The sequence below is a fragment of the Lentzea aerocolonigenes genome (assembly GCF_000955955.1).
In the GTDB taxonomy this organism is placed as follows: Bacteria; Actinomycetota; Actinomycetes; order Mycobacteriales; family Pseudonocardiaceae; genus Lentzea; species Lentzea aerocolonigenes_A.
Window position 1 is genome coordinate 1 of record NZ_JYJG01000003.1, and the last position, 55,407, is coordinate 55,407.

59 protein-coding genes and 1 pseudogene (1 of these 60 only partly in view) are annotated in these 55,407 nt (G+C 69.0%); 30 read left to right on the forward strand and 30 right to left on the reverse strand.

From position 1 onward, the window contains the following. Positions 1-130 precede the first annotated feature (130 nt). Positions 131-925: a cyclase family protein gene (locus UK23_RS00440; RefSeq protein ID WP_045309304.1), complete on the reverse strand. Its 795-nt coding sequence runs from the start codon at positions 923-925 to the stop codon at positions 131-133. Positions 926-1,020: 95 nt separating this feature from the next. Here UK23_RS00440 and UK23_RS00445 point away from each other — a divergent pair, with 95 nt between their 5' ends. Together UK23_RS00445 and UK23_RS00450 are read left to right on the forward strand one after the other, a co-directional pair. Further along, on the forward strand, positions 1,021-1,311 hold the full coding sequence (locus UK23_RS00445; protein ID WP_045309305.1) for an antibiotic biosynthesis monooxygenase family protein: 291 nt from the start codon (positions 1,021-1,023) through the stop codon (positions 1,309-1,311). After that, on the forward strand, positions 1,308-2,300 hold the full coding sequence (locus UK23_RS00450) for a CaiB/BaiF CoA transferase family protein (RefSeq protein WP_082114323.1): 993 nt from the start codon (positions 1,308-1,310) through the stop codon (positions 2,298-2,300). The genes UK23_RS00445 and UK23_RS00450 overlap by 4 nt, the downstream gene beginning before the upstream one ends. On the opposite strand, the gene UK23_RS00455 is transcribed toward UK23_RS00450, so the two are convergent. After that, positions 2,295-3,377: an epoxide hydrolase family protein gene (locus UK23_RS00455; protein WP_045309451.1), complete on the reverse strand. Its 1,083-nt coding sequence runs from the start codon at positions 3,375-3,377 to the stop codon at positions 2,295-2,297. The two genes, UK23_RS00450 and UK23_RS00455, sit on opposite strands and share 6 nt — an antisense overlap. An 81-nt stretch (positions 3,378-3,458) precedes the next feature. Here UK23_RS00455 and UK23_RS00460 point away from each other — a divergent pair, with 81 nt between their 5' ends. After that, a complete protein-coding gene (locus UK23_RS00460) occupies positions 3,459-4,391 on the forward strand; it encodes an LLM class F420-dependent oxidoreductase (RefSeq protein WP_045309452.1) in 933 nt (310 codons plus the stop codon). A 25-nt stretch (positions 4,392-4,416) separates the two neighbouring features. On the opposite strand, the gene UK23_RS00465 is transcribed toward UK23_RS00460, so the two are convergent. The 6 genes from UK23_RS00465 to lpdA all read right to left on the reverse strand — a co-directional run bounded on the left by UK23_RS00465 (position 4,417) and on the right by lpdA (position 10,441). Then, entirely contained in the window at positions 4,417-4,917 is a 501-nt protein-coding gene (locus tag UK23_RS00465) for a hypothetical protein (RefSeq protein WP_156212607.1), read from the reverse strand. Between the two features lie 43 nt (positions 4,918-4,960). Continuing rightward, positions 4,961-5,689 carry a lipoyl(octanoyl) transferase LipB gene (gene lipB / locus UK23_RS00470; RefSeq protein ID WP_045309307.1) on the reverse strand — a complete coding sequence of 243 codons (729 nt, stop codon included), beginning with the start codon at positions 5,687-5,689 and terminating at the stop codon, positions 4,961-4,963. Beyond that, entirely contained in the window at positions 5,646-6,224 is a 579-nt protein-coding gene (locus tag UK23_RS00475; RefSeq protein WP_045309308.1) for a phosphatase PAP2 family protein, read from the reverse strand. The genes lipB and UK23_RS00475 overlap by 44 nt, the downstream gene beginning before the upstream one ends. Next, positions 6,221-7,111: a TIGR01777 family oxidoreductase gene (locus UK23_RS00480; protein WP_045309309.1), complete on the reverse strand. Its 891-nt coding sequence runs from the start codon at positions 7,109-7,111 to the stop codon at positions 6,221-6,223. The genes UK23_RS00475 and UK23_RS00480 overlap by 4 nt, the downstream gene beginning before the upstream one ends. Before the next feature lie 156 nt (positions 7,112-7,267). Next, complete coding sequence (gene sucB, locus UK23_RS00485) at positions 7,268-9,001, reverse strand: 2-oxoglutarate dehydrogenase, E2 component, dihydrolipoamide succinyltransferase (RefSeq protein WP_045309310.1); 1,734 nt, start codon at positions 8,999-9,001, stop codon at positions 7,268-7,270. A 51-nt stretch (positions 9,002-9,052) separates the two neighbouring features. Then, a complete protein-coding gene (lpdA, locus tag UK23_RS00490) occupies positions 9,053-10,441 on the reverse strand; it encodes a dihydrolipoyl dehydrogenase (RefSeq protein ID WP_231114325.1) in 1,389 nt (462 codons plus the stop codon). 179 nt (positions 10,442-10,620) lie between these two features. On the opposite strand from lpdA, the gene UK23_RS00495 reads away from it, so the two are divergent. Further along, entirely contained in the window at positions 10,621-10,947 is a 327-nt protein-coding gene (locus UK23_RS00495; RefSeq protein ID WP_045309311.1) for an oxidoreductase, read from the forward strand. Here the strand turns inward: UK23_RS00495 and UK23_RS00500 are convergent. Next, the gene (locus UK23_RS00500) at positions 10,944-11,408 is read right to left on the reverse strand and encodes an OsmC family protein (protein WP_045309312.1); all 465 of its coding nucleotides are present in this window, start codon (positions 11,406-11,408) and stop codon (positions 10,944-10,946) included. The two genes, UK23_RS00495 and UK23_RS00500, sit on opposite strands and share 4 nt — an antisense overlap. A 270-nt stretch (positions 11,409-11,678) precedes the next feature. Then, positions 11,679-13,151, reverse strand: coding sequence for a leucyl aminopeptidase (locus UK23_RS00505; RefSeq protein WP_045309313.1), 1,473 nt, complete (start codon positions 13,149-13,151; stop codon positions 11,679-11,681). Between the two features lie 213 nt (positions 13,152-13,364). On the opposite strand from UK23_RS00505, the gene UK23_RS00510 reads away from it, so the two are divergent. Then, complete coding sequence (locus UK23_RS00510) at positions 13,365-14,600, forward strand: APC family permease (RefSeq protein WP_052684258.1); 1,236 nt, start codon at positions 13,365-13,367, stop codon at positions 14,598-14,600. Here the strand turns inward: UK23_RS00510 and UK23_RS00515 are convergent. Then, positions 14,530-14,808 carry a hypothetical protein gene (locus tag UK23_RS00515; RefSeq protein ID WP_045309314.1) on the reverse strand — a complete coding sequence of 93 codons (279 nt, stop codon included), beginning with the start codon at positions 14,806-14,808 and terminating at the stop codon, positions 14,530-14,532. The genes UK23_RS00510 and UK23_RS00515 overlap by 71 nt on opposite strands. Positions 14,809-14,900: 92 nt before the next feature. Here UK23_RS00515 and UK23_RS00520 point away from each other — a divergent pair, with 92 nt between their 5' ends. After that, positions 14,901-15,992, forward strand: coding sequence for a branched-chain amino acid aminotransferase (locus tag UK23_RS00520; RefSeq protein WP_045309315.1), 1,092 nt, complete (start codon positions 14,901-14,903; stop codon positions 15,990-15,992). On the opposite strand, the gene cobS is transcribed toward UK23_RS00520, so the two are convergent. From cobS to cobU, 3 genes are read right to left on the reverse strand one after another with little or no spacing between them, the layout of a single operon-like run. Then, complete coding sequence (cobS, locus tag UK23_RS00525; RefSeq protein ID WP_045309316.1) at positions 15,989-16,690, reverse strand: adenosylcobinamide-GDP ribazoletransferase; 702 nt, start codon at positions 16,688-16,690, stop codon at positions 15,989-15,991. The genes UK23_RS00520 and cobS overlap by 4 nt on opposite strands. Beyond that, a complete protein-coding gene (gene cobT, locus UK23_RS49890) occupies positions 16,687-17,817 on the reverse strand; it encodes a nicotinate-nucleotide--dimethylbenzimidazole phosphoribosyltransferase (RefSeq protein WP_196777555.1) in 1,131 nt (376 codons plus the stop codon). The genes cobS and cobT overlap by 4 nt, the downstream gene beginning before the upstream one ends. 26 nt (positions 17,818-17,843) lie before the next feature. Continuing rightward, on the reverse strand, positions 17,844-18,383 hold the full coding sequence (gene cobU / locus UK23_RS52440) for a bifunctional adenosylcobinamide kinase/adenosylcobinamide-phosphate guanylyltransferase (protein WP_045309317.1): 540 nt from the start codon (positions 18,381-18,383) through the stop codon (positions 17,844-17,846). A gap of 17 nt (positions 18,384-18,400) precedes the next feature. On the opposite strand from cobU, the gene UK23_RS00540 reads away from it, so the two are divergent. Further along, the gene (locus UK23_RS00540) at positions 18,401-18,601 is read left to right on the forward strand and encodes a hypothetical protein (protein ID WP_045309318.1); all 201 of its coding nucleotides are present in this window, start codon (positions 18,401-18,403) and stop codon (positions 18,599-18,601) included. On the opposite strand, the gene UK23_RS00545 is transcribed toward UK23_RS00540, so the two are convergent. Genes UK23_RS00545 through UK23_RS00555 form a run of 3 tightly spaced genes read right to left on the reverse strand, consistent with a single transcriptional unit; the run spans position 18,602 to position 20,907 of the window. Beyond that, positions 18,602-19,588, reverse strand: coding sequence for an aldo/keto reductase family protein (locus UK23_RS00545; RefSeq protein WP_045309319.1), 987 nt, complete (start codon positions 19,586-19,588; stop codon positions 18,602-18,604). A gap of 33 nt (positions 19,589-19,621) precedes the next feature. Continuing rightward, positions 19,622-20,266, reverse strand: a complete 645-nt coding sequence (locus UK23_RS00550) for a class I SAM-dependent methyltransferase (RefSeq protein WP_045309320.1) — start codon at positions 20,264-20,266, stop codon at positions 19,622-19,624. Beyond that, entirely contained in the window at positions 20,266-20,907 is a 642-nt protein-coding gene (locus UK23_RS00555; RefSeq protein WP_045309321.1) for a DUF3043 domain-containing protein, read from the reverse strand. Before UK23_RS00555 ends, UK23_RS00550 begins: the two co-directional genes overlap by 1 nt. A gap of 42 nt (positions 20,908-20,949) precedes the next feature. Between UK23_RS00555 and UK23_RS00560 the strand changes: the two genes are divergently transcribed. Then, on the forward strand, positions 20,950-21,984 hold the full coding sequence (locus UK23_RS00560) for a glycerate kinase (RefSeq protein ID WP_045309322.1): 1,035 nt from the start codon (positions 20,950-20,952) through the stop codon (positions 21,982-21,984). Positions 21,985-22,172: 188 nt separating this feature from the next. Then, positions 22,173-22,541 carry a HesB/IscA family protein gene (locus UK23_RS00565; RefSeq protein ID WP_045309323.1) on the forward strand — a complete coding sequence of 123 codons (369 nt, stop codon included), beginning with the start codon at positions 22,173-22,175 and terminating at the stop codon, positions 22,539-22,541. A gap of 115 nt (positions 22,542-22,656) precedes the next feature. Here the strand turns inward: UK23_RS00565 and UK23_RS51150 are convergent, their stop codons facing one another. Then, a complete protein-coding gene (locus tag UK23_RS51150) occupies positions 22,657-22,830 on the reverse strand; it encodes a hypothetical protein (protein WP_156212610.1) in 174 nt (57 codons plus the stop codon). Between the two features lie 158 nt (positions 22,831-22,988). On the opposite strand from UK23_RS51150, the gene UK23_RS00570 reads away from it, so the two are divergent. Continuing rightward, the gene (locus UK23_RS00570) at positions 22,989-23,921 is read left to right on the forward strand and encodes a carbohydrate kinase family protein (protein WP_045309456.1); all 933 of its coding nucleotides are present in this window, start codon (positions 22,989-22,991) and stop codon (positions 23,919-23,921) included. Positions 23,922-23,988: 67 nt separating this feature from the next. Then, positions 23,989-24,753, forward strand: a complete 765-nt coding sequence (locus UK23_RS00575) for a class I SAM-dependent methyltransferase (RefSeq protein WP_045309324.1) — start codon at positions 23,989-23,991, stop codon at positions 24,751-24,753. A 38-nt stretch (positions 24,754-24,791) separates the two neighbouring features. Here the strand turns inward: UK23_RS00575 and asnB are convergent, their stop codons facing one another. Further along, positions 24,792-26,720 (reverse strand): asparagine synthase (glutamine-hydrolyzing), encoded by a 1,929-nt coding sequence (gene asnB / locus UK23_RS00580; RefSeq protein WP_045309325.1) that lies wholly within the window; start codon positions 26,718-26,720, stop codon positions 24,792-24,794. Between the two features lie 180 nt (positions 26,721-26,900). Here asnB and coxB point away from each other — a divergent pair, with 180 nt between their 5' ends. Together coxB and UK23_RS00590 are read left to right on the forward strand one after the other, a co-directional pair. After that, a complete protein-coding gene (coxB, locus tag UK23_RS00585; RefSeq protein ID WP_196777556.1) occupies positions 26,901-27,833 on the forward strand; it encodes a cytochrome c oxidase subunit II in 933 nt (310 codons plus the stop codon). 14 nt (positions 27,834-27,847) lie between these two features. Continuing rightward, positions 27,848-28,264: a cytochrome c oxidase subunit 4 gene (locus tag UK23_RS00590; RefSeq protein ID WP_045309326.1), complete on the forward strand. Its 417-nt coding sequence runs from the start codon at positions 27,848-27,850 to the stop codon at positions 28,262-28,264. A gap of 213 nt (positions 28,265-28,477) precedes the next feature. Here the strand turns inward: UK23_RS00590 and UK23_RS00595 are convergent, their stop codons facing one another. From UK23_RS00595 to UK23_RS00610, 4 genes are all read right to left on the reverse strand, one after another. Next, the gene (locus UK23_RS00595) at positions 28,478-29,161 is read right to left on the reverse strand and encodes a lysophospholipid acyltransferase family protein (protein ID WP_045309327.1); all 684 of its coding nucleotides are present in this window, start codon (positions 29,159-29,161) and stop codon (positions 28,478-28,480) included. A 135-nt stretch (positions 29,162-29,296) separates the two neighbouring features. Beyond that, complete coding sequence (gene trpD / locus UK23_RS00600; protein WP_045309328.1) at positions 29,297-30,337, reverse strand: anthranilate phosphoribosyltransferase; 1,041 nt, start codon at positions 30,335-30,337, stop codon at positions 29,297-29,299. A gap of 6 nt (positions 30,338-30,343) precedes the next feature. Next, positions 30,344-30,754, reverse strand: coding sequence for a hypothetical protein (locus UK23_RS00605; protein ID WP_045309329.1), 411 nt, complete (start codon positions 30,752-30,754; stop codon positions 30,344-30,346). A gap of 66 nt (positions 30,755-30,820) precedes the next feature. Continuing rightward, positions 30,821-31,210 carry a hypothetical protein gene (locus UK23_RS00610; RefSeq protein WP_045309330.1) on the reverse strand — a complete coding sequence of 130 codons (390 nt, stop codon included), beginning with the start codon at positions 31,208-31,210 and terminating at the stop codon, positions 30,821-30,823. Positions 31,211-31,303: 93 nt separating this feature from the next. On the opposite strand from UK23_RS00610, the gene UK23_RS00615 reads away from it, so the two are divergent. The 4 genes from UK23_RS00615 to UK23_RS00630 all read left to right on the forward strand — a co-directional run bounded on the left by UK23_RS00615 (position 31,304) and on the right by UK23_RS00630 (position 35,574). Next, on the forward strand, positions 31,304-31,915 hold the full coding sequence (locus tag UK23_RS00615) for a cytochrome c oxidase subunit 3 (RefSeq protein ID WP_045309331.1): 612 nt from the start codon (positions 31,304-31,306) through the stop codon (positions 31,913-31,915). A gap of 61 nt (positions 31,916-31,976) precedes the next feature. Then, on the forward strand, positions 31,977-32,789 hold the full coding sequence (locus UK23_RS00620; RefSeq protein ID WP_045309332.1) for a c-type cytochrome: 813 nt from the start codon (positions 31,977-31,979) through the stop codon (positions 32,787-32,789). Continuing rightward, on the forward strand, positions 32,786-33,913 hold the full coding sequence (locus tag UK23_RS00625; protein ID WP_045309333.1) for a ubiquinol-cytochrome c reductase iron-sulfur subunit: 1,128 nt from the start codon (positions 32,786-32,788) through the stop codon (positions 33,911-33,913). The genes UK23_RS00620 and UK23_RS00625 overlap by 4 nt, the downstream gene beginning before the upstream one ends. Beyond that, entirely contained in the window at positions 33,910-35,574 is a 1,665-nt protein-coding gene (locus tag UK23_RS00630; RefSeq protein WP_045309334.1) for a cytochrome b, read from the forward strand. Before UK23_RS00625 ends, UK23_RS00630 begins: the two co-directional genes overlap by 4 nt. 109 nt (positions 35,575-35,683) lie before the next feature. Here the strand turns inward: UK23_RS00630 and UK23_RS00635 are convergent, their stop codons facing one another. Continuing rightward, complete coding sequence (locus UK23_RS00635) at positions 35,684-35,971, reverse strand: Lrp/AsnC family transcriptional regulator (protein WP_045309335.1); 288 nt, start codon at positions 35,969-35,971, stop codon at positions 35,684-35,686. Between the two features lie 158 nt (positions 35,972-36,129). Between UK23_RS00635 and UK23_RS00640 the strand changes: the two are divergent. Next, positions 36,130-36,815 (forward strand): annotated as a pseudogene (locus UK23_RS00640) (MIP/aquaporin family protein). Positions 36,816-36,959: 144 nt separating this feature from the next. Here the strand turns inward: UK23_RS00640 and UK23_RS00645 are convergent. Then, the gene (locus UK23_RS00645) at positions 36,960-38,660 is read right to left on the reverse strand and encodes a DEDD exonuclease domain-containing protein (protein WP_231114326.1); all 1,701 of its coding nucleotides are present in this window, start codon (positions 38,658-38,660) and stop codon (positions 36,960-36,962) included. Between the two features lie 188 nt (positions 38,661-38,848). Between UK23_RS00645 and UK23_RS00650 the strand changes: the two genes are divergently transcribed. The 4 genes from UK23_RS00650 (at position 38,849) to UK23_RS00665 (ending at position 43,184) form a co-directional block, all read left to right on the forward strand. Continuing rightward, positions 38,849-40,195, forward strand: coding sequence for an NYN domain-containing protein (locus tag UK23_RS00650; RefSeq protein ID WP_045309336.1), 1,347 nt, complete (start codon positions 38,849-38,851; stop codon positions 40,193-40,195). 89 nt (positions 40,196-40,284) lie between these two features. Further along, entirely contained in the window at positions 40,285-41,292 is a 1,008-nt protein-coding gene (locus tag UK23_RS00655) for a C40 family peptidase (protein WP_045309337.1), read from the forward strand. A gap of 10 nt (positions 41,293-41,302) precedes the next feature. Beyond that, a complete protein-coding gene (locus UK23_RS00660) occupies positions 41,303-42,070 on the forward strand; it encodes a hypothetical protein (protein ID WP_156212612.1) in 768 nt (255 codons plus the stop codon). 10 nt (positions 42,071-42,080) lie between these two features. Further along, on the forward strand, positions 42,081-43,184 hold the full coding sequence (locus tag UK23_RS00665; RefSeq protein WP_082114315.1) for a glycosyltransferase family 4 protein: 1,104 nt from the start codon (positions 42,081-42,083) through the stop codon (positions 43,182-43,184). 363 nt (positions 43,185-43,547) lie between these two features. Here UK23_RS00665 and UK23_RS00670 read toward each other — a convergent pair whose 3' ends face one another. Both UK23_RS00670 and UK23_RS00675 read right to left on the reverse strand, forming a co-directional pair. Further along, entirely contained in the window at positions 43,548-46,415 is a 2,868-nt protein-coding gene (locus tag UK23_RS00670; RefSeq protein ID WP_052684260.1) for an AfsR/SARP family transcriptional regulator, read from the reverse strand. Between the two features lie 260 nt (positions 46,416-46,675). Further along, positions 46,676-48,472 carry an AMP-dependent synthetase/ligase gene (locus UK23_RS00675; protein WP_045309339.1) on the reverse strand — a complete coding sequence of 599 codons (1,797 nt, stop codon included), beginning with the start codon at positions 48,470-48,472 and terminating at the stop codon, positions 46,676-46,678. A 98-nt stretch (positions 48,473-48,570) separates the two neighbouring features. On the opposite strand from UK23_RS00675, the gene UK23_RS00680 reads away from it, so the two are divergent. Genes UK23_RS00680 through UK23_RS00705 form a run of 6 tightly spaced genes read left to right on the forward strand, consistent with a single transcriptional unit; the run spans position 48,571 to position 52,817 of the window. Further along, on the forward strand, positions 48,571-48,951 hold the full coding sequence (locus tag UK23_RS00680; RefSeq protein ID WP_045309340.1) for a hypothetical protein: 381 nt from the start codon (positions 48,571-48,573) through the stop codon (positions 48,949-48,951). A 58-nt stretch (positions 48,952-49,009) separates the two neighbouring features. Beyond that, on the forward strand, positions 49,010-49,798 hold the full coding sequence (locus tag UK23_RS00685) for a metallophosphoesterase family protein (protein ID WP_196777557.1): 789 nt from the start codon (positions 49,010-49,012) through the stop codon (positions 49,796-49,798). Positions 49,799-49,821: 23 nt separating this feature from the next. Beyond that, positions 49,822-50,262: an SRPBCC family protein gene (locus tag UK23_RS00690; protein WP_045309342.1), complete on the forward strand. Its 441-nt coding sequence runs from the start codon at positions 49,822-49,824 to the stop codon at positions 50,260-50,262. Beyond that, entirely contained in the window at positions 50,259-51,467 is a 1,209-nt protein-coding gene (locus tag UK23_RS00695; protein WP_045309343.1) for an ArsA family ATPase, read from the forward strand. Before UK23_RS00690 ends, UK23_RS00695 begins: the two co-directional genes overlap by 4 nt. Positions 51,468-51,480: 13 nt before the next feature. Continuing rightward, positions 51,481-51,843, forward strand: a complete 363-nt coding sequence (locus UK23_RS00700) for a hypothetical protein (RefSeq protein ID WP_045309344.1) — start codon at positions 51,481-51,483, stop codon at positions 51,841-51,843. Then, on the forward strand, positions 51,843-52,817 hold the full coding sequence (locus UK23_RS00705; RefSeq protein WP_196777558.1) for an ROK family glucokinase: 975 nt from the start codon (positions 51,843-51,845) through the stop codon (positions 52,815-52,817). The genes UK23_RS00700 and UK23_RS00705 overlap by 1 nt, the downstream gene beginning before the upstream one ends. Positions 52,818-53,172: 355 nt before the next feature. Here UK23_RS00705 and UK23_RS54480 read toward each other — a convergent pair whose 3' ends face one another. The 3 genes from UK23_RS54480 to UK23_RS00710 form a co-directional block, all read right to left on the reverse strand. Next, positions 53,173-53,298 carry a hypothetical protein gene (locus UK23_RS54480; protein ID WP_269112236.1) on the reverse strand — a complete coding sequence of 42 codons (126 nt, stop codon included), beginning with the start codon at positions 53,296-53,298 and terminating at the stop codon, positions 53,173-53,175. 181 nt (positions 53,299-53,479) lie between these two features. Then, the gene (locus tag UK23_RS54485; RefSeq protein ID WP_269112237.1) at positions 53,480-53,608 is read right to left on the reverse strand and encodes a hypothetical protein; all 129 of its coding nucleotides are present in this window, start codon (positions 53,606-53,608) and stop codon (positions 53,480-53,482) included. Positions 53,609-53,674: 66 nt separating this feature from the next. Beyond that, positions 53,675-54,157, reverse strand: coding sequence for a hypothetical protein (locus UK23_RS00710; protein WP_045309462.1), 483 nt, complete (start codon positions 54,155-54,157; stop codon positions 53,675-53,677). Between the two features lie 203 nt (positions 54,158-54,360). Here UK23_RS00710 and UK23_RS00715 point away from each other — a divergent pair, with 203 nt between their 5' ends. Both UK23_RS00715 and UK23_RS00720 read left to right on the forward strand, forming a co-directional pair. Continuing rightward, complete coding sequence (locus tag UK23_RS00715; RefSeq protein WP_045309345.1) at positions 54,361-55,095, forward strand: lysophospholipid acyltransferase family protein; 735 nt, start codon at positions 54,361-54,363, stop codon at positions 55,093-55,095. A 22-nt stretch (positions 55,096-55,117) separates the two neighbouring features. After that, positions 55,118-55,407 carry the 5' portion of a polyadenylate-specific 3'-exoribonuclease AS gene (locus UK23_RS00720; RefSeq protein WP_045309346.1) on the forward strand. Its footprint extends 223 nt past the window's final position, so 290 of the gene's 513 nt are visible here — the first part of the coding sequence; the start codon lies at positions 55,118-55,120; its stop codon lies beyond the right edge, outside the window.

Genomic DNA, 55,407 nt, shown 5'->3' on the forward strand with positions numbered 1-55,407 from the left:
CCTCAGGCGCGACTCTCATCGACCCCGGACGTCGATACAGGCCCTAGTCGGTGCCGCGGACGATGTGGTCTTCGTTCTCGGGTGGTGACATTTCGTTGTTCTCCATACCTTTTACGGTAAGGATGGTGATTCAGCTCTCACTTGAGAGCTGCTCGTCGAGAAGAGCGACCGCCCTGGTCCATCCCGCACCGGCGCCCTTGATCTTCACCGGGAACGCGACGACGGTGAAACCGAAGTCCGGCAACGCCTCCAGGTTGCTGAGGCGTTCGATCTGGCAGTACTCGCGGTCGCGGCCGGCGAAGTGCGCCGGCCACAGCACGCTCTCGTCCTTGGTCGCCAGGTAGCGCTTGACGATGTCCGGGAACGGCGCGTCGAGGCTGAACGCGTCCGTGGCGATCACCTTGACTCCCAGGTCCAGCAACATGTTCGTGGCAGGACCGTCGAGCCCGGTGTAGTCGGTGAAGTAGGTCTGGGTGCCCGCGTGCTCGGCGGCGCCGGTGTCGAGGATGACGATGTCCATCGGCTTCGGGGTGTACCCGATGCGGGCGAACTCCTTCTCCAGGACGTCCGGGCCGATGGCGCCGGTGCCGTGGCCGCGGACGTCGAGTTTCACGCCGGGGTTGTGGAACCACTCCAGCGGCATCTCGTCGATGTGGCGCGGGATTCCGTTGCCGTACGTGGTCTTCGAGCCGTAGTGGGACGGCGCGTCGACGTGCGTGCCGGTGTGGGAGGTGAGGCTGATCCGGTCCAGCGTCAGGAACTCCGAGTCCCGCAGCACGGACACGTCGAACTCGATGCCGAGCCTCGCCTTCAGCGTCTCGGCCATGTGGTCGGCACCCTGGGCGGCCGTGAGCACCTCGTGCGTCACCGGGTCCGCTTCGTACGCGGATGCGTCAATGTGGGAAGACAGATCGATGATGCGCATGTGCAGAGCTTGGCGGGCGTTCCTTGAGCACGTCTCAAGACGCGGTGTGCATGGTTTTCCCCAGTCGCGGAAGTCCGATTCAGGGGAGCCATCTCATGATCACGTTCGTCAACCGCTTCACGCTCACCGGTGACGCCGAGGAGTTCGAGAAGGCCTTCGACGAGACGGCGGCGTTCCTGCGCGAGCAGCCCGGCCTGATCAAGTACACCCTGTCGCGCCAGCTGGACGACCCGGCCTCGTACATCAACATCGCGTTGTGGGAGAGCGCCGACGCCCTGCGCGCCGCCTTGGCGCACCCGGACTTCGGCAACCACGCCAAGGCGATGCGCGGTCTCGCCGAGTCCGTCGGCGCGCTCTTCACGCCGCGCCTGTCGTTCGAAGCCTGATGGGCCCTCTGGCGGGGTTGAAGGTCGTCGAGTTCGGCGGCATCGGGCCCGGTCCGCACGGGGCGATGCTGCTCGCGGACCTCGGCGCGGAGGTCGTGCGCGTCGAACGTCCGTCCGGCGGCCTGTCCGTGGTGCCGGACGCCTCCCGCGACTTCCTGTTGCGCGGCAGGCGTTCGGTGGCCGCGGACCTGAAATCTCCCGACGGCCGTGCCTCGGTGCTGTCGTTGATCTCGTCGGCGGACGTGGTGATCGAGGGCTTCCGTCCCGGCGTGCTGGAACGGTTGGGGCTGGGGCCTTCCGACTGCCTGGCGGTGAATCCGGGCCTGGTCTACGCGCGGATGACCGGGTGGGGGCAGACCGGACCGCTCGCGGATCGGGCCGGGCACGACATCAACTACCTGTCGCTGACCGGTGTGCTGCACGCGATCGGCAAGCCGCCGCTGAACCTCGTCGGTGACTTCGGTGGCGGGTCTCTCTACTTGGTGCTGGGTGTGCTGGCGGCGTTGTGGGAACGGCAGCGCACCGGGCGTGGCCAGGTCGTGGACGCGGCGATCGTCGACGGTGTGGCGTCGCTGGCGCAGATGATCTGGTCGATGAAGTCGCAGTCGGTGTGGGAGGACGCGCCCGACTCGAACCTGCTGGACGGCGGGTGCCCGTTCTACTCGATCTACGAGTGCGCGGACGGCCGTTCGGTCGCGGTCGGTTCGCTGGAGCCGCAGTTCTACGCGTTGTTGTTGTCCGGCCTGGGGTTGTGTCCGGACGACCTTCCGTCGCAACTGGACCGTGACGGATGGCCGTTGCTGCGCAAGACGTTGGCTGAGGCGTTCCTGACCCGGACGCGGGACGAGTGGGCTTCCGTGTTCGCCTCGTCCGACGCCTGCGTGACCCCGGTGCTGACGTTGGAGGAGGCGGCCACGCACCCGCATCTGGTGGCACGTGGGGTGTTCACCGCGGATGGTGCCGCCGCCCCTGCGCCGCGTTTTCTATAGCTTGCCGAAGAACTCCATGATGTCCTCGGCGTGCGCCCGGGGTTCCTCCATCGCGACGAAGTGGCCGCCGGGGTTGCCCGCACCCCATCGGACGATGTCGTTCGTCTGCTCCGCGAGCCGGCGAATCCCCGGCGCCCCGTGGTAGACACCGGTCGGCGCGTGCTGCTGTCCGGTCGGCCAGGCGAACCTCGTGTTGTCGTACATGAACCACGACGAGCTCGCGGCGGTGGCGGTGAACCAGTAGATGCTCGCGTTGGTGAGCAGCTGGTCGCGGTCGATCGCCAGCTCCGGCAGCGCGGTCGTGGGCGTGAACTCCTGGAACTTCTGCATCAGCCAGCCCAGCAGCCCTGCCGGTGAGTCGGTCCAGCCGTAGGAGAACGACTGCGGCGCGACGCGCAGCAGCGAGTGGTGGTCGACTGCGTACTTGGACCACTGCTCGATCTGCGCGAACACGGCTCGCTCGTCCTCGCTCAGTTCCGCGGTCTCGTCCGGAAAGCCGAGTCCGCCGTCGATGTGCACGCCGACCACCCCGTCCGGATCGGCCTTCGCGACCTCCTGGGAGATGTACGCGCCGAGGTCTCCTCCTTGCGCGCCATAGCGTTCGTAGCCGAGCCGGTGCATCAGCCCGGCCCACATGCGCCCTGTTTTCGCGGTGCTGAACCCGATTTCCGTTGGCGCGTCGGAGAAACCGAAGCCGGGCACGGACGGCACCACCACGTGGAAGTGCTCGGTCAGCAGCCCGATGGTGCCGGTGAACTCGACGATCGAGTTGGGCCAGCCGTGCGTGAGGATCAGCGGGAGGGCGTCCGGGTTCTTCGACCGCACGTGCAGGAAGTGCACGCGCAGCCCGTCGATCTCCGTTGTGTACTGCGGGAACTCGTTGAGCCGCTGTTCCTGAGCACGCCAGTCGAAGCCGTTGCGCCAGTGGTGCGCGAGGTCCTTCAAGTAGCCGACCGGGACGCCGCGGCTCCAGCCGTCGCCGGGGAGCTGCTTCGGCCAACGCGTCTGGTCGAGCCGGGCGTGCAGGTCGTCGAGGTCGGTCTGCGGGACGTGGAGCTGGAACGGCGTGATCGTCATGCCCGTGACGCTATTCGTGAAGTAGGACAGGTCCGGTCCCAGTTCGCGTCCCATTTCGTTCGCACGACTAAGTTGTTGTTCGTGGAACTGCGCATCTTCACCGAGCCCCAGCAGGGGGCGAGCTATGACGACCTGCTCCGGGTGGCCCGGACGGCCGAGGACGCCGGGTACGGCGCCTTCTTCCGCTCCGACCACTACCTCAAGATGGGGTCGGCCGACGGCCTGCCCGGCCCGACGGACCCGTGGATCACGTTCGCCGGCCTGGCCCGCGACACGTCGACGATCCGCCTGGGCACGCTCATGACGGCCGCGACGTTCCGCTACCCCGGGCCGCTCGCCATCAGCGTCGCCCAGGTCGACCAGATGTCCGGCGGCCGCGTGGAGTTCGGCATCGGCGCGGGCTGGTACGAGGCCGAGCACACCGCGTACGGCATCGAGTTCCCGCCGCTCAGCGTCCGCTTCGAGCGCTACGAGGAGCAGCTCGCCGTCATCACCGGTCTCTGGGAGACGCCTCTCGGCGGCACCTTCTCGTTCGAGGGCAAGCACTACACGCTGACGGACTCGCCGGCGCTGCCGAAGCCAGCGCAGGAGCGCATCCCGGTGCTGATCGGTGGCATGGGTGCGAAGCGGACGCCTGCTCTGGCCGCGTCCTTCGCCACCGAGTTCAACCTGCCGTTCGTCGGCATCGGTGCCGCCGTCGAGCAGTACGCGCGCGTCGACGCCGCGTGTGCCGAGATCGACCGCGACCCCGGCGAGATCATCCGCTCGGTCGCGCTGGTCGCCTGCGTCGGCCGCACCGACGCCGACGTCGCCCGCCGTGCCGCCGCGATCGGCCGTGAGGTGTCCGAGCTCAAGCAGAACGGCATCTGCGGCACGCCGGCCGAGGTCGTCGAGCGCATCGGGACCTGGCGCGAGGCGACCGGTGTCCAGCGCGTGTACCTGCAGATGCTGGACCTGGCCGACCTCGACCACCTCACCGAGATCGCCGAGGACGTCGCGCCCCAACTCGGCTGATATATCGGATATCGGCTATTGGATATCAGGCCAGCGCGCGGCGTACGGCGTCCGGCATGGGCATCGCATACCGCGCGTATGGCCGCCGATATCCGATATATCGCAGCTGCAACCCGGGATCGTCGAGGTAGCGGCCTTCGAGTCCGTCCTCGCCGAGCACGAGCTTGAGCCCGCGCCCGAGCATCGACGGCGAGTCGAGGCCGAAGCGGTCGCGCAACACATCGGCGGCCGCGTGGTCGCCGAACTCCAGCGCTGCCCGTCGCACGGACGCGACCGGCACCATCGCGTACTGGTCGTCCGCGTGCACCCCGTTGCCGTGCGTGAGGTTCAACGCGCGGAGAGCCTTCTGATGCGCCCCGCCGTCGAGCCCGAGGTAGTACCGCTCCCAGTCGCTGACCTGGATCTGACCGTCCCACGTGCGGACCGGTGCGGCCACCGCCGCCGCGCCGGTCGCCGAACTGACGGTTCCGGACATCAGCACCGTGACACCGGCAGCCGTGAACAACTGGCGTCGAGAAAGCCTCACGACGCACCCTCCTCCGAAAGCCCGCGAGTTCCCCGCCGCGGGGCTACGGAATGCTAGCGAAGGTGATCCCGGGCGCGACGGGGCCAGTGCGGGTCAAAGTGCGGTCCGTCAGGGGGAGCGTTCCGTCAAGGGCCGCGAGCACAGAGTCACGAGCCAGCGGCAGCACCTCGGCCACCGTGACGTCCCGGCCCAGCTCGTGGGACAGCGATGCGACGCCCGCGTCCTTGATGCCGCACGGGATGATGTCGCCGAACGCCTCGAGGCTCGCGTTGCAGTTGATCTCGAAGCCGTGCATGGTCACGCCGCGCTGCACCCGGATGCCGATCGCGGCGACCTTGCGCTCGGGACCGCGGTCGTCGGCGGGGATCCACACGCCGCTGCGGCCCTCGACCCGGCCGGTGTGCACGCCGAGGCGGTCGCACACGTCGATCAGGCCCTGCTCGATGCGCCGCACGTACTCGACGACGTCGATCGGGTCGGCCAGCTTGACGATCGGGTAGCCGACCAGCTGGCCGGGGCCGTGCCAGGTGATCTTGCCCCCGCGGTCGACGTCGATGACCGGGGTGCTGCCACCGACCGGGCGTTCCTCGTCGAGGGTGCGGCGGCCGCACGTGTAGACCGGGGGGTGTTCGAGCAGGAGCATCGTGTCCGGCGTGCTGCCGTCGGCGCGCTGTTCCGCGATCTCCTTCTGCAGGTCCCACGCCGCCATGTAGTCGATGAGGCCCAGCTCACGGACGACGACGGGGTCTGACGAGGTGCGGCACGAGTTCACGACCCGACGTTACCAACCCCAGCGCGAGTGCTGCCACGAGTCCCACACCCGTCACACCCAGTACTGCGCCGATGACGTCCGTCAGCCAGTGCATCTCCAGTACGACCCGAGCGAAGCCCGCGACCAGCACCGCGAGCACACCCCACAGCACGCCGCGTTTCGTCAGCACGACCATGGTGAACGCCACGGATGCCACCGCCACCGTGTGCCCGCTCGGGTAGCTCGGCAGGTGGTACTCCAGCGGCCGAGCCCGGTCGAACAGCCACCGCGTCAGCAGCGTCGCGCAGCAGATCGAGTGCAGTGCGAGCGCCTTCCACAGCCGCGGATCACGCCGTCGCCACGCCAGCACGACCAGCACGGCGGCGAACCCCCACCCGATCGTCGGTCCCAGCACGAGTCCGGTCGCGAACGCGGCCGTCCGCAGCCACTCGGGGCGGGGGAGCACGTCGTTGACCCAGACGTCGAGCCCGGTGACCTCGGGCATTCCCAGCAGGATCCACGAGATCACCAGCACGGCCGCGACGACACGGGTCATGCGACCGCCGCGTTCAACGCCGCCGGCAGCGCGGGATGCATGAAGTGGAAGCCCTTCTGCTCCAGCACCTTCGGCGTGAGGCCCGGACCGCTGAGCAGCAGCTCCTCGGCCATCTCGCCGCCGAGCAACGTCTTCAGCGCGAACGCCGGCACCACCCACGGCGTCGGCCGGTTCAGCGCCGACCCGACCGCCTTGGTGAACTCGGCGTTCGTCACCGGCGTCGGGCCGGCGACGTTCACGGGCCCATTTATATCGTCGTGCTCGACGACGAACCGGTACGCGGAGACGACGTCGTCAAGCGACACCCACGGGAAGAACTGCTCGCCGGTCCCGAGCTTGCCGCCCAGGAAGAACTGGAACACCGGCTTCAGCCGGCCGAACACACCGCCGGACGGCGAGATGACGACTGCGGTGCGCATCAGCACGACACGAACGCCCGCTTTCTGCGCCACGGACGTCGCCGCTTCCCAGTCCTGGGTCAGCCGCGACATGAACGTGTGCCCGCCGGGAGCGTCCTCGTCCGCGAGCCGCGAGCCGGTGTCGCCGTAGAAGTGGGCGCCTGAGGAGTTCACCAGCGCAGGCACGCCGTGCTCGACGACCGCGGCCGACAGCACCTCGGCCGGCACGATGCGGCTGTCGTGTAGCACCTGCTTGCGCGCGTCGTCCCAGCGCTTGTCGCCGATGCCCGCGCCGCAGAGGTTGATGACGGCGTCGACCCCGTCGAACGTCCCGTCGTCGATGCGCCCGGCGTACGGGTCCCAGCCGCGTTCGTCCGGAGCGGCGGCTTTGCGGCGCACCAGCCGCAGCACCTCGTGACCGGCGGCGCGCATCGACGCCACCAGGCTCGTCCCGATCAGTCCCGACGATCCCGCGATCACAACCCGCATAGGTAGATCGTTCCCCACTCAACCATCGCCTGCACAGCAATACATCGCATACCGGACACAGGATGTGCCGAAGGCCACCCCGGCAAACCGGGGTGGCCTTCAGGTCACACTTCTACTGATATCCAATATATCGGATATCAGTCCTGCTCAACGGCGTCAGAGACCGAGATCGGCCTCGAACGCGCCCTCCTCGAGACGGTTCTTGACCGTCGTGAGGAAGCGGCCCGCGTCGGCACCGTCGACCAGGCGGTGGTCGTAGGTGAGCGCGAGGTACATCATCGAGCGGATCGCGATGGTGTCGTTGCCGTCCTCGTCGGTCATGACGACCGGACGCTTCTTGACGACGCCGACGCCCAGGATGCCGACCTGCGGCTGCTGGATGATCGGGGTGTCGAAGAGCGCGCCGTTGCTGCCGAGGTTGGTCAGCGAGAACGTGCCACCGGCGAGCTCGTCCGGCGTGAGCTTGTTCGAACGGGCGCGCGCCGCCAGGTCGCCGATCTTGTGGGCGATGCCCGACAGGTTCAGGTCACCGGCGTTGTGGATCACGGCGTTGAGCAGGCCGCGCTCCGTGTCGATCGCCAGACCGAGGTGCTCGGCACCGTGGTAGGTGACCTCCTTGCGCTCCTCGTCGATCGACGCGTTGAGCACCGGGTGGGCCTTGAGGGCCTCGATGGCGGCCTTGGCGAAGAACGGCAGGAACGTGAGCTTCGCGCCCTCACGAGCCTCGAACGCCTTCTTCGCCTGGTTGCGCAGCCGGGCGATCTTGGTCACGTCGACCTCGAACACCTGGGTGAGCTGCGCCGACTGCTGCAGCGACTCACGCGTGCGCTGCGCGACGATCTGGCGCAGCCGCGGGAGCTTCTGCACGGTGCCGCGCTTGCCCGAGTTGTCGACCGCGGCCGGGGCGGCGGTGCGAGCGGCGGGAGCCGCGGGAGCAGCAGCGGCGGGAGCCGGAGCCGGGGCCTTCTTGGCCTCGACGGCGGCGAGCACGTCCTGCTTGCGGATGCGGCCACCGACACCGGTGCCCTTCAGCGAGCCCAGGTCGATGCCGTTCTCCGACGCGAGCTTGCGCACGAGCGGAGTGACGTACGGCGTGCCGTTGGCGTCGTCCGAAGAGGACGGTGCGGCGGGCGCGGCCTGCGGGGCCGGAGCGGCGGGAGCCGGAGCAGCCTGCGGGGCCGGGGCAGCCTGAGGTGCCGGGGCAGCCTGAGGTGCCGGCGCCGGGGCGGCCTGCTGCGGGGCGGGCTTGGTCTCCGGGGCGGGAGCGGCGGCCGGAGCCGGGCTGCCCGAACCGATGACGGCGAGCTTGCCGCCGACCTCGACGGTCTCGTCCTCACCCGCGCTGATCTCGAGCAGCGTGCCCGCGACCGGCGAGGGGATCTCGGTGTCGACCTTGTCGGTCGAGACCTCGAGCAGCGGCTCGTCGACCTCGACGCTGTCGCCGACCTGCTTCAGCCAGCGGGTGACGGTGCCCTCGGTGACGGACTCGCCGAGCGCGGGCATCGTGACGTCGGTGCCCGAGGCACCACCGGACGGCGCGGCCTGAACCGGGGCGGGCTCCGGAGCGGCTTCCTCGGCGGGCGGCGCGGAAGGCGTCGTCTGCTGGGGAGCTTCCTGAGCCGGGGCGGGCGCGGGCGCGGCGGGAGCGGCGTCACCGTCGCCGATGACGGCGAGCTCGCCACCGACCTCGACGGTGTCGTCCTCCTGCGCGACGATCTTCTGCAGGACACCGGCCGCCGGGGACGGGATCTCGGTGTCGACCTTGTCGGTGGACACCTCGAGCAACGGCTCGTCCACCTCCACCCGGTCGCCTTCCTGCTTCAACCACCGGGTGACCGTGCCCTCGGTGACGCTCTCACCGAGTGCGGGCATCTGGACGGAGAAGGCCATTGTTCGCTGACTCCTCGTGCTCTCGTGTGGCTGACTTTGTATGGGGATCGGTCAGCCGTGCACGTGCAGCGGCTTGCCGGCCAGGGCGAGGAAGGCCTCGCCGAGGGCTTCAGTCTGGGTCGGGTGGGCGTGGATCAGCGGAGCCACGTCCTCCGGGTAAGCCTCCCAGCTGTAGATCAGCTGGGCCTCACCGATGAGCTCGCCGACGCGTTCGCCGACCATGGTCACGCCGACGACGGGGCCGTCGGGCGCCTTGACCAGCTTCACGCCACCGGCGGTCTTGAGGATCTGGCTCTTGCCGTTGCCCGCGAGGTCGTAGATGAAAACCTCCGCGGAACCGTACTTCTCCTTCGCGGCGGCCTCGGAAAGACCGACGGAGGCGACCTCGGGCTTGCAGTAGGTGACGCGCGGGATGCCCGCCTCGTCGATCACCTTCGGGTTCTGGCCGGCGATCTCCTCGGCCACGAAGATGCCCTGCTGGAAACCGCGGTGCGCGAGCTGCAGGCCAGGCACGATGTCGCCGACGGCGTACACGTTCGGCAGGTTCGTGCGCAGGCGCTCGTCGGTGATGACGAACCCGCGGTCGATCGTGATGCCGGCCTCCTCGTAGCCGTGGCCCGCGCTGTTCGGGCCGCGGCCGACCGCGACGAGCAGCAGGTCGGCGTCGAGGACGTCGCCGTTCTCCAGCGTGACGGACACGCCCGAGTCGGTCTGGGTGGCGCCGGTGAACTTCACCCCGGTCTTGAACTTGATGCCGCGCTTGCGGAACGCGCGCTCGAGCTGCTTGGACGCGTACTCGTCCTCGGCCGGCACCAGACGGGGCAGGGCCTCGACGATGGTCACGTCCGCGCCGAACGACCGCCACACGCTCGCGAACTCCACGCCGATGACGCCGCCGCCGAGGACGACGACCTTCTCGGGCAGGTAGTCGAGGTTGAGCGCCTGGTCGCTGGTGATCACGCGGCCGCCGATCTCCAGACCGGGGAGGCTCCGCGCGTACGAGCCGGTGGCGAGGACCACGTTCTTGCCGACGTAGCGCTGGCCGTTCACGACGACCGTGTTCGGGCCGACGAACGTGCCCGCGCCCTCGACGAGGGTGACCTTGTTGGCCTTCGCGAGACCCTGCAGGCCCTTGTAGAGCCGCGAGATCACGCCGTCCTTGTACGAGTTGACGCCGGCGATGTCGATGCCCTCGAGCGAGCTCTTCACACCGAACTGGTCGCCTTCGCGGGCGTTGTCCGCGACCTCGGCCGCGTGCAGCAGCGCCTTGGTCGGGATGCAACCGCGGTGCAGGCAGGTGCCACCCAGCTTGTCCTTCTCGACCAGGACGACGGACAGGCCGAGCTCGGCCGCGCGGAACGCGCAGGCGTAGCCACCCGATCCACCGCCGAGGATGACGAGATCGGCGTTGGTGGCCGACTCCAGTTCCGGCGAAGTCACTTCGGATCTCCTCGGGATTACTTACTACGCGCGGGTGCGCGCGAGGTACGCGGCCATCTTGTCACTAGTTGCCAGAGCATGGTGATCCGGCATAGGACACCACGCCCTGTTCTGATCATTCACCTACTCATAACACCCTCACCTGGCACCATGGTGGAGGGAAGCGCGGGAGGTGCTCGATGGGGCTGTTCGATCGTTTTCGCAGGAAGTCGCGTCCAGGTGTGCTGCGAACGGCGTCCAACCAGGACACGAGCCACCTCGAGCAGTGGACGAAGAGCCGCCACGGCGTGGAGGCCTACGTGGAGCCGAAGACCACGGTGACCGAAACCACTGTGGTCCTGGTCGCTCACGACGGCGAGTGGACTCGCCGCCGTGTCGCCTCCCCGGACGCGGCCAGAGCGTTCGCCCGCAAACAGGGCATGCCGATCTACGACGCCGGCATCGTCGGCTACCCGAAGCGCATGCGCGACTACACCGCGCGCAAAAAGGCTTCAGGCGATCTCTAAGCGTTGACCACCGGTTCGTGGCGCACCGGGAAATTGACGCTCGCCGCGATGAAACACATCGAGTGCGCCTTCTCGTGCAACGCCTGCGCGGTCTCCCGGGTCGCCGGATCGGCCACCGTCACCACGGGGTTGAGCACCACCTCGGTGAACCGCCCGGACCCGTCCGGGTGCTCCGCCATCGTCCCTGCCGCGTGATCGCGGTACCCGGTGACGACCACGCCGTTGACCGACGCGAGATGCAGGTACCACAGCATGTGGCACTGCGAGAGCGACGCGAGGAGCAGCTCCTCGGGGTTGTACCTGCTCCGGTCACCCCGGAACGACGGATCCGACGACCCGAGGATCAGCTCCTTGCCCTCGGCTCGGACCTCGTGCGCACGCTCGTAGTCCTTGTACCCGGAAGTCCCGCTCCCGGTGTTGCCGGTCCAGACGACGTCCACTTCGTACCGATGCGTCCCCATGTGGAAATACTCCTCTCACCGGGGCCTCCGCACCTAGCCCTGTGAGACACGCGTCTCCGTTCAGCCGCCACCCGACAGCGTCAAACCGATATATCAGTTCGGTCGACCGCACTTGACCTGCACCTTAGCAATGACTCTTTGGACTTCGTCCGCAAACGAGTCGTTGCAACGGCGAGGTCGGCGCGGCCCGAACAATGGCGTGGAAATGTGCGCCGGAAATGCGACGGGCGGAGCCCCGAAAGGAGCTCCGCCCGTGACGAAAAAGCGAGATCAGCCGTTGGCCGCGATGTCCGCCAGCACCGCCGCGATGGTGCGGACCGGAACGCCGGTGCCGCCCTTCGAGGTGTACCCGTACGGGCCACCGGTGTGGAACGCCGGGCCCGCGATGTCGATGTGCGCCCACTGCACGCCCTCGGCCACGAACTCGCGCAGGAACAGGCCCGCCGCGAGCATGCCGCCCCAGCGGTGGCCGGTGACGTTCGCAAGGTCGGCCAGACGGGAGTCGAGGTCCGCGCGGAGCTCCTCGGGCAGCGGCATCGGCCACGCCGACTCGCCGACCGCGGTGCCGATGGCCGCCACGCGGTCGCGGAACTCCTCGGAGCCCATGACGCCCGAGGTGCGCTTGCCCAGGGCGACGACCTGCGCGCCGGTCAGGGTCGCGGTCTCGATCAGGTAGTCCGGGCCGTCCTCGCACGCGCGCACGATGGCGTCGGACAGGATCAGGCGGCCCTCGGCGTCGGTGTTGAGCACCTCGACGGTCTTGCCGCCGTACATGGTCAGCACGTCGCCGGGGCGGTAGGCGTCGCCGGACGGCATGTTCTCCGCCATCGGGATCGACGCGATGATCTCCAGCGGGTACTTCAGCTTCGCGGCGAGCACCATGGTGGCGACGATCGCGGCGGCGCCCGACATGTCCGAGGTCATCTCGTCCATGCCCGCGGCCGGCTTGATCGAGATGCCGCCGGTGTCGAACGTGATGCCCTTGCCGACGAGCGCGACCTTCTTGGTGGCCTTCGCACCCTTGTACGAGATGCGCACGAGCCGCGGCTGGCGCGCCGAACCGCCGCCGACGCCCAGGATGCCGCCGAAGCCCTGCTTCTTCAGCGCCTTCTCGTCGAGCACCTCGACGTCGAGACCGGCAGCCGTGGCGAGCTTCGCGGCGCGGTCCGCGAACGAGCCCGGGTAGAGGTCGTTCGGCGGGGTGTTGATGAAGTCGCGCGCGATGGCGACGGACTCGGCGATCGCGACGGCGGCCTTCAGCGCGGCCTTGTTCTCCTTGGAACCGGCGGCGTGCAGGTCGACCTTCGCGACCGCGCCCTCGCCCTTGTCCGACTTGTACTCGGTGAACGAGTACGCGCCGAGCAGCGTGCCCTCTGCGGCGGCCGCGACGTGCAGCGAGGCCAGGGTGTTGATGGCGCGCTTCTTGCCGGCCAGCGCGCGGGCGGCGACACCGGACGCGCGGCGCACCTGCTCCTCGCCGGCGGTCTTGCCGAGACCGACCGCGAGCACGAGCGGGGCGGCGAGCTTGCCGAAGGTGGGCACCTTCACCAGTTCGTCGGCCTTGCCGGAGGCGCGCAGGGTGCCCAGCACCTCGAGCAGCGCGCCGTCGAACGCGGCGGCGACAGCTTCGGCACCGGGCGCGAGCTCCAGACCGTCCGCACCCTGCAGGGTGCCCACGACGACTGCGTCCGCGGCGGTGGTGCTCAGGTCACCTTCGGTGAGGGCCAGCTTCGGGGCTGTCACGTGCTGCTCCAGGGTTGTACGTGGTAGGGGTGCTCGGAATCGTGACCAATGCTAAAGGTCCGGCTGTCCACCAACGCCGAGGCCCGCCACGTTCGGCCGCAATCAGTGACGTTGACAGTTGCTCACAGTGGTGCTTTGGGGGCGGTTCGCCCATTTCGCGCATCAGTCGACCGGGTGGTTACGACCGGATGCCGCATCTGCGAATGTGTACCGGTGACCCACAAGCCCCGCGAGATCGTTGCGACGGTCGCGCTCGGTCTCCCCGCGGTGCTCGGTGCGGGGGTGTTCGCCGGATTCGCCCCAGCCGCAGGCCTTGCGGGCTGGTGGGTGCTCCCGGCGCTGGCCATCTCCGCGCTCGCCGCGCTGTGCTCTGCCTTCTCGACCGCCGACCAGTCCCGTGCCTACCCCGACGTCGGTGGCGGTTACGGATACGTGCGCGCGCAGCTCGGCGTGTGGCCCGCACGGATGACGGCGAGCGTCCACCTCCTCGGGCGGTGCGCCATGGCGGCGGCGGTGGCGTCGATGTTCGGCGCGTACGTGGTGCCGGACCAGCCGGTGATCGGCGCGCTCGTCCTCGTCGCGGGCACGGCGCTGCTCGGTGCGGCCGGGTTCCGGTTCGGCACGGGGGTCAGCGCGCTCGCGTCGCTGGTGGTCCTCGGCGTGCTGGCACTGGTGATCGCGTCGAGCTTCTCGATCGAACCGGTGCCGTCGGCGGGGGAGGCGGGCACGGTCAACGAGCTCGTCGGCGTCGCGGGCCTGATGTTCATGGCGTTCGCGGGTTTCGAACGGATCACCGCGCCTGGTCGCGGTGAGCGGCCGCACTCGGTGTCCGCGCTGAAGTTCGCGATTCCAGTCCTCATCGGACTGTCCTTCGTGGTCTATCTGGCCGTGGGTGCCGGTGTGCTCCGTCAGCTCGGCAGCGCGCGCCTCGCGTTGTCGCCCGCGCCACTGCGAGACGCGCTCACCGCAGCAGATGCGGCCGCCTTGGTGCCGTTGGTGCAGATCGCAGCGGCGGTGGCCGGCGTGGCCGCGTTGCACTTCGTTCTCTCGTCCGCGCACCGCACGCTGACGGGCCTTGTCGAGGACGGTGACCTGCCGTCCCGCCTCAAGCCGAGCGCGCTCACCCTCGCCGTGGTGGTGGGTTCCGCTCTCGCCATCGTCTTCATGCCGATGGCGACCGCACTGGGTGTGGCGGCGTGCGCGACGTTGTTCTACTACGCCTTCACGAACGCGTCGGCCCGGGTGCTGCTGCAGAACGACCGCACGTGGCCGATGCGCACGGCCTGTCTCGGACTCGGGCTCTCGGTGCTGCTCGCGATGAGCATGCCGATCCCGGCCATGCTCATCTCGCTGGCGGGGCTGGGAGCCGGTACCGGGCTCATCGGTTCGACAGCAGCACTGAGAGGAAAACGAGCAGCGTCACGCCAACGCACACCGCAAGCCCGATGACGCGGCCGTTGTTGGACGGGCCGTTCTTCCTGATGCTGTAGTACGCGAGCAGGAAGAGCGCGGCGAAGATCGTCGCGACGACGACACCCGCGACGCCTCCGAGCATCCAGCCGTCGATGAGCGTCACGCCGGTGCCCAGGACGAGCAGCGCAGCCTGCAGGACGGTGCGGACGTCAGCACCTGTTGAAGATCGTTCCCCCTCGGTCATGGCAGGGGACTTTAGCGAGCCCGAACTAGTAGGACGTCCGAGTTTTGAGAAGACGATTTTCCGTATCCCGACCAGCGGGTTACCGTGCTCACATGACGAGCGAGTTGCCTTTCACCCGGACTCCCCACCCGCACCCGGCGACCCCGGAGCGCGTAGCGGAGGTACTTGCCAAGCCGGGCTTCGGGCAGCACTTCACCGACCACATGGTGACGATCCGCTGGAACCGCGAGAAGGGCTGGCACGACGCTGAAGTCGGCCCCTACAGCTCTCTCTCACTCGACCCCGCGGCAATGGTGCTGCACTACGGCCAAGCGATCTTCGAAGGGCTCAAGGCCTACCGCCAGCCCGACGGTTCGATCGCGTCCTTCCGCCCTGAGGCCAACGCCGAGCGCTTCCGCGCCTCGGCCCGCCGCATGGCGATGCCCGAACTTCCCGACGAGCTCTTCCTCGAGTCCGTTCGGCAGATCCTCGCGGTCGACGACCGCTGGGTGCCGTCCGCGGAGGAGGAGTCCCTCTACCTGCGGCCGTTCATGATCTCCACGGAGAAGGGCCTCGGCGTGCGACCCGCGTCCGAGTACCTGTTCGTGCTGATCGCCTCACCCGCCGGCTCCTACTTCGCGGGCGGCGTCCGCCCGGTGAGCGTGTGGCTCTCGACCGAGTACGTGCGCGCCGCCCCCGGTGGCACCGGCGCTGCCAAGTTCGCCGGCAACTACGCCGCGTCCCTCGTGGCGCAGGCGCAGGCCGCCGAGAAGGGCTGCGACCAGGTCGTCTGGCTCGACGCGGTGGAACGCCGCTGGGTCGAGGAGATGGGCGGCATGAACCTGTTCTTCGTCTTCGGCGACAAGGTCGTCACCCCGGAGCTGACCGGCACGCTGCTGCCCGGCATCACCCGGAGCTCGCTGCTGGAGCTGGCCTCCGACCTCGGCCTGACCGTCGAGGAACGCCGGATCTCCACCGACGAGTGGGAGAAGGCCAACGCCTCCGGTGAGCTCACCGAGGTCTTCGCCTGTGGCACGGCCGCGGTCATCACGCCGGTCGGTCACGTCAAGCACGCCGGGGGCGAGTTCGACGTCGCCGACGGCGGCACCGGCTCGGTGACGGCGAAGCTGCGGGAGCGCCTGACCGGCCTCCAGCACGGCCACGTCGCCGACGCCCACGGCTGGATGACGACCCTGAAGGCCTAAGCGATCACCAGCACGGCCAGAAGCGCGATTTCGGCGGCAGCACCGAGCACATCACCGGTGATGCCGCCGAAACGCTTTCCGGTGTGCTTCACGAGCCCCCACACCAGCGCGGCCGCGACGACGACGGCGACGACCGCCCGCCACCCGAGCGGGACAGCCGCAGCGGCGAGCACCACCCACGTGCCGACGACCAGCATCGGATGCTGTGTACCGGCTACCAGCGCGCCCAGCCCCTCAGGCCGCGCTGCGGGCACATTTCGCATACAGCAGACACTGAACGCCGCTCGGCTCGTCGCGAACGCGAGCACTACGACGCCCCAGTGAGCGTGTGGGAGTGCCGCAGCCTGCGCCCCCAGCACAACGATCAGCGTGACGACCCCGAACGGCCCGGCGCCGCCGTCCTTCATGACCTGAAGCGCGCGCTCCGGCGGTCCGTAACACCCCAGACCGTCTGCAGTATCCGCCAGACCGTCGAGGTGCATACCGCGTGTGGACAGCGCGACGACGCCGACGACCAGGAACCCGGCTACCAGCGACGATATGTTGCATACAGTCAACAGCCAGAGCATGCCGAGGACGAACGCGCCGAGCAGAACGCCGACAATCGGCGTGTATGCAATGGCCCGTCCCGCCGCCTTGCGGTCGACATGATCGACCCGTAGCGGCAGGACCGTCAGCCACGAGAACGCGAGCTTCACCCAGTCATGTTTTCTGCGGTCGTATTTTCGGCGGTCGTATTTTCGACGGTCGTGTCTTCTGGGTCCGTGTTTTGTTGGGTCGTGTCTTCTCGGTTGGTGACGCCCGCGCTCTCGAACGTCGCCATCTCCGCGAGCACCTTCACCGCCGAGATCAGCAACGGCAGCGCCGCCACCGCACCGGAGCCCTCGCCGAGCCGCATCTCGAACTCCAGCAGCGGCTTCAGGTTGAGGTGCCCGAGCGCGATCGCGTGCGCGGGCTCGGCCGACTGGTGCCCGGCCACCCACCACTCGCGCGCACCCGGCGCCAGTTCCTCGGCGACGACCGCGGCCGCACCGACGACGACGCCGTCGAGCACGACGGGAGTGCGCCGGACAGCGGCCTGTGCCAGGAACCCGGCCATCGCGGCCAGGTCAGCGCCACCAGCGGTCGCGAGCAACGCGATCGGGTCGCTGATCACCAGGCGGGCCCGGCGCAGCGCGTCCCGGATCGCCGCCGTCTTGCGCATCCACGCCTGGTCGTCGATGCCGGTGCCGCGGCCGACGACCGCGACCGGCTCGGACCCGGTCAGCGACGCGATCAGCACGGCGGCCGGAGTCGTGTTGCCGATGCCCATGTCGCCGGCGACGAGCACGTCGGCGCCCGCGTCGACCTCTTCGTCGGCGATGGCGCGCCCGGCCGCGATCGCCAGCTCGCACTGCTCACGGGTGAGCGCGTCCTCGCGGTCGATCGACCCGGACGACCGCCGCACCTTGTGCGCGCTGACGGCGGCCGGGGTGTCGGAGTCGACGGCCATGTCGACCACGCGCACGGTGGCGCCCGCGACCTGCGCGAGCACGTTCACGGCGGCGCCGCCGGTGAGGAAGTTCGCGACCATCTGGCCGGTGACCTCGCTCGGGAACGCCGACACGCCCTGCGCCGTCACGCCGTGGTCGCCCGCGAAGACGACGACGCGAGGCCGCACGAACGGCTTCGGCGGCACGACGCCCTGGCAGGCCGCGATCCAGTTGCCCAGCTCCTCCAGGCGCCCGAGCGAGCCGACCGGCTTGGTCAGCACCGCGTGCCGGGCCTCGGCCGCGCGCAGAACGGTCTCGTCCGGCGGTTCAACCGGCGGGAACTCGGTGCTCACCTGGTCGCTCCTATCCCTGCTTGTCGTCAGCGCAGTTTCAACGGGATGCCCGCGACGAGCAGCGTGACCTCGTCGCACACCTCGGCGACGCGCGCGTTGAGCGCACCGAGGTGATCGCGGAAGAGTCTGCCTGAGCGCGTCGAGGGAACGACGCCGAGGCCGACCTCCGCTGTCACGAGCACGAGGCGCGCCCGGCACGTGGCGACCGAGCCGACGAGCTCGCCGACGTGGTGAGCGATCGCCTCGGTGCCGTCCCCTTCCCACGCGTCGGCGTCGTCCAGCACGCTGACCAGCCACGTCGAGAGGTCGTCGACCAGGATCGGCGGGTCCTCGTACTGCGTCGCGGTGAGCAACGCGGGCAGGTCCGGCGGCGCGGACGCCTCGACCGTGTGCCAGGTGGACGGACGCCGGGCGACGTGCAACGCGATGCGCGCGTCCCAGTCCGGGTCGTCCGGGTAGCGGCGGGCGGTTGCGACGTAAGTCACGGCGGCGTCGGTGAGCAGGCCTTCCGCGTGCGCTGACTTGCCGGAACGCGCTCCGCCGAGCACGAGAGTGCGAGATGACAAGAGTTAGCCTTCGTCCCATGGAGTTCCGCTGGCGCTACCAGGATGCCCAAGGCCGCGACGTCGCGGGGCCGGACGTGATGTTCGCCGACCAGACGGAGGCGGAGGAGTGGTTCAGCGCCGAGTGGCGTGACCTGCTCGACGTCGGGGTCGAGCAGGTCACGCTGCTGCGCTCGGAGTCCGAGGTGTACGGCCCGATGAGCCTCCACCCGGCTACCTGATCAGCCCTGGGCGGTGAGCCGCGGGTCGTCGGTGATGACGCCCTCGAGGACGTTGTCGATCTGCTTGAGCACGTCGTCGTCGAGCTCGATGTCGATCGCCTTGACGTTCTCGAAGACCTGCTCCGGACGTGACGCGCCGATGATCGCGGACGCGACGTTCGGGTTCTTGAGCACCCACGCGACGGCGAGCTGCGCCATCGTGACGCCGGCTTCCTCGGCGATCGGCTTGAGCTGCTGAACGGCGTTGAGCACGTCGTCCCGCATCCAGCGCGAGATCATCTGCGAACCGCGCGCGTCGGCGAGGCGCGAACCCTCCGGCACCTCGGCACCCGGCAGGTACTTGCCGGTCAGGATGCCCTGCGCGACGGGGGAGAAGACGATCTGGCTGAGACCTTCGCGCTCGCACGCGGGGATGACCTGCGGCTCGATGACGCGCCACAGCATCGAGTACTGCGGCTGGTGCGACACGAACGGCACCTGCAGCTCACGGGCCAGCGCGGCACCGCGGGTGATCTGCTCGGCGGTCCACTCGGAGACACCGACGTAGAGGACCTTGCCCTGGCGGACGAGGTCGGCGAACGCCAGCATCGTCTCTTCCAGCGGAACGCTGTAGTCGAACCGGTGGGCCTGGTACAGGTCGACGTAGTCGGTCTGCAGGCGCTTCAGCGACGCGTTGGCCGACTCCATGACGTGCTTGCGGCCAAGCCCGCGGTCGTTGGCGCCGCCGGGACCGGTCGGCCAGTAGACCTTGGTCAGGATCTCCAAGGACTCGCGCCGCTCGCCCTTGAGCGCCCGGCCGAGCACCGACTCCGCGGCCGTGTTCGCGTAGACGTCGGCGGTGTCGAAGGTCGTGATCCCCGACTCCAGCGCCGCCTTCACGCACGCGTGGGCCTGCTCTTCTTCGACCTGCGAGCCGTGGGTGAGCCAGTTGCCGTACGAGATCTCACTGATGGACAGGCCGCTGCGGCCGAGTCGACGGAACTTCATACATCGGAGCTTAAACCGAAATCGTTCGTGCTGCTAATGAACTTCGGGTGCCCGCCAGACCAGCGAATACCGCCAGAACACGTGCCTGCGGATGCGCGCGCCGGGCGTGATCTCCGCGGCTGCCTCTCGGATCTCCGGCAACGTCGGCGCGGTCATCACCACGGGCATCTCGGTGTCGTGCGGCTTGCCGCCGGTGCCGTTGAGGGCCTTCGCGACGCCCACGATCGCGTTCGCCGGCAACGTCACCAGCTCCATCGCCCGGTCGGCGTTGGTCGACATCATGTACAGCCCGATAACGATCAGCGTCCCGCCCGGCTCGGTGAGCTCGGCGAGCCGCGTCAGACCCTCTCGCAACGGCAAGTGGTGCAAGCTCGCCTCAGCCGTGACGACGTCGAACCGCCCGAGGTCGTGGGTGAGCACGTCGCCGTGGATCCACTTGATCCTGTCGCTGGTCGCGCCGGCCCGTTCGATCATGCGCTCGCTGGCGTCGATCGCGGTGACGTTCCCGGCCCGAGAAGAGTCACTGATCGACCGCGCCAGATCGCCGAGGCCGCAGCCGACGTCGAGCGCCGACTCGGCCCGAGACGGCAACTGCCGGAGCAGCCAGCGGCGGTACCACTCGTTGTGGTTCCACCGCAGCTTCTCCGGCAGCTGAAGCTTGCGCTGCTTCGCGCGCACTACTTGATGGCTTCGCCCGGCTTCACGCGCGGCTTCGGGACGCGGAGCCTGCGCAGCTGACTCGCGCGGATGAACGAGTACCAGCCGATGGACAGGCCCTTGATCGGCTCGGTCGGGAACTTCGCCCGCACCTTCTTCGTGACGAGCCGGCCGAGCACGAGGCCCTCGATGACCATCGCGATCAGCATGAACGTCGTCGCCAGCGTCGCGTACCGCTGCACCGCGAGCGACGGTGTCAGCAGCGCCACGAACACCAGGATCGCGAGCGGCATGAACAGGCCCATGAGGTTGCGGCGCGCGTCGACCAGGTCGCGGATGTACGCCTTCACCGGACCGCGGTCGCGCGGCAGCAGGTACTTGTCCTCGCCGGCCATCATGCGCTGACGGCGCTCGGTGGCCGCGGCACGGCGGTCTTCCTTGCTCACCTTGTTGCCGCGCATGCGCTTGAACGCCTCGCGCTGCGTGCGGGGAGGCGGCGGAACCGGACCATTGCGCCGCCCCTGCGCCTCGCGCCGCTTGGGCGTGGCCTTCCCCTTGGCCGCCGTGCGCGCCTTGTCGAGCGGCTCGGCGAGTTCTGCCCCCGACTCGGGGGACTCGGCGGCGGTGGCGGACTCGTCGGAGTTGCGGCGCAGGAACCTCACAACACAAGGGTAGGACAGGGGTTCTTCTGTACCTTTCGCGAGGTGCGCGTACTCATCGCTCCGGACTGCTTCGGCGGCACCCTGACCGCCCGCGAGGCCGCCGACGCCATCGCCACCGGCTGGCGCGAGGCCAAGCCCGACGACGCCGTCACCGAACGCCCGCTCGCCGACGGCGGCCCGGGTTTCGTAGACGTTCTGCACGCCGCGCTGGGCGGCGATATCCGATATATCAGCGTGACGGGCCCGCTCGGCAAGCCCGTCGAAGCCCGCTTCCTCAGCCTGCACACCAACGGTCGACGCGTTGCATACATCGAGTCCGCAGAGGCGTGCGGCCTGCATCTCGTCCCTGTCGACCTCCGCCAGGAGGCCTGTGAGACGGCGACAACGCGAGGTGTGGGCGAGCTCATCGCGGCAGCTGCGGATGAGAACGATGTCATCACGATCGGACTGGGCGGCTCCGGCACGACCGACGGCGGCGCCGGAATGCTCGCCGCACTTGCCGAAGGAGGCGTCGCCTTAACTGATATATCGCTCGTCGCCGCGTCCGACGTCGAGAACCCGCTCCTGGGCCCGCACGGCGCCGCGCGCACGTTCGGCCCGCAGAAGGGCGCGTCCCCGGAAGCCGTCGAACGCCTCGAAGCCAAGCTCGCCGCGATGGACGTCCTCAAGCCCGTATCCGATATATCGGGCGCGGGAGCAGCGGGCGGCCTGGGCGCCGCGCTCCTCTCGCTCGGCGCGACGATGACGTCCGGCGCCGGCCTCGTCCGCGAGCTCACCGGCCTCGACGCCGCCCTCGACGACGCCGACGTCGTCGTCACCGGCGAAGGCAGCTTCGACTGGCAGTCGCTGCGCGGCAAGCTCATCACCGCCGTCGCGAGCGGCGCCGCCGAGCGCGGCATCCCGTGCGTCGCCATCGCCGGGCAGGTGAGCGTCGGCCGCCGCGAGATGGGCGCCGCGGGCGTCCAGGAGGCCTACTCGGTCTCCGACCACGTGGGCTCTGTGCAAAAGTCGATTGCGGACGCCCGCAAAAGTCTCATTGCAACGGCCCGGCACGTAGCCGGGCAGTGGTCGCGGTAGCTGGCGATCCGGCGGTACCAGGACTCAGGCTCCGACCGATATATCGGTTGGCTTGAGGGTGGTCTACGTGACAGTCGACACTTGGGGCGACATGAGGCGTCGCTGTGGGACCATGGGAGTGGAACAAAGCGGGGAACGCCCGTGTTGTTGAGGGGCGAACCGCCCGCAAAGGACCTCTTAGGAGAGCCATGACGACCGCTCAGGATGCCGCTTCGACCTCCGAGGCGCCGACCCACGGCGTGACGCTGACCGATGCGGCCGCCTCCAAGGCGAAGGCGCTGCTCGACCAGGAGGGCCGCGACGACATGCACCTGCGCATCGCCGTCCAGCCCGGCGGTTGCGCTGGTCTGCGCTACCAGCTGTTCTTCGACGAGCGCTCGCTCGACGGTGACGCGCTGGTCGACTTCAACGGCATGAAGGTCGCCGTTGACCGCATGAGCGCGCCCTACGTCGAAGGTGCCGTCATCGACTTCGTGGACACGATCGAGAAGCAGGGCTTCACGATCGACAACCCGAACGCCGGCGGGTCGTGCGCCTGCGGCGACTCGTTCCACTAAGGCGAACAAACGCGCGAGGCCGCGTTCCCGCACGGGAACGCGGCCTTTCGCTGTGCACCGGGAACCTGACTGGGGATCAGCCCAGAGGTTCAAAGCCTATTTTCAGCGCATGTGTTCAGGCGCCGTACTCGGCCAGGCCTTCGACCTGGTGGGTGCACCGCTCGTCGACCTCCCAGGGCGCGGCCGCGCGCGGGGTGGGAAGGGGGTGCTCGGGATGCGTCAGAGCGAAGGGGAGCTGCGCGCAGTCGTCGATCAGCTCACTCATCGTGCTCGCCTCGGGGATCGTCACGTCCCGACCGTATGACGGTGGTCTGACCTGCGGTAGCCCTACCAAACGGTAGTCTTCACAGCTGCACTCATCCGGGTGAGTTGTCACGTAGAGCAACAAGGGAAAGAGGAGCCGACGTGCCGGTAGCCGTGTGCGGCAGCATCGCGACCGACCATCTGATGCACTTTCCGGGCCGATTCGCGGACCAGCTGGTCGCGGAGCGTCTCGACCGCGTGTCACTGAGCTTCCTGGTCGACGACCTCGTGGTCCGCCGCGGAGGCATCGGCGCGAACATCGCGTTCGGCCTCGGTGTCCTCGGGGTGCGCCCTGTGCTCGTCGGTGCCGTCGGCAAGGACTTCGACGACTACCGCTCGTGGCTCGAGCGGCACGGCGTCGACACGTCGGGCGTGTACGTGTCCGAGGTCGCGCACACCGCGCGGTTCGTCTGCACGACGGACGACGACATGTGCCAGATCGCCTCCTTCTACGCCGGTGCGATGGCCGAGGCGCGCAACATCGAGCTCGCGCCGATCGCGAACCGCGTCGAGAACGTCGAGCTCGTCGTGATCAGCCCCGACGACCCCGCCGCGATGCTCCGGCACGCCGACGAGTGCCGTCAGCGCGGCTACAAGTTCGCGGTCGACCCGTCGCAGCAGCTGGCCCGCATGGACGGTGACCAGGCGCGCACGTTCATCGAGGGCGCCGAGTACCTCTTCAGCAACGACTACGAGTGGGAACTGCTGCTGCAGAAGACCGGCTGGACCGAGGCCGACGTCCTCGCCCGTGTCGGCAAGCGCATCACGACGCTCGGTGCCAAGGGTGTCGAGATCGTCGACAAGGACGGTTTCTCGCTGCACGTCCCCGCGGTGCCCGAGGTCGCGAAGACCGACCCGACCGGTGTCGGCGACGGCTTCCGCGCGGGCTTCCTCGCCGGCATCACCGCGGGTCTGAGCATCGAGCGGTCGGCTCAGCTCGGCTCGTTCATCGCCGTCGAGGTGCTCGAAACCGTCGGTACGCAGGAGTGGGTGCTGGAGCGCGAGGCCGCGCTCGCCCGCATCCGCGGCGCGTTCGGCGACGAGGCAGCGCAGGAGATCGCTCCCGTCCTGCCGTGATCGCTGGGACGATCGCAGTGATGATCGTTGGGATGATCGTTGGGATGATCACTGGCATGATCGGACAATGGGGACGTACCTGTTCGGCGGCACCGGTGAGTTGCTCGACCCGCAGTACGACGCGCTGAGCTCCCTGCTCGACGCGGGCACGTTCGCCCGCGTCGAGCAGCTCGGCATCGCGGACGGCTGGCGCTGCCTGGAGATCGGGGGCGGCGGGGGATCGGTGGCGAACTGGCTCGCCGACGTCGTCGCGCCGTCCGGGCACGTGACGGTCACCGACGTGGACATCTCGCGGCTCGAGGAACGCGACAACGTCACGGTCCTGGAACACGACGTGGTATCCAACATATTGCCCGGCAACGCGTTCGACCTGGTCCACGCCCGGCTGGTGCTGTTCCACCTCCCCGCCCGCGACGCCGTCCTGCGCAAGCTGCGCGACGCGTTGCGCCCCGGCGGCTGGCTCGTGCTCGACGAGTTCGACTGCCTCCCGCTCGAAGTGCTCAGAGCAGCCCCGGACGACGCGAAGCTGATCATGCGGGTGAAGAACGCCCTGCTGACGTTGCTCGAACAGGCGGGCGCCGAGCTGGCATGGGGCGCGCGCATCGAGAAGGCGCTGGTCGACACCGGTCTGCACGACGTCAGCGGCTCACGCGAGGTGCAGGAGTGGCAGGGCGGCTCACCGGGCTGCCGGCTGCTCGCCACCACCGCACGCCAGGTGCGCGCGAAGCTGCCGCTGTCCGACGACGAGTTCGGCCGCTACCTGGAGCTGATGGCGTCGCCGGAGACGATTGTCAGCTCGTATGCAATATGTAGTGCGCAAGGTCGCAGGTAAGCGAAAGGGCCCCTCCGGAGAGGGGCCCGACAGCGCGGCTAGAGCTTGACCGGGTAGTGCGGTTCCGGCACCACCGGCTTGATGCGGCCCTCGACGAAGATGCCGTGCCAGATCATGAACACCAGCAGCGCCCAGATGCGGCGGCTGTGGTCGATGATCCCGGACCGGTGCTCCTCGATCAGGCGCAGCACCGCGTGCTTGTCCAGGTACTGGTCCGTCTGCGACGTGCGCACGATGTCGACCGCCCAGTCGTGCATCTCGTCCTTGAGCCAGTGCCGGATCGGCACGGGGAAGCCGAGCTTGCGGCGGTTCAGCACGTGCGCCGGCACGATGTCGCGAATCGCCTTGCGCAGCGCGAACTTCGTGGTGTCCTTGGTGATCTTCAGCTCGCTCGGGATCTGCGAGGCGATCTTGAAGACCTCGGGGTCGAGGAACGGGACGCGCAGCTCCAGCGAGTTCGCCATGGTCATCTTGTCGGCCTTGACCAGGATGTCGCCGCGCAGCCACGTGAACAGGTCGACGTGCTGCATGCGCGTGACCGGGTCCCAGTGCTGCGACTCGCGGTACGGCTGGGCCGTGACGTTCATGTGCGACACGTTCGAGTCGTACGTGCGCAGGACCTCGCGCAGCTGCGGGTCGAGGAAGATGCGCGCGTTGCCGTAGTAGCGCTCCTCCAGGCTCAAAGCGCCACGACGCAGCAGGTCCTTGCCGCGCACGCCCTGCGGGATCTTCGTCGAGACCTTGCCCATCGCCTTGCGCAGCGCGCCCGGCACCTTCTCGAACGCCGCCAGCGACAACGGCTCGCGGTAGATCGTGTAGCCGCCGAACAGCTCGTCCGCGCCCTCACCGGACAGCACGACCTTCACGTGCTGACGCGCCTCACGGGCGATGAACCACAACGGCACCAGCGCCGGGTCGGCCACCGGGTCGTCGAGGTACCAGGTGATCAGCGGCAGGGAGTCCATCATCTCCTGCGCGCTGACCGTGCGGACGACGTGCTTCACGCCGATCAGCGCCGCAGACTCCGCCGCGACGTCGACCTCGGAGAAGCCCTGCCGTTCGAACCCGGTCGTGAACGTGATCAGGTCCGGGTTGTGCTCCTTGGCGAGCGCCGCGACCACCGTCGAGTCGATGCCGCCGGACAGGAACGAGCCGACCGTCACGTCCGCGCGCATGTGCTTGGCGACCGAGTCGCGCAGCGCCGCCGTGATCTCGTCGTACAGCGCGTCCGCCTCGGCCTCGCTGCGGACCGTGCGCACCTTGAAGCTCGCCGGGAAGTAGCGCTCGAACTTCGGCGTCTCGCCCGGCGTCAGCGTGAACGAGTGCCCGGACTCGACGCGGAAGATCTGGTCGTGCAGCGAGGCGGGCTCCGGCACGTACTGCAGCGTCAGGTAGTGCTGCAGGCCCTTGACGTTCATCTTCGGCTCGATGCCGAGCGTCGGGGCGATCTCCAGCAGGATCTTCTTCTCGCTGGAGAACGCGACACCGGCCTGGCCCTGCGCCCAGTAGAGGGGCTTGATGCCGAACGGGTCGCGGCCGCCGAACACGACGCCGCGCTCGGAGTCCCAGATCATGAAGGCGAACATGCCGCGCAGCTTCGTGATCGCCGCGGGACCGAAGTAGTGGTACGCGGCGACGATCGTCTCGGTGTCGCCGTCGGTGTGGAAGACCGCGCCGTAGGACTCGGTGAGCTCCGCGCGCAGCTCCAGGTAGTTGTAGATCTCGCCGTTGAAGTTGATCGTGTACCGGCTCGGCGCCTCCGGCGGCCCCCAGGTCAGGGGCTGGTGGGAGTGCTCGATGTCGATGATGGCGAGGCGGTTGAAGCCGAACACGACCTCGTCGACCCGCCGGGTTCCGCTCTCGTCGGGGCCGCGGTGCCGCATGCAGCGCAGTGCGGCCTCCACCGCCGGGCGCGCGCTCTCGGCCTCGTTCTCGCTAGGGCAAACAAGTCCTGCCAGGCCGCACAAGGGTCTCGCACCTCACAAGAAATACGACGGGGAAGACCTCAGTATGCCGAAGCGGCTCTGTGTGACCGAAACTGCACCGCAGCGGCAGTGCCCCCAAGGGGTGAGCGAGGTTGCGCTGGGCTACGCTCCCGCTTGATCCGTTGGCACGGCTGTAGTTGTGAACGAGGAGGCGGGCGAGCAGTGGGCCTGAAGGAGGGCACCAGGGCATCCCGGCTGGCGAAGACCGCCGGGCTGGTCGGCCTGGTCGGTATCGGGGCCACCGGTTGCTCCACGGACGAGGTGCTGCGCTTCGGCTGGCCGGTGGCCGTCACGCCGCAGGCCGAGAAGATGCGCGAGCTCTGGACCTGGTCCGTGATCGCCGCGCTCGTCGTGGGCGTCATCGTGTGGGGCCTGATCCTGTGGTCTGTGGTCTTCCACCGCAAGAAGTCGGAGGAGCTGCCGCGCCAGACGGCGTACAACCTCCCGCTGGAGATCGTGCTCATCGTCGTGCCGACGGTGATCGTGGCGGTGCTGTTCTACTTCACCGCCATCACGCAGAACTACGTCACCGACAAGTCGGCCAAGCCCGACGTGAACGTCGACGTGATCGCGTTCCAGTGGAACTGGGAGTTCCAGTACCCGGACTTCAAGACCGACGAGGGCAACGTCGTCAGCACGGTCGGCACCTCGGGCGAGATCCCGGTCATGGTGCTGCCGGCGCACAAGCGCATCCAGTTCAAGCTGCGCTCGACCGACGTCATCCACTCGATCTTCGTGCCGGAGTTCCACTTCAAGCGCGACGTCTTCCCGATGCCGGAGAAGAACAACCAGGACAACGTCTTCCAGATCGACCAGATCGACCGTCCCGGTGCCTTCGTCGGCCGGTGCGCCGAGCTGTGCGGCTCCTACCACTCCGCGATGAACTTCGAGGTCCGCGCCCTTGAGGAGGCCGACTTCGCCAAGTACATGGAGTACCGCAAGGAGATCAACGAGAAGACGGGCAAGACGTACACCACGGCCGAGGCGCTCGCGAAGGTGGGCTGCAAGGACTGGTGCTCGCCGCTCGCCACCACGACCACCCCGTTCAACACCGACCGGACCGCCCGCGAGGCCTCCGGCTCGGGTCAGAAGTAGGGACACGCAACGCGATGAAGATCGAAGCTCGCGTATTCGACCTGGTGATGGGTTTCTCGTTCCTGATGGCCGTCGTGTACGGCTACTGGACGCACGCGGCGACCGGCCACGTCGAGCCCACCGGCACGGTGGCGCTCGCGCTGACCGGTGGCCTGGCCCTCATCACCGGCACCTACTTCCGGTTCGTGTCCCGCCGCATCGAGGTGCGGCCTGAGGACAACCCCGAGGCCGAGGTCTCCGACGGTGCCGGTGAGCTGGGCTTCTTCAGCCCCGGCTCGTACTGGCCGGTCGGTCTCGCGGCCGCGGCGGCGACCGCCGGTGTCGCGGTGGCGTTCTGGCACGTGTGGCTGCTCGTGATCGCCATCATCATGGTGCTGGTCATGGTCGGCGGCCTGGTGTTCGAGTACCACACCGGTCCCAACCACGACTGATATCCGATATATCGGATTTTGCTCGTCGAGGCCCTCTCCGTTCGCGGAGGGGGCCTCAGTCGTTCCTGTGCCCGTTCCTGGGCCGATATCCGGTATGTGATGTACCGCATATCGGATATCGGCGGCGTCCGATATATCGCATATCGCGCAAAGGGCCCTCCCCGCCGCAATGGCAGGAAGGGCCCTTTGAGGTCCTGAGTGCGTCGCTGACGCTTACGCGGCGACGGTCACCTTCTCCGGGGTCTTCTGGTACGCGTCGACGTACTCCTGGCCGCTCAGGTCCAGGATGCGGTAGATGATCTCGTCGGTGACGCTGCGCAGCACCGGCAGCGACTCCTGCATGCCGTCGTAGCGGCTGAAGTCGAGCGGCTCGCCGAAGCGGACCGTCACGGGGACGATCTTCGGGATCTTGCGGCCGACGGGCTGCACCTTGTCCGTGCCGATGATGCCGACCGGGATGACCGGGGCCCCGGACTCCAGCGCCATGCGCGCCACACCGGTGCGGCCCCTGTGCAGCATGCCGTCCAGCGACCGGGTGCCCTCGGGGTAGATCGCGAAGGCATCGCCGCGGGCCAGGATCTCGGCGGCGGTGTCGAGCGCGGCGCGGGCGTCACGGCCCTTGCCGCGGTGCACCGGCACGTGGCCGAGCGATGAGAAGAACCAGCGGGACAGCGCGCCCTTGAACCCGGTGCCGGTGAAGTACTCCGCCTTCGCGAGGAACGACACGCGCCGCGGGACCACCATGGGGATCACGACGCTGTCGATGAAGCTCAGGTGGTTCGCCGCCAGGATGACCGGGCCGTCGGTGGGGATGTTCTCCAAGCCTTCCACCACGGGGCGGTAGACAACTCGGGCTGCGCGCGCGACGACATGCTTCATCACCGGGTAGAGGACCATGCCTCCAGCATTCCAGGTGGCGATTGCCGGCGCGTTACCACGTGGTGCGCATCTCCGGCCCGTCACTCGCTCGGACTACGCCGATGCGGCGGCCGTGCGAGCACGGTCACGCGTCGACGACGACGCGTGACCGAATCACCCCTTCAGGGCTGTTGAGAGCTCCACCCAGCGACTCAGCAACGAGGCCGCCCTGCCTGAGTCGATGGCGTCGGCCGCGCGGCTCAGCGAGGCCGTCAGGTCGGCGTGCAGGTCGTCGGAGAACCCGCCGTGCGCCGCGATGGCCCCGGCCGCGTTCACGAGCACCGCGTCGCGCACCGAACCCGTCTTGCCGGCCACCAGGTCGCGGACCACCTGGGCGTTGACGGACGCGTCGCCGCCCTTCAGGTCCTCCTCGCGCGCGGGCTTCACCCCGAGCACGGCCGGGTCGATCGTCTCCGTGCGCACGACACCGTCCTGGGCGAGCCAGGCAGACGTCGTCGTGGTCGTGGTGATCTCGTCGAGGCCGTCGTCACCGCGCACCACCAGAGCGGTGTTGCGACGGCGCGCGAACACCCCGGCGATCAGCGGCGCCGCGGCAGCCCGCGCGCAGCCGATCAGGCCGACGGAGGGCTGCGCCGGGTTCGTCAGCGGGCCGAGCAGGTTGAACGACGTCGGGATGCCGATCTCGCGCCGCACCGGGCCCGCGTGCCGGAAGCCGGGGTGGAACACCGGCGCGAAGCAGAAACCGATGCCCAGCTCGGCCACCGTCGCCCGCACGCCGTCCGGCGGCAGGTCGATCGCGACGCCCAGCTCCTCCAGCACGTCCGCCGTGCCGCACTGGGACGACGCCGCGCGGTTGCCGTGCTTGACGACCGGAACACCGGCGGCGGCCGTGATGATCGCGGCCATCGTCGAAATGTTCACCGAACCGGAATGATCGCCGCCGGTGCCCACGATGTCGGTCGCCCGCACGCCCACGTCGAACCGCCGGGCGTGGTTGAGCATCATCGTGGCGAGGCCGTCGATCTCCTCCGGCGTCTCGCCCTTGGCGCGCAAGGCGACGATGAACGCCGCGATCTGCGCGGGCGTCGCCTCGCCCGACATGACCTGGTCCATGCCCCAGGACGTGTCGTCGGCGGTCAGGTCGACGCCGTCGAGAAGTCTGTTGAGCAGCGAAGGCCAGGTGCGGTCGCTCATGGGGTGTCAGCCCTTGACGACAGGAAGCGCCGAGCCCCGCAGCACCTCGGCCACGGTCTCGGCGGCGGCCAGCGGGTCGAGCGGGTGCACCAGCACCGCGTCCGCCTGCGACCAGGTCGCGAGCCAGCGGTCGTCCTTGCGGCGCACCGCGACGACGATCGGCGGGCAGTTCGTGATCTCGTCCTTGAGCTGCCGGGACAGGCCCATGCCACCGGTCGGCTGCGCCTCGCCGTCGAGGATCAGCAGGTCGACGGTGCCGTTGTCCACCTCGTAGAGGACGTCGGCGATCGCACCGGCCTCCACGTAGTCGACGCGCGGCAGATCCGGCGCCGGGCGGCGGCCGACGGCAGTGATGATCGTCTCACGCACCTCGGGCCGGTGGCTGAACACCAGGATCTTCGTGGTCTGCGTGCTCATCTCACGATCCTCCGCTGCTACTGCTGACTGCGGTCCTGAAGAAAAGTGACCAAGGTCGCCGCGATGTTATCGGGCCGGTTGCAGGGCGTCCCACCCCAGGGCTTCGCCTCCCAGCCGCTGCGCCAGTGACGCCATCCGCGAACGCTCCTGAGCACAGTGCAGCGCGTCCAGCTTCTGCACGCGACTGATATGCGATATATCACCGGCGACGAGCACCCAACCGTCCGGAGTTAGTAGCTCTCGCGCGCGTTCTACCTGTTCAGACGGTATGCGCACATGGTGGCGGAGCACCGCGAGCTCGTCGGCACGCCACTGCGGGGAACGGGCCAAAACGGCCGAATCCGCCTCGACGATGTCGAACGCCTCGACGACCACGACAAGCGCCGGATCGTCGATCGACAACGAGGGTTCGTCACGTCGGCCCAGCAGTTCCCGCAATCGGCCCAGCAAGCCCATCCGTTGATCTCCTCCCAGTCACCGGCTGTGTGACCCAGCCGACCCATGATCCGCGCAGGACCCGATGGGCGGACGGAAATTCCGCAGGCAATAATGCTGCGCGTGACCACGGCAGCGCCTTCAATCGGCCAGCGCGTGCACTCGCTGAACCGCCCGAACATGGTCAGCGTCGGCACGATCGTCTGGCTGTCCAGCGAGCTCATGTTCTTCGCTGGCCTCTTCGCCATGTTCTTCACGGTGAAGGCCCAGAACACGGCGGAGCACTGGCCGCCACCTCCCACGCACCTCAACGTCCCCTACGCGGCGGTCTTCACGATCATCCTGGTCGCGTCGTCCTTCACCTGTCAGTGGGGCGTGTTCGCGGCGGAGCGCGGCGACGTCTTCGGTCTGCGTCGCTGGTACATCGTGACGTTGATCATGGGCGCGATCTTCGTAGGCGGTCAGGCGGGTGAGTACTTCACCCTCGTCGAAGAGGGCACGACGATCCCCTCGTCGGCCTACGGCACCGTCTTCTTCCTGACGACCGGCTTCCACGGCCTGCACGTCATCGGCGGTCTGATCGCGTTCGTCTTCCTGTTGATCCGGACGAAGCTCAGCAAGTTCACGCCGGCACAGGCCACCGCATCGATCGTCGTGTCGTACTACTGGCACTTCGTCGACGTCGTGTGGATCGGCCTGTTCGCCATCATCTACATCGTGCCCTGACCCAGCCGGCACGCAGCCAAGCCACGAGCTCCCGAACTGACAGCAAGGGTTGCCGCACACCATGACCACCACGACGAAACGCCCGCGCGGCGCCCGCACGAAGCTGCGCCGCCGGGTCGCCGGACTGCTCGCCCTGGGCTTCGGCCTGCTGAGCGCCGGCATGCTGTTCGCCGCGTTCGCGCCCACTGCCCAGACCGCCCAGGCGCAGCAGCAGGACGCCCTGGTCCGCCAGGGCGAGCAGATCTACCTGAACACCTGCGCGGGCTGCCACGGCAAGTCCCTCGAGGGTGTCAAGGACCGCGGGCCGAGCCTGATCGGCGTCGGCGACGCCGCGGTCTACTTCCAGACCTCCTCCGGCCGCATGCCCATGGCGCGGCAGGAGGCGCAGGCCACTCGCAAGCCCACGAAGCTCTCCGCCGAGGAGATCAGCGCGCTGATGGCCTACATCACCGCGAACGGTGGCGAGGGCCCGAAGAAGCCCTCCGAGTCCGGTGAGGCCCTGCGCGGAGACAACCCGGCGCGTGGTGGCGAGCTCTTCCGCCTCAACTGCTCGAGCTGCCACAACTTCACGGGTCGTGGTGGCGCGCTGTCGTCCGGCAAGTTCGCGCCGACGCTCGACGGGGTGACCGAGGAGCAGATCTACACGGCGATGCTGACCGGCCCGCAGAACATGCCGAAGTTCGGCGAGCGCCAGCTCACGCCGGAAGAGAAGAAAGACATCATCGCGTACGTCAAGTCGGTGACCGACGGGAACAACAACTCCGGCGGTAACCCCCTGGGCGGGTTCGGACCCGTCTCGGAAGGCTTGATCGCATTCATCGTGGGCATCGCCGCGCTCATCGGCGTGACCCTCTGGATCGGAGCCAAGGCATGAGCGGCGACAAGCCGACCGAGCTGCCCAGCGAGGCAGAGCTCGCGGAGATGAGCCGGGACGACCTCGTCAAGCTCGGCACGAAGATGGACGGCGTCGAGCTCGTCCACTACGAGGAGAAGTGGCCGGTCTCCGGCACCCGCGCCGAGCGTCGTGCCCAGCGCGTCGTCGCGACGTGGTTCATGATCTCCGCGCTGTCGGGTCTCGCGTTCCTCGGCGTGTTCCTGTTCTGGCCGTGGCAGTACGAGGCGCCCTCGAACGAAGAGGGTCACCTGCTGCACATGCTCTACAACCCGCTGATCGGCCTGTTCCTGGGCCTGTCGGTGGTGGGCCTGGGCGTCGGCGCGCTGCTCTACACCAAGAAGTTCATCCCGGACGAGATCGCGGTGCAGCAGCGCCACGACGGTCCGTCGGCCGAGGTTGACCGCGCCACCCTGGTGGCCGAACTCGCCGACGCCGGTGACCGCAGCGGCATCGCCCGCCGCAGCCTGATCAAGCGCACCGCGGGCCTCGGCGCCGGTGTGCTCGGTCTGGGCGTGGCGGCCGTCCCGCTGGGCGCGCTGATCAAGAACCCGCACGCGGACAGCGAGACCAAGGCCTCGCTGTGGCACACCGGCTGGAAGGCCGAAAAGGGCGAGAAGGTCTACCTGCGTCGCCACACCGGCAACTTCCACGAGGTCTCGCTGGTGCGTCCCGAGGACGTCGAGCCCGGCGGCTTCGAGACGGTGTTCCCGTTCCGCGAGTCGGAGCGCGACGACGAGCACGCGCTGGTCGCGGCCCTCAAGCGGGCCGACGCGCCGGTCATGCTCATCCGCCTGCGCCCGAACCAGGCGGTCACCAAGCGCGCCGGTCAGGAAGACTTCAACTTCGGCGACCTGTTCGCGTACTCGAAGATCTGCACGCACCTGGGTTGCCCGACCTCGCTGTTCGAGCAGCAGACCGGTCTGCTGCTCTGCCCGTGCCACCAGTCGCAGTTCGACGTGTTCGAGTACGCCAAGCCGCGGTTCGGCCCGGCGACCCGTCCTCTTCCCCAGCTACCGATCACTGTGGACGAAGAGGGATACTTGGTTGCCCGCAGCGACTTCATCGAGGCTGTGGGTCCGGCGTTCTGGGAGCGGAAGTCATGAGTGCCATCACCACGCCGACGAAGCCGGCCAACGCCGCCGCGCGCGTCGCAGGGGCGGCGGCCAACGCTGCCGACGAGCGGTACCACGCGGCCTCTGGCCTGCGCAAACAGCTGAACAAGGTCTTCCCGACGCACTGGTCGTTCCTGCTCGGTGAGATCGCGCTGTACAGCTTCATCGTGCTGCTGCTGTCCGGTACGTACCTCGCGCTGTTCTTCGACCCGTCGATGACCGAGGTCACCTACAACGGCTCGTTCGAGAACCTGCGCGGCATCGAGATGTCGCGGGCGTTCGCGTCCACGCTCGACATCTCGTTCGAGACGCGCGGTGGCCTGTTCGTCCGCCAGGTGCACCACTGGGCGGCGCTGCTGTTCATGGCCGCGATCGTCGTGCACATGTTCCGGATCTTCTTCACCGGCGCGTTCCGCAAGCCGCGTGAGATCAACTGGGTCATCGGCATCGTGCTGTTCATGCTCGGCGCGATCGAGGGCTTCCTCGGCTACTCGCTGCCGGACGACCTGCTCTCGGGCACCGGCTTGCGCGTGATGGCGGCGCTGCTGATCTCGTTCCCGGTCGTCGGAACCTGGATCAACTGGCTGATGTTCGGCGGGGAGTTCCCCGGCACCAACATCATCCCGATGCTCTACACCGCGCACATCCTGCTGATCCCGGCGATCATCCTCGGCCTGATCGCGGCGCACCTCGCGCTGGTCTGGTACCAGAAGCACACGCAGTTCCCTGGCGTGGGCCGCAAGGAGACCAACGTCGTCGGCGTCCGCATCATGCCGGTGTTCGCGGCCAAGGGCGGTGGCTTCTTCGCCATCGTCGTCGGTGTCATCGCGATCATGGGTGGCGTCTTCCAGATCAACCCGATCTGGAACTTCGGCCCGTACAACCCCGCGCAGATCTCCGCCGGCTCGCAGCCGGACTGGTACATGGGCTGGACCGACGGCCTGGTCCGCATCTGGCCCGCGTGGGAGTTCTACCTGGGCAACTACACGATCCCGGCGCCGTTCCTGCCGTTCATCCTCGGTCTGCCGCTGCTGACCGGCATCGCGGCGGTGTACCCGTGGATCGAGAAGAAGATGACCAAGGACTACGCGCACCACAACCTGCTGCAGCGCCCGCGCGACGTGCCGGTCCGCACCGCGCTCGGCTGGATGGCGATCACGTACTTCATGGTCCTGCTGCTCATGGGCGGCAACGACATCTTCGCGTACAAGTTCGACATCTCGTTGAACCTGACGACGTGGATGGGCCGCATCGGCATGCTGGTCCTGCCTCCGATCGCGTACTTCATCGCGTACCGGATCTGCATCGGCCTGCAGCGCGGCGACCGCGAGGTGCTCGAGCACGGTGTCGAGACCGGCATCATCAAGCGCCTGCCGCACGGTGAGTTCATCGAGATCCACCAGCCGCTCGGCCCGGTGGACGACCACGGCCACCCGCTCCCGCTCGCCTACCAGGGCGCGTCGGTGCCGAAGAAGATGAACAAGCTCGGCTCGGCCGGTCACCCGGTCGCCGGCAGCACGTGGTCCCCGGACCCGGTCGAGGAGACCGTGGCCCTGGAGAACGCGCGGGCGAAGAAGCACGTCGCCGAGGAGATCAGCGCGGAGGACAGGGCAGGCGAGCTCGCGGGCAAGCCGTCCGACCCGAAGGCCTGATCTCGTTCTAGAACTGTGAAAAGCCCCCGTGAACCTTCACGGGGGCTTTTCGTTACGTCAGTTGCGCCGAATGATTTCCGCGGCTGCTCTGATCGTGGCCTTGCTGTGGTTACTGGGCGTCATCCAGGCCGATGGCGAAGGCCGCCTCGTCGTCTCGCTTCGAGTAGCTGCGGAACGCGATGTGCGTGTCGGTGTTCAGCACGCCCGCGACCTTGCTGATCTTGCCGGGCACCAGCGCGGCCAGGTCCTCGTGCTTGCTCACCCGCACGAGCGCGATCAGGTCCACGTCACCTGCGCAGGAGTACACCTCGGTGACGCCGTCGATGTCGGCGATCTCCTGCGCTGCCTCGGGAATGCGTTCGGCGGCGGCCTGGATCAGCACGATGGCGGTGACCACGCTGTCCTCCTCTGGTCTCAGCACGGGTAACTAAAGCACTCGTAGTCTGCCCTACCGGCTTATCGCTGGCGTGAGGACGTCGCTGCGAGCGTGGGTCCCCTCATTCCCGGTTTTGTCTTCGAGGTGAACCCGTGTTCGCACGCAAGCTGATCGCCGAGGTGGCCGGTACGACCATCCTCTGTCTGTTCGGAATCTCCGCCGCTGTATCCGTGGTCGCCGCGGGCAACGAACCGTCCGGTCTGCTCATCGTCGCGCTGGCCCACGGGCTCGCGTTGATGGCCGGCATCTACGCGTTCGGCGCCATTTCCGGCGCGCACTTCAACCCGACCGTCACCATCGCTCTCGCGGTGTCCGGTCGCGTGCCGTGGCGCGAGGTGCCGGCTACGTCGGCGCACAACTCGTCGGCGGCGTCCTGGCTGCTTCGCTGGTTCACGTCGTGCACGGCTCTCGGGCTCTTGAAGCGGGTCTGGGCGTGACTGCTTTCGGTTCCGGTGTCACCGCGACTCAGGCCTTCGCCGCCGAAGCGCTCGGTGCGTTCATCCTCGTGACCGCCGTCTTCGCGCTGGCCGTCAACCCCGGTGCCCCTCGCGGTCTGCACGGTGTCGGGATCGGCCTGGCGCTCGCCACCCAGATCCTCGCGTTCGGTCCCGTCGCGGGCGCCTCGGTGAACCTCGCCCGCACGTTCGGCCCCGACGTCGTCCTCACCTTCACGGGCGGCGACCCGGCCTGGAACCTGCTGCCGGTGTACCTGATCGCCCCTGTTTTCGGCGGCGTCCTGGCGGCCGGCCTCTACGCCCTGAGGACCTCCACGTCCCGCCACCTGAACGTCCCCAGCCCTCGCTAACTCGTCTCTTTGTCGACATCCCAACTGATATATCGGTTCGCCCCACCCGCGCTGACCTGCTCAAACCCTGCCTCATGCAAAAAACGTTTGCGGACGTCCGCAAACGTTTTTTGCATAACTGATATATCGGCGGGGCTCGGTGGGTCAGCTCCAGCGGTCGTGCAAGGGGCGGGCGCCCGCGGCTTGCTCGGCCCACGGGACCCAGGCCGCTGCGGCGCCGGCGGGGGACGACCAGGGTTCGTCCGCGTAGACGAGGCGGGTGCCCGGCTGGTCGAGCCAGCGCAGGACCACGCCGGTTTCTTCCGGAGGGGCGCCGCGGAGGGGACCGGCCGTGGGGACGACGGTTTCCGCCGACGCGACGAGGGCGTCGACGACCGGCATCGGGCGGGTGCCGCGGCGAGCGACTCCGGCTGAGGCGAGGCGGCCGTAGCGGACGACCGAGAACTCCCAGCCGCCTTCGCGATCCGGGCGGGCGGCGACGAGCTGGGGGAGTGCGGCGAGGGCGGCCAGGCGTTGGGCCCGGTCCAGTGAGCGGACCAGGCCGGCCAGGCGGTCGCGGCGGCGGGCGGCTTCCTCGAAGCGCTCGGCTGAGGCGAGGCCGCCCAGTTGGGTGATGAGCCTGCGCAACGGGTCGGCGCTGCGGCCGACGACCAGGTCTTGGACGGCGACGACCGCCGGGGAGTACTCCTCGACGGTCTGGCGGCCCGCGCACGGGGCTTGGCAGCGGCCCAGTTCGGCCAGTGCGCAGGGCGAGGCGCGCTGGTTCGTCGCCGGGATCTTGATCGTGCAGGAGCGCAGCGGGACGGCGTCGAGCAACGCGTCGGCCACCGACTCGGCTGTCTGGCGCGTGCGGAAGGGGCCCAGGGCGCCGTCGCGGGGGTTTCTGACCAGCGACAGCCGCGGGAACGCCTCGTCGGTCAGGACGAGCCACCAGGCGTGGTGCGGGTTCTTGGACCTGCGGTTGTAGGCGGGGCGGTGGGCCCGCAGCAGGCGTAACTCGCGCACTTCGGCTTCCAGCGGGTGAGCGCATTCGACGGCGTCCACGCGCACGGCGAGGGCGACCATCTCGCGGAGTCTGCGGCGGCCCTCGCTGGCGGTGAAGTACTGGCGGACCCGGCGGCGGAGGTCCGAAGCGGTGCCGACGTAGAGCACCTCTTCTTTGGGGCCGCGGAAGAGGTAGACGCCCGGCTTGGACGGCAGGTGGGCGGCCAGGGAGCGCTTCCGGCGTTGCTCCGGGGTGACTTCCGGGAGGTAGGCCAGCAGTTCTTCGAGTGAGTGCACGCCGACGTTGCCGACGCGTTCCAGCAGCCCGTGCAGCACTTCGACGGTCGCGCGGGCGTCGGCCAGGGCGCGGTGGGTCGGCCGGGTCGTGGTGTGGAAGAGGTCGGCCAGCGCGGACAGGCGGCACGACGGGGCCTCGTCGCGGCTCAGCACGCGCCGCGCGAGTTTCACCGTGCAGACGACCGACGGCTTCGGCCAGCGGTAGCCGTGCCGTTCGCAGGCCGCTTTGAGGAAGCTGATGTCGAAACCCGAGTTGTGCGCGACCAGCACCGCTCCAGCCGCGAACTCCAGGAACGCGGGCAGCACCGTGTCCAGCTTCGGCGCGCCCGTGACCATCAGCTGCGTGATGCCGGTCAGCTGGGCCACCTGCACGGGGATGCCGCGTTCCGGGTCGACGAGGGTGGCGAACTCGCCGAGCACCTCGCCGGCGCGGATCTTCACCGCGCCGATCTCGGTGATGGCGTCCTCCTCGTTGCTCCCGCCCGTCGTCTCCAGGTCGAAAACGACGAACGTGGTGTCGCGAAGGGGCGTACCGAGCTCGTCGAAGGACAGTTGACCGGTCACGATGTGGGACGGTAGCGACGGGGTCTGACAATTTTCGGCGCTCGGTCGTTCGCAGGGGTGCTGACCTGCGGTTGCAGGGGTCGTCGAGCGCCGGTGCTGATCCTTTTCCAGATCATTGTTCCGGAGGCCGGAGATGTCCGTGCGCTGCTCAGGCACGGGGGCTCTAGCCTGTTGGGGTGCCAGACCCGATGCCCGAGCCCGAGTTCGACGAGCCTGCCGAGGAGGCAGGCGAGTCCGCAGATGAGTCCACTGTGGACTGGGCGGCCCTGCCGGAGCCGTTGCGGGCGAGACTGGCGGAGCTCGGTGCGGACGCGTTGGGCGAGATGGCGAAGGTCGACGTGCCGCAGCATCTGCGGCCGGTGGCGAAGTTCGCGCCGACGAAACGGGCCCGGCTGGGTGGCGCGCAGGTCGTCGCGGGCCTGCGGAACTCGGCCAACTTCCGCACGGCCGTGGTGGAGTGGCTGGGCAAGAACCGGCCGTCGACGCTCGAGGTGACGTCGCCGGACCCGGTGACGGCGGCCGCGGCGGCGGTGCTGACCGGTGACGACGTCGCGCCGCACTACGTGGAGCTGGTGTCGCGACGGGTCGGCGACGCGACGTTGCGGGCCGAGCGGGATGCCGCCGTGGTGCGGGCGGAACGGCTCGAAGGTGAGCTCGAACGGCTGAAGGCCGAGCGCAGCCAGCTCGACGGTGCGGCGGAACGGATCCGCGCGGATGCCGAGATCGAGCTGGAACGCCTGCGCAAGCGGTTGCGGGAGCAGGGCGTGAAGCTGCGCGAGGCCAAGGACGCCGCCGAGGCCGCGGCCGCCGAGGTGGACAAGATCCAGGTGCGTACGGCAGAGGAGGTCAAGCGCCTCACCGCCGAACGCGACCGGGAGCGGGAACGCGCGGAGACCGAGCGCGGCAAGGCACAGCGGGCGATCGCGGATGCCGAGGTGGCCCGCCAGTCCGCGCGGGAGGCCCGGCAGGCGGACGAGGTGCGGCTCGCGCTGCTCGTGGACACGCTCGACGGTGCCGTGACGGGTTTGCGTCGCGAGTTGGCGTTGGGTGGTGGCACCGGGCCGCGTCCTGCCGACCTCGTGCGGGGTGCCAGTGCGTCGCAGGGGGCAGTTGGGCGCGTGGAGGACCCGGCGGCGCTGGACCGGCTGCTGGCGTTGCCCGCGGTGCACCTGGTGGTGGACGGCTACAACGTCACGAAGACCGGTTACCCAGAGCTTTCGTTGTCGGATCAGCGTGATCGGCTCGTGCATCAGCTGGCGGTGCTCGCCGCGCGCACGGGGGCTGAGGTGACGTTGGTGTTCGACGGCGCTGGGGTGGTGGCCGTGCCCGCGGCGGCTCCACGGGGCGTGCGCGTGCTCTTCAGCGATCCTGGTGTTCTGGCAGATGACGTGATTCGTGCGCTGGTCACCGCGGAGCCCGAGGGGCGTCCTGTGGTGGTGGTGACGTCGGATCGCGCGGTCGCCGACTCGGTGCGACGTCGCGGCGCGCACCCGGTGCCGTCCGCTGTGTTGCTGGCCCGTCTCGGGCGCGTTTGAACACCCGGTAGCCTGACCCGGAATCGATCTTCGGCTCGGTCTTCGGGCTCGATCTTGACGGTCTTGTTCTCGCGAAGGGGATCGGCGGCGTGTCGTCGCGCAAACTCACCCGCGGTGTTCTGGTTACCGCCCTGTTCTTCGGTGCTCTGCCGGCCGTGTCGTTCGCCGCGCAGCCGGCTGATCCGGCGCGCGCGTACGCCGATCTGACGGCGCAGGCGACCAAGCTCAACGAGGAAGTCCTGCGGGCGCAGGAGGATCTGGTCCTGCGTCGGGCCGAGCTCGAACGCGCCTCGGTGGATGTGGCGGCGGCGCAGCAGATCGAGCGGCAGGCGAAGTCCGACGAGGACGGTTACCGCGGCCAGGTCGACCTGATCACCCAGGCGTCGTTCGAGGGTGCGCGGTTCAACCAGCTGTCGGCGCTGCTCGTCGCGGACTCCCAGCAGGACTTCCTGAACCGCCTGGAGATGATGCGGGTCCTGGCGTCGGACAAGGCCGACTCGCTGGCCCGGCTGTCGGGCGCCGTTGAGAAGGCGCGTCAGGCGCACCAGGCGGCGGAGAACTCGCGCACTCGTGCTGCCGAGGCCGCTTCGGCGGCCGAGCGGTTGAAGGCCGACCTCGACGGGCGCAGCCGCGCGCTGCAGGCGCAGATCAGTGAGGTGCGTGCCGCGTTGACGCGGCTGCCCGCGCCGGTCGTGAACCGGCTGCGGGATCCGGGCGACCGGTCCGCGGTCAGCGTGCCCGCGGGGACGGCCGGGATCGCGCTGGCGTTCGCACTGGCGCAGCGCGGGGACGAGTACCGCTACGGCTCGACCGGGCCCGACCAGTGGGACTGCGCCGGCCTGACGATGAAGGCCTACGCGTCCGCGGGGCTCAACATTCCGCGCACGTCCGGTGGGCAGGCTGCGGTGGGGCGGGTGGTCACGCGCGGCGAGGTCCGTGCGGGCGACCTGATCGTCTACTACTCGAGCCGGTCGCACGTCGCGATGGCTGTCGACAACATGCGGGCCGTGCACGCCTCCACTGAGGGGCAGCCGGTGAAGATCGCGCCGATCGACGCCATCGGGCCCATCGCGGTGATTCGGCGCATCGAGGGCTAGCGTTGCGCCGGTGAAGCACCTCAGGCCGTTGCTGGCGATCACGGTCGCCATGACGTTCCTGCTGGGCCTGACCGTTGCAATGCGGCCTGTTGAGTTGCCGCCGACGGAAACTGTTCATTGCAAGGAAGCGGTGCTGACGGCGTCGTCCGGCACCGTGACCAGCAGTTCTTGTGATGGCGAACTCGCTGGACGTGCATTGGGTGTGTTGGACGACTCGGTGTCGGGTGTAGCCGATATATTGGATATCAGTTGGTCGCGACGGGTCGACGTCGTGATTCCGGCTTCGGACACCGAGCTCGTGTCGCTCGTCGGACCGGCGTTCGCGGACATGGCCGGGATCGCGATTCGTGACGGTTCCGGGCAGCGCGTGGTGCTCAATAGGGTGCGTGCGGCGGCGTTGACTCCGTTGGAGTTGCGTGTGCTGCTGCGGCACGAGATCACCCACGTGGCGACGCGCGACCTGACGTCGGACTCGGCGCCGCTGTGGCTGGTCGAGGGGTTCGCGGACTGGGTGGCGTTCCACGGGCTCGGGCTGTCGCTGCGCCAGGCCGCGCCGTTGCTCACGTCCAGTGTCTCGGCGCTGCCCACCGACTTCAGTGGTGCGGGGCGTGATCTGGCTTACCAGCAGGCGTACTCGATCATGGTCTACCTGGAGTCGAAGCTGGGGGAGCGGGGCGTCGTCGACTTCTTCCTGCAGCACGCTTCTCGGTCCGCTGTGGAGCTGGGGGCGGTCGACGTGGCGGGCTGGCGCGAGTTCCTGCGGTCGAGCATCGGATAGCGTTGGGTTCGTGCGCCGAACCTTGCTGGTGACCAACGACTTCCCGCCTCGCCCCGGTGGCATCCAGTCCTACCTGCACGCGTTGGCGACACGGCTGCCCGCGGACTCCCTCGTCGTGTACGCGCCGAAGTGGAAGGGCGCGGCGGAGTTCGACGCGGCGCAGCCTTTCCCGGTGGTGCGGCATCCGACGTCGCTGATGCTGCCGACGCCCGATGTGCTCCGGCGTGCTCGTGAGATCGCCCGCGCTGAGTCGTGCGAGGCGGCGTGGTTCGGGGCGGCGGCACCGCTGGCGTTGCTGGCGCCGTCGCTGGGGTTGAGCCGCGCGGTGGCGTGCACCCACGGGCACGAGGTCGGCTGGTCGATGTTGCCGGTGGCGCGGCAGGCGTTGCGGGCGATCGGGTCCGGTGTGGACGTCGTGACGTACGTCAGCCGCTACACCCGTTCGCGGTTCGCGGCGGCGTTCGGGCCGATGGCGGCCTTGGAGCACCTGCCGTCCGGTGTGGACACCGATCTCTACCGCCCGGATCCCGCCGCGCGGGCCGAGATTCGTCAGCGGTACGGGCTGGGCGACCGGCCGGTGATCGTGTGCGTGTCGCGCCTGGTGCCGCGCAAGGGACAGGACGTCCTGATCCGCGCCCTGCCGCTGATCCAGCGCACGGTGCCGGACGCGGCGTTGCTGATCGTCGGTGGCGGGCCGTACCGGGGGACGCTCGAGCAGATGGCGGCCGGCTCGCGTGACATCGTGCTGACCGGCTCGGTGCCGTGGGAGGAACTGCCCGCGCACTACAACGCCGGCGACGTCTTCGCGATGCCGTGCCGCACCCGTGGCCGCGGTCTCGACGTCGAGGGGCTGGGCATCGTCTACCTGGAGGCTTCGGCGACCGGGCTGCCCGTGATCGCCGGACGGTCCGGCGGCGCGCCGGAGACCGTTCGCGACGGCATCACCGGCAACGTCGTCGATGGGCTCAACGTCGAGAACGTCGCCGAGAGGATCGCGATGTTGCTCGCGGATCCCGAGATGGCGGCCAAGATGGGACGCGCCGGACGTGAGTGGGTGAGCGACCACTGGCGGTGGGATCAGCTCGCGCACCGCCTCGAAGGCCTCATCGGCTGAGCCGTATCCAATACGCGATATATCACGCTGCGCCCGATGTGAGCGGAATTTGCGCGGCCGAAATATGCGTGCGATGGCAACGGTATGGGCGTTGTATACAGCAAGTCGCCGCTGTGTCCGCGCCCACGGCTTGTGCTCGGGCTGTATTCCATCCGCTGTATGCAAGCTGCATCCGCTGTGAGCAGGCCGTCGACGAGCAGTCGGCCGCCTGTATGCAGGTCGTGTGCGGCGGCGGTGCGCTGAGTACATCGGATAGGCCGGATTCAGCTGGTATGCGATATATCGGATATTGCGCTGCATATGACAACGTTGTCATGAAGCGATACATCGGATATCGGTGGTGTCCTGCATATTGGATATCGGTCAGGGCTGGATGAGTGCGCGGGCCCGGATTTCCAAGGCGCGCAAGCCCAGTTCCGAGCTGCGGCGTGCGGCTTCGTCAGCGGCGGACCGGGACTCGGGATGGCGGTCGAGATCGCGCCACACCACGGCCAGTCCGATCAGCGCGCGGACCTCGCCGGACGCGTAGCCGATGCGCCGGGCCGTGGCGAGGGCCTGGCCGAGGAGCTCGGCGGCGGCGTCGAAGTCGGACAGGGCGCGGCGGACGTCGCCGAGCGTGATCCGCACCGAGGTCGCCACCTGCGGGTCGCCGCCGTCGGCGACGAGGGACAGCGCGCGAGAAGCCAGGGACAGCGCGGCCGGGGGGTTGCCGGAAGCGAGCTCCAGGGCGGCCAGGTTCTCGAGGGTCTCCGCCTCGCCGGCCGGGACGTTGCCGATCTCCAGGGCGCGGTCGAGGTGGTCGCGGGCCTCGCCGAGGCGTCCCTGCAGGCGCAGCGCCATGCCGAGGTAGGTGTGGCTGTCGGCGTTCGGGGCGAGCGCGAGGGCCTGGGAGAAGTGGTCGACGGCGCCGTCGATCTCGCCGAGCTCCACGGACAGCTGGCCGAGGTTGTAGAGGCCGGTGCTGATGCTGTCGGCCGAGTGCAGCATCGCCAGGCAGCGGACCAGGGCTTCCTTCGCCTCGGTCAGCTGTCCGGAGCGGCGGTGCACCAGGCTGAGGTTGTTCAGCACGCTCGCCTCGGCGTCCTTGTCGCCCAGCGCCCGGTACAGCTCGATCGCCTGGTTGTGGTGCTCGACCGACAACGCGTACTCGCCCAGCCGCAGGTAGAGGGTGCCGAGGTTCGCGTGCATGGCGGCCTCTGCGGGGTGGTTCGAGGACGCGACCGCCGCCTGCAGGCCGTGGTGGGCGGTCGCGAGCCATTCGCCGACGTGCTGGCCGATCCACAGGTAGCCGCGCAGCGCGTCGGCCAGCTGCCACGCCATCGGGGCCGGACCGTGCTCGGCGGCCTGCTGGATGGCGGCGGTCAGGTTCGGGCGTTCCGCGTCGAGCCACGCGAGCGCCTCGGCGGAGGTCGTGATCCTGGGCGCGGGGCCGGTGGAGGACGTCGGCAGCCGCACGATGCCGGGGTAGAGCAACTCGGCGCAGCGTTCGACGCCGCGCAGGTAGTGGTTCAGCAGGACCGTCCAGGCCAGCTGTTGCTCGGCCGGCGTGTCCGACTCCTCGCGCAACGCCGCCGCGTAACGCACCAGCTCGTCGTGGAACCGGAAACGGCCCGGCGCGAGCGAAACCACCAGCTGGGCGATCTCCAGCACCGTCAGCAGGCCCTCGGCGTCCACATCGGCCAGAGCCGAGGCGGCCTCCGCGGTGAAGTCCGGGCCGGGTACCAGCGACAGCAACCGGAACAACCGTTGCGGCGCCGGCGGAAGCGCCGCGTAGGCCAGCTCGATCGGCGAACCGGAAATCGTCACGTCGCCGCGCCCAGCCAGATAGGCCGCCGCCACCCGCAACGCCAGCGGCAGGTGCCCGCACCGGGAGGCCAGCTCGGCGTGGTCACCGGGACCCAGCAGCCGGCCGAGCAACGCCGCGGACTCGGCGGGAGCGAACACGTCGACCGGCACCGTCCGCGCGCCGTTCATCGCGATCAGCCCGCGCAGGTCGTCCCGCGACGTCACGATCACCCGGCACGACGCGGTCCCCGGCAGCAACGGCCGCACCTGGTCCGGCGCGGAAGCGTTGTCCAGCACCAGCAGCATCCGCCGGCCCGAGACCAGCGAGCGCAGCATCGTGCTCTGCTCGTCGGCGTCCGGCGGGATCTCGTCCGGCGGCACCCCGAGCGCGCGCAGGAACCGCGACAGCACGTCCATCTCGTCCGCGGGCGGCCCCAGCGAGTAGCCGCGCAGGTCGACGTACAACTGCCCGTCCGGGAACCTGTCCCGCAGCAGGTGCGCCATGTGCACGGCCAGCGTCGTCTTGCCCACGCCCGGCTGTCCCGCCAGCGTCACGATCGGCACCGACCCGCCGGTGATGAGCCCGGAGATCCGCTCCACGTGCTCCACGCGCCCGGTGAAGTCAGCGATGTCGTCCGGCAGCCGCATCGGCGACGCGGGCGCGCGTTCCGGCTCGCGCTCGGCGACCGGAGCGGCCAGCGACGGCGCTCCCACGAGGATCGCCTGGTGCAACGCCCGCAGCTCACCGGACGGATCGATGCCGAGCTGCTCGTCCAGGGTCCGGTCGAGCTGCCGGAACGCCTCCAGCGCCTCCGCCTGCCTGCTGCTGCGGTACAGCGCGAGCATCAGCTGCGCCCAGAACCGCTCGCGCAACGGGTGGTCCCGCGTCAGTGTGAACAGTTCCGGCACCAGGTCCGCGTGGTTGCCCAGCGCGAGCTCCACGTCGATCCGCTGCTCGTGCACACTCATCAGCAGCTCGGTCAGCCGCGGCGCGTTCTCGGCGTACAAGGTCTCCGACGGCACGTCCGACAGCACCGGACCACGCCACAGCTCCAGCGCCTCGGCAAACGCTTTCCGCGCCGTGACCAGGTCGTCCGCCGCGGCAGCCGCCCGTCCACGAGCAGCAGCGTCAGCGAACCGGTGCACGTCCACGGCCAGCGGGTCGACCCGCATCCGGTAGCCGTCGGCCGCGGTCTGGATCAGCGACGGATCACCCAGCGCCGCCCGCAGCCGCATCACGTACGTCTGCAACGTCCCACGAGTGCGGGCAGGCGGTGCGTCACCCCACAGGTGCTCGACGAGTTCCGTCACGGGAACGACGCGGTTCGGCCGCAGCAGCAACGCCGCCAGCAACGCCCTGTGCTTGCCCGCGCGAAGCACCACCGAGGCGCCGTCCAGACGCACGTCCAACGGGCCGAGCAGCCGGAACTGCGGACCCGAAGTCATTGCCTTCCCTTCGCGCGAGCCGGATCATCCCCCTGTACCGGACAGCCTAGTTGCGCCCGGAGTCGCGCACTGTCGCCGAGTGACATCGGCGCGTCAGCGATACGTCAGCGTCGTTTGGCAATCTTCTACACGTCCCGGTCGGGGGGCCGGGGCAACAAACTTCTCGGGTTCCGCAGAAGCCCTGCGGATCACGATCGCTGGGGGTCGAAAGGCCCAGGAGCTCTCTCTCAGCTCCTGGGCCTTTCGCGCATCACACCCTCTTACTTCGCGTAGATGGCGTCGATGTCCGCCGAGTACGTCGTCGCCACGACAGAGCGCTTCAACTTCAGCGACGGCGTCATCTCGCCGCCCGCCTCGGTGAAGTCGATCGGCAGCACCCGGAACTTGCGGATCGCCTCCGCCTTCGACACCGACTTGTTCGCCTCGTCCACCACGGCCTGGATCTCGGCCAGCAGATCCGCGTCCTCGATCAGATCGGGGACCTCGGCCGACGCCGGCTTGCCGTGCGACTCCTTCCACGACGGGAAGAACTCCGGGTCGATCGTGATCAGCGCGCCGATGAACGGCTGCTTGTCACCGACGACCATGCACTGCGAGATCAGCGGGTGCGCCCGGATGCGGTCCTCGAGCTGCGCGGGGGAGACGTTCTTGCCACCGGCGGTGACGATGATCTCCTTCTTGCGGCCCGTGATCTTCAGGAAGCCGTCGGTGTCGAGCTCACCGATGTCGCCGGTGTGGAACCAGCCGTCCTCGAGGGCCTCCTTGGTGGCGGCCTCGTTGTTCCAGTAGCCGGTGAAGACGATGTCGCCCTTGATGAGGATCTCGCCGTCGTCCGCGATCCGGACCGACGTGCCGGGCACCGGCAGGCCGACCGTGCCGACCTTCTCCTGGCCGCGGAACGTCACGCACGCCGCCGCCGACGTCTCCGTCAGGCCGTAGCCCTCGTACACCGGGATGCCCGCGCCGCGGAAGAAGTGCGACAGCCGGTCACCCAGCGGCGCGCCACCGGACACCGCCGCGATCGCCCGGCCGCCCAGTGCACCGCGCAGCTTCGCGAACACCAGCTTGTCGAACACCGCGTGCTTGACCCGCAGCACCAGGCCGGGACCGCCGTTGTCCAGCGCGGACGAGTACTCGACGGCCGTCGCCTCCGCCGCGTCGAAGATCTTGCCCTTGCCGCCGGCGTGCGCCTTCTGCTTGGCGCCGTTGTAGACCTTCTCGAACACGCGCGGCACCGCGACGACGAACGTCGGCCGGAACTGGCCCAGGTCCGCGACGAGGTTCTTCACGTCGGCGGTGTGGCCCAGCGTCGCGCGCGAGTACACGCACGCCAGCGCCAGAGCGCGCGCAAGGATGTGCGCGAGCGGCAGGAACTCCAGCAGCGAGTTGCCCGCGGTGAGGATCTCCGGGAACCGCGTCAGCGCCGACCGCACCTCGGACAGCAGGTTGCGGTGCGTCAGCGTGCAGCCCTTGGGCCGGCCCGTGGTGCCGGACGTGTAGACGAGCGTCGCCGTCTCGTCCGCCTGCACCTGCCCGCGGCGCTCGTGCACCTGCTCGTCGGTGATCTCGGCGCCCAGCGCGGTCAGCTCGTCGACCGCGGCGGCCGCGCCCTCGATCTGCCACACGTGGCGCAGCTCGGGCAGCGAGCCGACGACGTCGTCGACCGACTGGCGGTGCGCCGAGGTCTCGACGAACACCGCCTTCGCGCCGGAGTCGGACAGGATCCACTCGATCTGGTCCGCCGACGATGTCTCGTAGATCGGCACGGTGATGCCGCCCGCCGCCCAGATGGCGAAGTCGAGCAGCTGCCACTCGTAGCGGGTCTTGGAGACCAGGCCGATGCGGTCGCCGTGCTCGATGCCCGCGGCGATCATGCCCTTGGCGACCGCCATGACCTGGGCGGCGAAGTCACGCGCCGTGATGTCGACCCAGGTGCCGTCGATCTGCCGGCGGAAGCTGACGGCGTTGCCGAAGCGCTCCGCGTTGGCCCACACCATGTCGGTGAGGTTCTCCTCCGGAGCCACCGCGGCCGTGGCGGGGACGCTGAACTCGCGCACGTCAACCTCCGTACGTTTGCTTGTTACTCGCGGGGAAACTTAGCGTGTGATTCCGGCGATACAAAGGTTGGTACGCCCTTCCGTTACCTTTTGACCCCATGGCCAGTGTGGACGTCGTCGACGAGACTTTCCTGGCAGTGCCACCCAGCGTGGTCGCCGCCGCTTTCGCCGCGCCATCGTCGTGGCGTGATTTCTGGCCCGATCTCGAGCTCGACGTCTACGCCGACCGCGGCGACGAGGGACTGCGCTGGACCGTCGGCGGCGCGCTCGTCGGCACGATGGAGGTCTGGCTCGAGCCGATGCTCGACGGCACTCTGGTGCACTTCTTCCTCCGCGCTGATCCGCCGGCCGGTTCCTTCACCCCGCGCACCGCGCTTCGTGAGGTGCAACGCCGGCAGCTCGCCGCGAAGTCCGTTGCTCTGGGCCTGAAGCTGACTCTGGAGGACGGTCGCCCCGCTGGCTGCCCGCCGCACGGGTGATCTTGCTTGACGTGCGTCTCAGAAACCACTTCCGCCCCGGTGAACTAGGTTGGAAGCCGTGCGGGTTCACGTGGTTTCGGATGTGCACGGCAACGCTGAGGCGCTGGCGCGCGCCGGTGACGGGGCGGACGCGCTCGTCGTGCTCGGCGACCTGATCGACTTCGTCGACTACCACGACCATTCCAAGGGGATCCTCGGGCGCGTTTTCGGGCCCGAGAAGGTGGGGATCTTCGCCGAGTTGAGACGCGGCACCAAGCGCGCGGACACGGCGGGCTACATCCGGTCCCTCTGGGACGGTCTCGTGGACGCCCGTTCCGTCGTGGAAGAGGCGGTGCTGGAGCAGTACCACGCGCTGTTCGCCGCGATGTCCGCGCCGACGTACGCGACACCGGGCAATGTGGACAGTCCGCACCTGTGGCCGCAGTTCGCCCGCGACGGCGTGCACGTCGTCGACGGCGAGGCGGTGGAGATCGGCGGGCTGCGTTTCGGGTTCGCGGGCGGCGGGCTGATGCTGCCCGGACTCGTGCGCAACCCCAACGCGCCGTGGTTCCCGTACCTCCGGACGGAGGAGGACATGGCGGCCGCGCTCGAGGGGATGGGACCGGTCGACGTGCTGTGCACGCACATCCCGCCGGCCGTCCCGGACCTGACGTACGACGTCGTGGCGCGCCGTCCCGAATGGGGATCGCGGCCCGCGCTGGAGAAGATCGTGCGCGAACGTCCGCGCTGGTCGGTGTTCGGGCACGTGCACCAGCCGTTGGCCAGGCGGGTGCGGATCGGCTACACCGAGTGCGTCAACGTCGGGCACTTCCAGCGCAGCGGCAAGCCTCACGTCCTCAACTGGTAAAGACGCGAGTAACCTCCTCACTCATGGCCGACGAGTCCACGCAGTCCATCGTCATCGACGCTCCGCCTGAGAAGATCATGGCGATCATCGCGGACTTCCCGTCGTACCCGGACTGGGCGAACGGGATGAAAGAGGTCGAGGTTCTCGACACCGGTTCCGACGGCCGTGCGCAGCAGGTGCGGTTCGCGATCGACCAGGGTCCCGTGAAGGACGAGTACACCCTGAAGTACGACTGGGCGGCCGACGGTCTCTCGGTGAGGTGGGAGCTCGTCAAGGGCACCATGCAGAAGGCGCAGGTGGGCAGTTACGTGCTGGAGCCGTCTGGCGCCGGTACCAAGGTGACGTACACGCTGTCGGTGCAGCTGGTGATCCCGATGATCGGGCTGTTCCGCCGCAAGGCCGAGAAGCTGATCCTCGACACCGCGCTCAAGGAGCTCAAGAAGCGCGCGGAGAAGGCGGCTTGAGCCGGGTCCTGCTCTTCACCGGCAAGGGCGGGGTCGGCAAGACGACACTGGCCGCTGCCACAGCGGCCTCCCTGGCCGCGAACGGCCGCAAGGCTCTCGTGGTGTCGACCGATCCCGCCCACTCGCTGGGCGACGCCCTCGACGTCCGTCTGGGCGCAGCACCGTCCGAAGTAGACACAGCGGGCGGTCTTTTCGCGTGCCAGATCGATCCGCGCGGTCTCGTCGACGAGGCTTGGGGCGATCTGCGCGGGCATCTGCGGACGGTTCTCGCGGGCGCCGGGGTCGACGAGCTCGACGCCGAGGAGCTCACCGTGCTGCCGGGCGTCGAGGAGTTGCTCGCGCTGGCGGAGGTGCGGCGGCTGGCGTCCAGCGGGCCGTGGGAGGTCGTGGTCGTCGACTGCGGGCCGACCGCGGAGACGTTGCGGCTGCTGTCGTTGCCCGAAGCGTTCGCGGGGTACCTGGAGAGGCTTTTCCCGACGCACCGGCGAGTGGTGCGCGGGTTGCTGGCCGGTGTCGCGGGTACCGGGACCGTCGAGAAGTGGGACGCGACGGCGGACGCGCTGAGCCGGCTCGCCGAGCGGCTGGACTCCTTGCGGACGATGCTCTCGGATCCTTCGTCGTGCTCGGTGCGGCTGGTGCTGACACCGGAACGGGTCGTGGCCGCGGAGACGCGACGGACTCTGACCGCGTTGGCGCTGCAGGGAATCCGGGTCGACAGCGTGATCGCGAACCGGCTGGTGCCTTCGCCCGGTTCGGCGCGCGGTGCCGCGGCCACCTGGTTGCGGACGCGGCGGCACGAGCAGGACGCGGTGCTGGCGGAGCTGACCGGGATCGGTGAGATCCGCACGGTCGACCACCGCGCTTCGGAGCCTGTGGGCGTGCCGGCATTGCTGGAGGTCGCCTCGCAGCTCTACGGCTCCGAGGACCCGTTGCCCGGTGCCGTCGTGTCGGAGTCGTTGCTGGAGGTGTCGGGCAGCGGGCGTGGTCTCGACGCCCGATACTCGCTGCGGATCGCGCTGCCGCTGGCCGACGACACGGACCTCGACCTCGCGCGAGTGGGCGACGACCTCGCGTTGACCATCGACGGCAGGCGTCGCCTCGTGGCGCTGCCGTCGTTGCTGAAGCGCTGCATCGTGACCGGTGCGGAGATGGACGCGGGTGGCGTCACGGTGGGGTTCCGCCCGGACCCCAAGCTTTGGCGCTGATCAGGAGCTTTGGATGACCCAGGACAACACGGGAAAGCTCGCCGAGGAGCTTCGGCTGCTGATCGACACGGCAGCTGAACGCATGCAGCCGTGGCTGCAGCGGGTGGCCGACGCGGGCGACGGTTCGCACACGCCCGAGACGTGCGGCTGGTGCCCTCTGTGCAACGGCGTGGCGCTGCTGCGTGGCGACCGTTCCGAACTGGCCGCGAAGGCCGCCGAGCACGCCGCCGGTCTGGTGGCGGTGCTGCGCGCGGCCCTGCGCGAACCGGGTGCCCCGCCTCCGCCCCCTGAGCCGTCCGGTGGCGCCGACGAGTCTTCGGGGGAACCTTCGGGTCAGCGGGTGCAGCACATCAAGGTCGTCAGGAAGACCGACTAGTGCTCACCGTCGGAGTGGACATCGGTGGCACCAGCGTGCGCGCGGGCGTCGTGGACGCGCGCGGCTCCGTGCTGGACACCTCACGCGCCCCCACACCCGCCGGCGAACGCGCCCTTGAAGACGCGATCGTCGCGGCCGTGGAGGAGGTGGCGGACCGCCACGCCGTGAACGCCGTCGGTCTGGCCGTGGCGGGCTTCATCGCGTCCGACCGCCGCACGGTCCGTTTCGCGCCGCACCTGGCGTGGCGACAGGCCGACGTCGCCGACCGCATGAGCGACCGCCTCGGCATGCCAGTCGTTCTGGAACACGACGCGAATGCCGCCGCCCTGGCCGAACACCGCTTCGGCGCCGCACGTGGCGCCAAAACCGCTGTCCTGGTGGCCATCGGCACGGGCATCGGCGCCGCTTTACTGCTGAACGGCGAGGTCTTCCGCGGCGCGTACGGCGTGGCCCCCGAACTGGGCCACCTGCGCGTGGTCCCCGACGGCCGCCCCTGCCCGTGCGGCAAGAACGGCTGCTGGGAGCGCTACTGCAGCGGCACGGCCTTGTCGGCCACCGCGGTGGAGTTGCTGGCCAAGCACCCCGGCGTCTCGACCGTGCTGGCCCGCGAAGCCGCCGGCGACTCCCGCGCGGTGACGGGCCGCCGAGTGGCCGGCGCGGCCCGCGACGGCGACCCGCTGGCCAAGCGCGCGATGGCCGACCTGGCCCGCTGGCTCGGCGAGGGCCTCGCTCTGGTGGCGGACGTCTACGACCCCGAGGTGATCGTCATCGGGGGAGGCGTCTCGGAGTCCGCGCCGATGTTCATGGACGACGCCCGCGAGCGCTACGCCTCCGTGGTGACCGGCGCGGGCCACCGCCCGCTGGCCCGGATCCGCACCGCACAGCTCGGCGACGACGCCGGAATCGTGGGCGCCGCGACCCTGGCCCGCGAGATGGCGACGTCGCTGTCCAAGAACAACTCCCGTCGCTCCTGAACTGATATATCGCCTGCCAGCCGATATATCAGTTCCTTCGCCGCCGCTGACCTGCACCTTAGCAATGAGACTTTGGTCTTCGTCCGCAAAAGACTCATTGCAAAGGCGGCGGCGAAGGCCTCCGACGACGAGCCGATCCGCTCTGCGCCGCCGTTCCGGCTAGTTGACCACGCCGTCGGTGCCGATCAGCCTGCGCGCGCCGTGCGGCCACGCCTCCATCGCCGCGCACTGGTCGAACCGGACCGTGAGCGTGCTCTCGGGGAAGATCATGCTGATGCTGGTGCGGCCGACGACGAGGGTTACTTCGGACGGCGCGTGGGTGGAGTACCTGGTTCCCCGCGCGGCGGACGAGAACTCAAGAACTCAAGAACTCCGCGATCGGGGCGAATCTCGCCCAGTCCGCTTGATGCCCCGACGGCAGCTGCAGCAGCGCCGAGCCCATCGCCTCGACCGCGACGGCGTGTACGTCGGCGACGGTCACGGCGTCCGCCTCGGCGATCAGCTCCTCGACGGTCGACCATCGGCCGCGGTTGACCAGGTCGGTGGCGGTGATGACGTTTCCGCCTCGAAGTGCGTAGCGGTATCGGGGGACAGGAGAGCCCGAGGCGTTCGCGGCGGGCGTGTCGGGGTTTGTTCGCCCGCCGCGAACACCCAGCTCGGAGCTAGCGGCCGAGCAGGCGCAGGATGCGCGGGCGGCGCTTGGCGCGCTCGGCGTCCTTCTTGCTCAGGGTCGCCAGGGCGCGGGCCATCATCAGGTGCTGCATCTGGTCCATGCCCGACACGGTAAGCATGACCGAATCGTTATCTGAAGGTTGGAGTGGCCGTTATCACGCCGTTACCGAATGGGACGTGACGTGTCACACCTGGGCGCCGTCGTCCCAGCCCGAGTCCGGTGGCGGGGTGTTGCGCATGCGCAGGATCAGCCAGCCGACGCCCGCGCACAGCGAGACGAGCGAGAGCGGCGTGCCGATCCGCGACTCGAGGCCGAAGAGGCCGGGGGCGACCAGCAGGACGATGCCCAGCACGAACAGGCCGAGCGCCGCGATCGTGGACGCGCGCAGCACCGGGAAGGGCGGGGGGTCCGGCGGGACGTAGTGGTCCTCGTCGTCCCTGTTCCTGGCCTGGTCGCGCCGTTCGGGCTCGTCCGCGTGCTCGGAGGGGAGGTCGTCGGCCGCGTCGCCGCGGGCCCGGAGATCGTCGCCGAGATCGCTCTCGGGGCTCGCCTCGTCGAGGTCGAGCCAGTCCTTGCCGACCCCGTCCCGTTCGAGACCCGCGACGATCTCGGCAAAGAGCTCGTCGACGTTCTCGGGGCCGTCGGTCGAGTCGCGCCGGGCGTTCATCCAGAGCCTCTCCGTGTGCCGCAACCCTCTGACCCCTCATCGTTGCACGGGCGGGATGTGTTGCGGGTTACGGCAGTCGGCTCAGCAACACTCACCGAGCCGCCCGTGACGCTCTACTTTGGGACTCGTTGTGTGAGGTGCGGTCGGCTCCGTAGGCTGGTTGCCGGGATCAAGGTTCGGTGTCTAGGGAGGCGCTTCCCGCTGTGCTGTACTGGATCATGAAGCACGTCCTCCTGGGACCGATTCTGCGGCTGTTCTTCCAGCCGAAGATCATCGAGGGCGCCGAGAACATCCCGAAGGAGGGCGGCGCGATCCTGGCGAGCAACCACCTCGCCGTGTCCGACTCCTTCTTCCTGCCGCTGATGCTCTCGCGGCGCGTGACCTTCCCGGCCAAGATCGAGTACTTCACCGGCACGGGGCTCAAGGGCAAGCTGCAGAAGTGGTTCTTCTCCGGGGTCGGCCAGGTGCCGATCGACCGGTCCAGCGCCTCGGCCGCCCAGGGCGCGCTCGACACCGGCGTGCGGATCGTGCGCGAGGGCAAGCTGCTCGGCATCTACCCCGAGGGCACGCGCTCGCCCGACAGCCGCCTGTACAAGGGCAAGGTCGGTGTCGCGTGGATCGCGCTGGAGTCCGGTGCGCCGGTCATCCCGGTGGCGATGTTCGGCACGGACAAGGCCAACCCCATCGGCTCGAAGATGTGGAAGCCGTACCCGATCCGGATCAAGATCGGCAAGCCGCTCGACTTCTCCCGCTACGAGGGGCTGTCGGGCGACCGGTTCGTGCTGCGGTCGATCACCGACGAGATCATGTACGCGTTGATGGAGCTCTCCGGTCAGGAGTACGTCGACGTCTACGCGGCCAAGGCCAAGGAGCAGGCCGCGGACGTGCCCGAGCAGGGCAAGAAGGCCGACCGGGTGCCCGAGAAGAAGGCGAGCTGACCGCACCCCCTAGGGTGTCGCGGTGCGGTTCTTCTACGACTGTGAGTTCATCGAGGACGGGGTGACGATCGACCTCGTGTCGATCGGTGTGGTCGACGAGGAAGGCCGCGAGTTCTACGCCGTGTCCACCGAGTTCGACCCCGAGCGGGCCGGCCCCTGGGTGCGGCAGAACGTCCTCAACCAGCTGCCGTCGCCCGCCGACAAGGCGTGGCGCAGCCGTGAGCGCATCCGCGAGGACCTGCTCGACTTCCTCGGCGCCCGCAACGCCGCCCGTGACGAGGTCGAGCTGTGGGCGTGGTTCGCGGCTTACGA

Excerpts from the sequence above, each read along its gene's own strand:
- UK23_RS00495 (WP_045309311.1), top strand. The coding sequence starts at position 10,621 with ATGGGGCTGTTCGATCGTTTTCGCAGGAAGTCGCGTCCAGGTGTGCTG.
- UK23_RS00540 (WP_045309318.1), top strand. The coding sequence starts at position 18,401 with ATGGAGTTCCGCTGGCGCTACCAGGATGCCCAAGGCCGCGACGTCGCG.
- UK23_RS54485 (WP_269112237.1), bottom strand. The coding sequence starts at position 53,608 with ATGCTTACCGTGTCGGGCATGGACCAGATGCAGCACCTGATGATGGCC.
- UK23_RS00440 (WP_045309304.1), bottom strand. The coding sequence starts at position 925 with ATGCGCATCATCGATCTGTCTTCCCACATTGACGCATCCGCGTACGAA.
- UK23_RS00515 (WP_045309314.1), bottom strand. The coding sequence starts at position 14,808 with ATGACCGAGGGGGAACGATCTTCAACAGGTGCTGACGTCCGCACCGTC.
- UK23_RS00605 (WP_045309329.1), bottom strand. The coding sequence starts at position 30,754 with ATGAGCACGCAGACCACGAAGATCCTGGTGTTCAGCCACCGGCCCGAG.
- UK23_RS00575 (WP_045309324.1), top strand. The coding sequence starts at position 23,989 with ATGGGGACGTACCTGTTCGGCGGCACCGGTGAGTTGCTCGACCCGCAG.
- trpD (WP_045309328.1), bottom strand. The coding sequence starts at position 30,337 with ATGAGCGACCGCACCTGGCCTTCGCTGCTCAACAGACTTCTCGACGGC.
- UK23_RS00625 (WP_045309333.1), top strand. The coding sequence starts at position 32,786 with ATGAGCGGCGACAAGCCGACCGAGCTGCCCAGCGAGGCAGAGCTCGCG.
- UK23_RS00680 (WP_045309340.1), top strand. The coding sequence starts at position 48,571 with ATGGCCAGTGTGGACGTCGTCGACGAGACTTTCCTGGCAGTGCCACCC.
- UK23_RS00565 (WP_045309323.1), top strand. The coding sequence starts at position 22,173 with ATGACGACCGCTCAGGATGCCGCTTCGACCTCCGAGGCGCCGACCCAC.
- UK23_RS00445 (WP_045309305.1), top strand. The coding sequence starts at position 1,021 with ATGATCACGTTCGTCAACCGCTTCACGCTCACCGGTGACGCCGAGGAG.
- UK23_RS00620 (WP_045309332.1), top strand. The coding sequence starts at position 31,977 with ATGACCACCACGACGAAACGCCCGCGCGGCGCCCGCACGAAGCTGCGC.
- UK23_RS00650 (WP_045309336.1), top strand. The coding sequence starts at position 38,849 with ATGCCCGAGCCCGAGTTCGACGAGCCTGCCGAGGAGGCAGGCGAGTCC.
- UK23_RS00480 (WP_045309309.1), bottom strand. The coding sequence starts at position 7,111 with ATGCGGGTTGTGATCGCGGGATCGTCGGGACTGATCGGGACGAGCCTG.
- UK23_RS00520 (WP_045309315.1), top strand. The coding sequence starts at position 14,901 with ATGACGAGCGAGTTGCCTTTCACCCGGACTCCCCACCCGCACCCGGCG.
- UK23_RS00700 (WP_045309344.1), top strand. The coding sequence starts at position 51,481 with ATGACCCAGGACAACACGGGAAAGCTCGCCGAGGAGCTTCGGCTGCTG.
- UK23_RS00545 (WP_045309319.1), bottom strand. The coding sequence starts at position 19,588 with ATGAAGTTCCGTCGACTCGGCCGCAGCGGCCTGTCCATCAGTGAGATC.
- UK23_RS00615 (WP_045309331.1), top strand. The coding sequence starts at position 31,304 with ATGCTGCGCGTGACCACGGCAGCGCCTTCAATCGGCCAGCGCGTGCAC.
- UK23_RS00500 (WP_045309312.1), bottom strand. The coding sequence starts at position 11,408 with ATGGGGACGCATCGGTACGAAGTGGACGTCGTCTGGACCGGCAACACC.
- UK23_RS00690 (WP_045309342.1), top strand. The coding sequence starts at position 49,822 with ATGGCCGACGAGTCCACGCAGTCCATCGTCATCGACGCTCCGCCTGAG.
- UK23_RS00455 (WP_045309451.1), bottom strand. The coding sequence starts at position 3,377 with ATGACGATCACGCCGTTCCAGCTCCACGTCCCGCAGACCGACCTCGAC.
- UK23_RS00630 (WP_045309334.1), top strand. The coding sequence starts at position 33,910 with ATGAGTGCCATCACCACGCCGACGAAGCCGGCCAACGCCGCCGCGCGC.
- UK23_RS00670 (WP_052684260.1), bottom strand. The coding sequence starts at position 46,415 with ATGACTTCGGGTCCGCAGTTCCGGCTGCTCGGCCCGTTGGACGTGCGT.
- UK23_RS00595 (WP_045309327.1), bottom strand. The coding sequence starts at position 29,161 with ATGGTCCTCTACCCGGTGATGAAGCATGTCGTCGCGCGCGCAGCCCGA.
- UK23_RS00590 (WP_045309326.1), top strand. The coding sequence starts at position 27,848 with ATGAAGATCGAAGCTCGCGTATTCGACCTGGTGATGGGTTTCTCGTTC.
- sucB (WP_045309310.1), bottom strand. The coding sequence starts at position 9,001 with ATGGCCTTCTCCGTCCAGATGCCCGCACTCGGTGAGAGCGTCACCGAG.
- UK23_RS00475 (WP_045309308.1), bottom strand. The coding sequence starts at position 6,224 with ATGACCCGTGTCGTCGCGGCCGTGCTGGTGATCTCGTGGATCCTGCTG.
- UK23_RS00610 (WP_045309330.1), bottom strand. The coding sequence starts at position 31,210 with ATGGGCTTGCTGGGCCGATTGCGGGAACTGCTGGGCCGACGTGACGAA.
- UK23_RS00570 (WP_045309456.1), top strand. The coding sequence starts at position 22,989 with ATGCACTTTCCGGGCCGATTCGCGGACCAGCTGGTCGCGGAGCGTCTC.
- UK23_RS00710 (WP_045309462.1), bottom strand. The coding sequence starts at position 54,157 with ATGAACGCCCGGCGCGACTCGACCGACGGCCCCGAGAACGTCGACGAG.